Origin of the sequence: Aureisphaera galaxeae, from assembly GCF_028561275.1 — a bacterium.
In the GTDB taxonomy this organism is placed as follows: Bacteria; Bacteroidota; Bacteroidia; order Flavobacteriales; family Flavobacteriaceae; genus Aureisphaera; species Aureisphaera galaxeae.
This window is the reverse complement of record NZ_JAQQTF010000004.1, coordinates 1-57,671: the sequence shown is the minus strand read 5'-3', so window position 1 is coordinate 57,671 and position 57,671 is coordinate 1. Positions and strand designations below refer to the sequence as shown.

Below are 57,671 nucleotides of genomic sequence, written 5' to 3'. Positions count from 1 at the left end.
AATTATCTGAAGGAATACCAAGATACCTTTATAAGCAAGGAATTGCTTGAGGGCGAGGAAGGGAAAGCTGGAGCTAAGTCTAAAATGCTATACAAACAAGGAAAGAAAGGGCGAATGGAGCTAACGGAAACCATTTTGGAAAACAACCTCCCCCATTCCTTTTTAGGGCAGTACCACCACAAAGACATGGACAATACCATGCGCTGTGAATTCATCCCGTTAAGCGATTCCCGAACGCGTTACATTTCAGAAATAGAGTACACCGCTTTTAGAGGGTTTATGCCAAAGCTGTTCGCCAAGCTATTTCCGGGATTGTTCAAAAAACAGGTGCAGAAGTGGCTGGATAATTTTAAGGCATTTGCCGAAAAACAGGATGCCTAAATGAAATATGTCTTTTTTCTAATATGCCTAGGAATCTTTACGGTTGCCTGTAATAATGAACCGCAAAGTCCACTGGACATTGCTTTACAAAGTGAGCATCCCGCGATTTCAAAGGTTATGGAAAGGAGTGATTATTTCGAAGTTCAGATCTTATATACTCAAATTGAAAGGGATTCAACAGGAAAAGTTTCATTTAAGGACCATTCCTTTCGGTTAGATAGCACGCATTATTTCTATCCGGCAAGTACGGTGAAGTTTCCTACCGCGGTTCTGGCCTTAGAGATCATAGAGCCTTCCCATAAACTACACACCAATTCCACCTACTATCTTTCTCAAGATACGGTACCTCATTCCATTGCGGACGACGTTCGGCAAATATTTACCGTAAGTGACAATGCCGCCAATAATCGCTTGTACGAGCTAATGGGCCGGGACTATATAAATGGAAAATTGACCAGCAAAGGAATTCCTTCTGTACGCATTGCACATAGACTATCTGTAGCACGTGCTTCGTACCCCAGATTGGATACCCTTCGATTTACATACCAAGATACTTTTATTACTTGGGCCGCGGTTCCAGATTCTCCTTTATATCCGCTGGATCATAATAAGTTCGATGGATTGAAAAAAGGAAAGGGTTTCATGAGAAACGACTCTTTAATCGACCAACCTATGGACTTCTCCGAGAAGAATCATTTTCCATTGCAAGCACAGCATGAATTAATGAAGCGGATTTTCTTCCCTGAAAATTTCGAGGTATCCGAACGTATTCAAATTTCTGAAGCGACCTTACAGTTACTTAAAAAGCATATGCACTTAGTACCCAGAAAAAATGGATATGAAGAAAGTGACTATTATGATGGGTACTGTAAATTCTTTCTATTTGGCGATACCAAAGAACGCATCCCAGATCATATTAAGATATACAACAAAGTGGGGTATGCCTATGGCACGCTGACAGATACCGCTTATATCGTAGATGAAAAAGAAGGAATCGACTTTTTACTCTCGGCAACGATTTTGGTAAACCAGAATGGCATTTTTAATGATGATACTTACGAATACGATGAGATTGGGATTCCGTTTCTGGCACAATTGGGTAGGGAAATCCATCGTCAAGAAAAAATGGAAAAGTAGTATTTAGTCAGGTAGATTCCTTCCAAAAAGCCGAATCAATAAAGCATGATACGGATTCTTCCTGTTCCATCTTTTACCCGACGCCCTCGCACGTCTTATCTTCCCAAGTGTATGGACAGCGTGTATAAACACGAGGGAAACTACAATGGCAATTATGAAATAAACAACTTCTGAATTCACAAGAATTGCATTTTCGCGGGCTAAAATCCCAAAAAAATTAACAATTTGGAAATATTAACATCATTTTTTTTATAAAATCGTAAAATTGATGTAAAAAAGTGAGTTAATATACTGTCTTAGCATAACCATTAAAAAACAAAACCCCGATTCTCATCGGGGTTTCCACCAAATCACTAATAGCCATGTGTATTAGCGCAAAACTCAACCGCGATTAAGCATAGGTCGAGTATTTTTTTAAAATTCTGAGTCTCTACGTTCTTTTGGCATTTCCAAGCGATCGGAAAACAAAAGAAACACCCATTTAATAAATCTTGTAAACATGATCATGGAGATTATTCCAATTGAGTTAGTACTGGTCACCCTTCTTTTCTTTTAATCAGGCACCCTAATCATCTACTGAGTGCATTTCATACAGTGACTCGTGTTACACAAGTATTTATCTATTTGGGATTGCTAAGATGATGGTAAATTGCTTATTAAAAGAAATATGTACTTACTAATAATTTACTCTAGTAAGATTCGAGTAAGCAAATATCGTATGTTTACGTAAAGCGCCAAATGCTTATGTTTGGGATAACCAGAAACCTAATACTCTTTTCCTTAAGTCTTCTTTGCGTCCATGGTATGGCACAAAACAATTTGCAGCACGTTAAAGAGGTTGCAAATGGGAATCCGTTGCAATTGGAATCTACAAATGCGTTAAAAAACCTTATATACCTTTATACCTATAGAGAACGAAACAGTGACAGCATTTTTAAATATGCTAAAGTTCTGGAGCAAGCTGCTCAATTGCAAAACGACAGTCTATTATTCGCAGAAGCATATTTGGGATATGGTGCGGCCCATTCCCTAGAAGCTAGTTATAATGATGCCCTGAGCAATGCGAAAAAAGCCCTCAGCATTTTCGAGAAGCACGAAGTAGATCATAAAGTAGCTTCCGCACAAATTGTATTAGGGAGAACCCATCTTTCTCTTTTTGAGAATAAGGAAGCGATGTTGTACTACAAAAAAGCAAAAATGAATGCCGTGGGTTCGGATCGTATTTTGGTTCATTTGGGTCTTGCAAGAAGTTATAGCTTACTGATTGACAAGGAATCCAGTCTACGCCATTTTAAAACGGCATTCGATCTTACCCATGATCTTGCGGATGACACGTTCTTGTTCGATATATACAATGGCATTGCCGGATCACTTGATCATAAAGAAGATTATGAACAAGTAATCAATTCTCTGGAAAATGCCATTGAAATTGCTGAGAAACAAAACAGCCCTTCAAAACAGGTCGTAGGCTATCATAACCTGGGCATTGCACTTAATGCCAATAACAAATTCGAAGAGGCTAAACCCATTTTTGAAAAAACAATCGCACTGTTCCCAAAAATAAGCGACCAATACGTTATAGGCTCTACATATAGGCAATACGCCCAAACCCATTTGGAATTAGGTGATATAAGGGAAGCCACTAGATACCTAGATCTAGCAGAAGCGATTTACAAAAAGATAAATCCCAATCGCTTATGGGCCATTATTACCATCCGCGCTCATATTACATATAGCGTTGGTAAATTCGATGAAGCCATAGCGCTCCTCCAAGAATCCATAGAGATGACTAAAAAACAAGGAGCACTAATGACCTTGAGCGAATGTTATATAACACTTTCGGAATGGCTCGAATACCAAGGATATGTTTCGGAATCCCTGGAAGCCTTGAAAAATTACAAGGCTGTTAAGGACAGTCTTTTCAACCAAAATAAGGGTCGGGAAATCGAAGCCTTAAAAACACAATTCGAAATTGCCCACTATGAACAGGATTTATTGGTAAAGGACCAGGAGTTGGCCATTTTAGACTCCAAGCAAAAGGCCAGCAAGTACAGAAACATACTATTTGTGTGTATTGCTATTGGGCTGTCTATTTTCTTTTATCGGGAACGAAAAATCAATAAAATGAACAAATCGGCCATTGCCACGGAAAAAGAACTTAGCCGCTTAAAGGAAGCCCGGATCGATTACAGTAAACGAGAGATTACCGAATATGCCATACACATATTCGAATACAACAAGCTCCTTGATGCCTGCCTGTCTCAAATAAAAACATTGAAGCGCCGGGCAAAGGAGGATACCGTCAAGAAAGGCCTGACCGACCTCCAATTCTTTATTAAGGACAATATGGATATTAATAAGGAAAAAGTAACCCTAGATATGAAGGTGAAAAGCGAACAAGAAGATTTCACCTTTAAACTTAAAAGTAAGTATCCCGACCTAAGCAAAAAGGAAATCCAGGTAGCGATTTATGCCTTATTGAACATGACATCAAAGCAAGCGGCTAACCAGATGGGAATCAAGGAACAATCTGTCTACAACTACAGGTTATCCCTACGTAAAAAATTAGGAATATCGAGCGATACGAATTTGGCCGAATTCCTGAAAAAAATATAATCTTCAAAGGGATGTTGCCGAAATTTTTAGGTAAACCTTGCAGTTTTTTATACTAGCCAAATTTCAGGAAATCACGTGAAATGCGCACTTTACACAACCACCGCTACTAATCAAGAAATTGCCTACGCAAGATTACTCAAGACTTACTAAATTCCCACAATAATAGGAAGTTACGATTTGCCTACTTAAGTAATATAAAAGTAAGTAAAGAAAAACAGCCCGCCTAACCTCTCAAAATGCCTCGACAAAATGACTCGATCCCTCCTCCTCACCCTCTTTGTTCTAGTACATACATTCACGATAGCCCAAGATGACATTAGTTCAGCCAAGAGAACACTAGAAAAGAACAGCCAATCTAATGAAGTTGTCAACGCCCTGAAAGAAATTATAACGTATTACGGTCGGGTATCACCTAATGCCGATAGTACGTTCATTTATTCAAAACGGCTGGAAGACATTGCTCGTTCCCAAAAAGACAGCTTACTATTTGCCGAAGCCTATCTTGGATATAGTCGTTATCACTACATCCAATCTAATCTGGATTCCGTCATTGATTATAGCGGGCGTGCTATAGGTATTTTCGATCGGTATGCTGTAAAAGAGCGAAAGGCAGCTACTCAAATCGTTCTTGGAAACGCCCACTTCCTTCTTTATAATGATTACGAGGCGCTTAGTGTTCTAACAAGTGCTGCTCCCCATACTGTTTCGATCGATCGCATTCTAGTAAACGTTTCGCTAGGTTTGGTAAGTACACAGACCAATGATTTTGAATCTGCCATATTTTATTTTAACGAAGCTTATAAAATCTCGAATGAGTTACAAAACGACACCTATCTCTATGAAATATACAGTGGTCAGTCGGTAATACAAACACGTACGGGAGATAATGAAGCCGCAAAGGCATCCTTAAAAAATGCTTTGCTTATTGCTGAAAAGCAAGAATACTTTATGGGGCAAGCCATGTCATTACACAATATGGGGCTTCTACATTACCGAAAGGGCGATTACGGTAAGGCTAAATCTTGTTATGACAAAACCATTGACCTTTTCTCTAAGATAGACAGTCCCTATATGAAGGGCTCCCTTTACAGATCTTACGCAGACATGCTTGTGGACATGGACAAGATAGAAGAAGCCCAGTATTATGTAGAAATGTGTGAAACCATCTTTGAACATTCATCCCCAGCCAAACTTTGTTATTCGGAAGCCCTGAGAGGACGCATCGCCCGAAAACTGGAAAGACCAAAGGAAGGGCTCGATAGATTTCATAAAGCTATCGAAATTGCCGAAGAGAATGGTATTTCTGAAGTATTAACGCACAGCTATATGGAGATATCCCAAATTCACGAATCCTTAGGGAACTATTCCGCTTCCCTAGCCTATTTCAAGGAATACGAAAGATTCAAGGATAGCATCTCTAAATTGAACAAAACAAGAGACATTGAAGGATTAAAGATGCAGTTCGATATTGCCCAGTATGAACAGGATCTACTAGTGAAAGACCAGAAGCTCGCCATTTTAGATTCTAAACAGAAAGCCAGTAATTACAGAAATGTACTGTTCGGTTTCTTGGCTTTCGGAATGCTACTCTTCGTATATAGACAACGTAAGATCAATAAAATGAACAAAGCTGCTTTCGAAACGGAAAAAGAACTCAGTCGTTTAAAGGAAGCACAGATAGACCATAGTAAAAAGGAGATTACGGAATATGCCATTCATATCAACGAATACAATAAATTACTGGATACTTGTCTTTCGAAAATACGATTCCTGAAACGTAGCACCAAAGAAGATTCGGTTAAGAGCGGACTGACCGAACTTCAGTTTTACATTAAAGACAAAACAGAGGTAAATAAAGAAAAAGTCGCTTTAGATATGAAGGTAAAGAACGAACAAGAAGATTTCACTTTCAATCTCAAAAGCAAATTCCCAGATCTAAGCCAGAAAGAAATTCAGGTGGCCATCTATACGATACTCAACATGACTTCGAAACAGGCGGCACACCAAATGGGGATTAAAGAACAATCCGTTTATAATTATAGATTAACCCTAAGAAAGAAATTAGGGCTTTCCAAAGACACCAACTTATCCAATTTTCTTAAGGAACTCTAGCGTTTATACGTTAGCCGGAAATTCCGATAGCCGAATCGAGTAAAAAGTATCCCCAAATACCTAGGAGCACTCGGTTATCTCCATGAAAAAAAGATAAAAATCCACCACTTAGAAACCATATAATATTTTGTTTAACAGTGATTTACAATTGAATTGAAGCAAATGTATAACGAATTGAATATCAGCTATGTTAAATGACTTACTTTAAACTTACTATAGTAAGCAAAAAGTAAGGAAATAGTGTAAGTTTACCCGTCAACCAAGTCCAAATGCCATATGAGAAGATTTCTTTCACTCCTACTAATAGTAGCCTCTTTCTCGCCCGTTACAGCTCAGGAAAAGATCGAATTTGCCAAAGATATTATCCAAAAGAATGAGTCGAGTTCTGAAGTAGCAGAGGCGCTTCAAACCCTCATACTTCATTATGCGCGAATTGAACAGAACAGAGATAGTACTTTTGCCTATGCGAATCGACTGAAACAATTAGCCGTCATGCAGAACGATAGCCTTCTCTTTGCGGAGACATTTTTAGGATTGGCAAGAGGCTATTATCTGGATTCCGATTTTGATTTGGCTATAGATTATTCTCAAAAAGCCATTCGTGTTTTTGAGGGTTATGAAAAAACGGACCGTAAGGCGTCGGCCCAGGTGGTCATTGGAAATGCCCATTTTATGAAGGTTCAATTCAAAGAATCCATACAAGTGCTGCGAGATGCCCTACCTCATGTATTCTCCTCGGACCTTATTATGACACACATCTCATTGGGTAATGCATTTGCGCAATTGAATGATTTGGATGCGAGCATGAATTACTATAATAATGCCTTCAACATATCCAATCAACTTAAAGATGACACCTATCTGTATGACATATACAATGGCTTATCATTCGTTCATACAAAAAACGGAGATGACGAAAAGGCTATAGAATCTTTGAAAAATGCGCTGGCAGAGGCGGAAAAACAAGAAAGCCATGTAGGACAATTTATTTGCTATCACAATTTAGGACTTCAATACGACAGCAACGGGGAACATGAAATGGCAAAGGCTTATTTGGACAAAGGCCTTGCTCTCGTCCCAAAAATTGACAACCTCGTTTTTACTGGGATTTTCTATAGCACATATGCAGATATATTGGCCAGCATGAACAACATTGATAATGCCAAGCTCTATCTAAGTAAAGCTGAAAGAATTCTGGAAAAGGCGAATCCGGCTTTGCTAAGTGACACCAAATATGCAAGAGCTTCCATTGCAAAGAAGCAAGGAAAATTAAAAGAAGGGTTAGCTATACTTAATGAATCCATCGCCATATCTACAGAACATGGGATCACGGAGATTTTGCTGGACGCACATAAATTAAAATCTGAGATTTATGAAGAACAAGGTAATTTCCCTGCTGCGCTGGAATCGTTTAGAAAGTTCGAAAGCCTGGAGGACAGTATTGCCAAATTGAATAGAACCCGGGAATTGGAAGCCCTGAAAATGCAATTCGACATAGCCCAATTTGAACAAGATCTATTGGTAAAGGACCAAAGGCTAGCCATTATGGACACCAAACAGAAAGCCAGCAGTTATCGAAATATTTTGTTTGGATGTTTGGCGGCAGGGCTCCTGTTTTTTGTATACCGAGAACGCAAAATCAGTAAAATGAACAAGTCAGCCTTCCAAACCGAAAAGGAACTAAGCAGCCTTAAAGAAGCTCAGATTGATCACAGTAAAAAGGAAATTACCGAGTATGCCATTCACATCAACGAGTATAATAAGCTACTGGATGTGTGCCTTTCTAAGGTAAAAACCCTGAAGCGGAGTGCCAAAGAGGATACGGTGAAAAGTGGATTGAACGAACTATTGTTTTATATAAAGGATAAATCGGAAGTTAATAAAGAGAAAGTAGCTTTGGATATCAAGGTGAAGAACGAACAGGAGGACTTTACTTTTAACCTTAAGAGCAAGTTCCCAAACCTGAGTCATAAGGAAATTCAGGTAGCCATCTATACCATCCTCAATATGACCTCAAAACAGGCGGCCACCCAAATGGGGATCAAGGAACAATCCGTTTATAACTATCGACTTACCCTAAGAAAAAAACTAGGGCTAAGCACAGATACCAATTTATCGGAATTCTTGCGGCAACTATAGCCTACTATTCTCGGTGAGCTTTAAATTAAAAGCTAGTGTCATTTTCTGAATAACCTTCGGGAATTTCAATCCTATCGGAAAACAAAAGGATTATAAATTGTATAATTCGTATAACTAGATTCATATGGGGCGTTTTCTAGTATATACGAGTATTTGGACGAATCGGATTTAATTGTACCCTATAGACTCCCGGCTTCCTCTTTTGCCTTTTGGAATTCTTCCCACATTTCGGCTACAATCTGAGCCGCGGGTTTTATATCATGGATCAATCCCGAAACCTGTCCTATTTCCAATTCTCCTTCTACCAAATCCCCTTCGAACATACCTCTTTTGGCACGTGCACGACCTAAAAGTTCTTTTAGCTGCTCTACCGAAGGCGCCGTTTCATACAGTTCTTTTACGTCTTGATAGAATTTGTTTTTTATGAGCCGCACGGGAGCCAGTTCTTTTAAGGTTAGAATGGTATCTCCTTCTTTGGCATCTACTACTACGTTTTTAAAGGCCTCATGGGCGCTACTTTCTTCCGAAGCCACAAAACGACTTCCTACCTGTACCCCATGGGCACCCAATACCATTGCAGCCAACATGCCTTTACCAGTGGCAATTCCTCCCGCGGCAATTAGCGGAATGGAGATTTGCTCCCGCACCATAGGAATAAGGGTAAAGGTGGTAGTTTCATCCCTACCGTTATGCCCTCCCGCTTCGAAACCTTCGGCTACAATAGCATCCACTCCAGCTTCCTGTGCCTTCAGTGCAAACTTTACACTACTTACCACATGAACCACTGTAATGCCATGATCTTTAAGATGTTTTGTATACGTCTTTGGATTTCCAGCGGAAGTAAAAACAATTTTCACCCCTTCTTCAATAATAATCTCAATGATTTCTTGAAGATTGGGATATAACATGGGAACATTGACCCCAAAGGGCTTGTCCGTCGCTTTTTTACACTTCTGAATGTGTTCACGAAGTACTTCGGGATACATGGATCCAGCCCCTAAAAGGCCCAGTCCTCCTGCGTTACTTACAGCACTGGCCAATCGCCAGCCACTATTCCAAATCATTCCTGCTTGAATGATCGGGTATTTTATATCGAAAAGTTGAGTAACCTTATTCTGCACTATTATTTAATGATCTAAAATGAAAGTGATTTAAACTTAAGAAATAACACCGCTGCCTAGTAATTCGTCATCCCGATACCAAGCTACGAATTGACCTTCGGTAATGGCAGACTGTGCTTCTTCAAAGATAACATAAAGACCGGATACTGTTTGATACAAGGTTGCTTTTTCCAAGGGTTGTCGATAGCGAATACGTGCCAGCACCTCCATTTTTTCATCTACTTCTAGAGCAAGATCTTCCCGTATCCAATGCGTTTCTTCATTCTTAACGAAGAGTCCACGTCGATACAATCCAGGGTGGTCTTTCCCTTGCCCCGTATAAATGACATTTTCCTCTACATCTGTATCAATAATAAATAAGGGCTCCTTGGTTCCACCTACAGCCAATCCTTTTCGTTGTCCTTTGGTAAAGAAATGAGCTCCTTGATGCTTACCTACCACTTTGCCATCGGATAATTCATAGGAATACTTTTCGGAAAGAAAATCCAATTCGTCCTGTACCGATTGAAAGGAAGGAACCCCTTTGGAATACGCTTCGTACTCCGAGGGAACCTCAACAATAACACCCTCTTTGGGAGCCAATTGTTGTTGCAAAAACTCAGGTAACCGAACTTTACCGATGAAGCACAATCCTTGCGAATCTCTCTTCTCTGCGGTAACCAAGTCTTGTTCTGAGGCTATTTCACGAACTTCAGGCTTCAACAATTCACCTACGGGAAATAGGGTTTTGGCCAATTGCTCCTGCGATAATTGACATAAGAAATACGATTGATCCTTATTGGGGTCTTTTCCAGATAGCAACTGATATACCTTTTCTCTGTCTTTCTCAATCTCTCCTTTTCGGCAGTAGTGACCCGTCGCCACAAAATCCGCTCCCAGATCCATGGCAATTTTCATAAAGACATCGAACTTAATTTCCCGGTTACAAAGCACATCTGGATTAGGCGTTCTTCCCATTTCGTACTCCCGGAACATATAGTCTACAATACGTTCTTTGTATTGTTCGCTCAAGTCTACTGTTTGAAAAGGAATCCCCAATTTCTGGGCCACCAACATAGCATCGTTGCTATCGTCCAACCAAGGACATTCGTTAGAAATAGTCACAGAATCGTCATGCCAATTCTTCATGAAAAGGCCAATAACCTCATAGCCTTGCTCTTTTAAAAGATAGGCTGCAACACTGGAGTCTACTCCTCCACTTAATCCGACAACTACACGTTTCATTATCTTTCTATTCTATACTTCTTGAGACGTAAATGAACCTATTTCATTTCAGACTGCAAAGGTACTGAATAATTAAGTGCTGTGCATATATCGCCTACCTGCCAAACAAATGATTAAGAATCATATTTGAGAAGTCCATTCAGAAATGAACTCTTTTTTCACCCTAGTTAGCGGCTTTCTGTTATTTTTGAAGGAACGAACTCCGAAACCAGTTATGAAACTCGATCTGTGGTCCCTTCTCATTATCCTGAGTATTTGTCAAGGAGTGTTCGTTTTTTCTATACTGTACCTTTCCAAAGAGCGGAGAAGCAAGATTGAAAATCGATATCTCTCTTTTATTTTGCTGGCCTTTATTTGGTACTTGGCAGAATTCCTTGCCATCCGCAATGTTATAAAGGTTAATGTCAATATGTTCTACGGCACCCGATATGGGTCTTGGCTCTTATTAGGTCCCTTAAACTACTATTATATCCAGTCCATTACCCAAAAAGATTGGAAGTTTTCGTTAAAGAAAGCCCTTCATCTACTCCCCTTTGTAGCTTTTGTTATTATCATTCCTTGGCTGAGCAACGAATCCCTAAGTCAACGGCAGATTCATTATGGAATGTTGGCCGTTTTCGACCACCGACCCAAAACAGTAACCGCTTTCGAGTACCTGTACTCTACGGTTTTCTATCTTCAATTTATACACCTAGGATGCTACCTCTTCTTTAATATGAGGACCGTTAGTAGGTATCATAAGAAATTGAAAGACCTATATGCCAATATTGAAAACATTAAATGGTTAAAACTTTTCAACATCCTATTACTTGCTGTATTGCTACTGGTATCCCTCTTCCTGTATCTCTTGTTTGCTACTGAAATCTATAGACGGGAAATGGATTATATCTATGTAATCCCCATGGGAATATTTATTTATTCGGTAGGATACTATTTGTCTGGGTTGAAATGGGCATCTACCCCACCCCAAAAAACACGGTATGCCAGTTCCTCCCTTTCGGAAAATGACAAATCCGATTTAAAGCAAAAGCTGGACACACTCATGGAAGCCGAAAAGCCTTACTTAAAAAACACCTTACGCTTGAGTGATCTTGCCCAACTTATGAAGGTAAGCGACCATCAACTTTCACAACTCATCAATGAACAATACCACTGCTCCTTTTTCGATTTTGTGAATCGATACCGCATTGCTGAAGCAAAGGGTCTTCTCATAGCACAACCCAAACAGACCATCTTACAAGTGGTTTTCGATTGTGGTTTCAACAACAAAACTTCCTTTGTAAACGCTTTCAAGAAATTTGAAAACAAAACCCCTTCCGCCTTCAGAAAGGAACACCTCAACACCAGAGAAGGTTAAATTTTCTTAAAATCATCCCCCTTTATCAGCAACCTTTATAAAGGTTGTCGACTTGCGCATGGCGAATGGCTAGTATTGAAGTTCATTTAAAAAACACATTCACATGAAAAGAACCAAACTTCAGTTATTGCTTTTACTTTTTGTTGCCCTTGCCAGCTTCAGCTTCTATGAAATAACCACCGACAAATATGCGCTCGATCCGGGACATACCCATATTGGGTTCGATGTAGAACGTTTTATGGTTGGGGAAGTCTCCGGAAGATTCAATGAAGCAACAGCCACCATAGAAATGGATGGAGACGATTACACCTCACTAAAGGTGAAGGCGGTCATACAAGTAAATAGTCTGGATAGTAACAACGAAACTCGGGATGGACACTTAAAAGGCGCCTTCTGGTTGGATGCCGCCACCTACCCCGAAATTATTTTTGAATCAACCGGGGTGAGCAAAGTTTCAAATGGTTATGAAATGAGCGGGAACTTTACCCTTCATGGAGTCACCAAGGAAATTACCTTTCCTGTAGAAGTCTCTGGACCCTTTAAGGATCCTACGCAAAGCGAAACCATAGGGATTAAAGCCGACTTTACCATAGACCGATTCGACTACGGCATTGCCATGAATAAGAAAATGAAAAACGGAGCGCTGTTTATTGGAAAAGACGTGAAAATTAAAATCCGCGTATTGGCCTTAAAGAAATAAGAGTTGTTGTTTGATTACCCTGAGCCTTTGGTATGAGCTGTTTAAGATCCTTTCTTCAAGGGCTTAGGGTAAGTTTCTTCCAATTCTACCTTCCCATTCTTGTAGTATTTCCACAGGCCGTGCTTTTTCCCTTCGCGGTAATTTCCTTTAATGGTTACATTGCCATGCGCATCATAGTACTCGGCTGCACCTTGCAATTTATCGTTTTGATATTTTAGCTTCTTTAGCAAAACACCATCTGGTGAATAGTAGAGATTCTCCCCTTCTTTGGAACCATTTATGAAATTAAGCTCTTCGGTCACCTGTCCATTGGGATAATAAGTGGTCTTCTTACCTTCCAATTTCCCATTTTTATAGAATTCACGCGTCATGACCGAACTACCTTTTTTATGGTAGTACACCCATTCTCCATCGCGATCCTTCTGAATCATATTCCCTTCACTCACCAACTTTCCACTGGCAGTGAAGTACTGCACCTTGGCTACGCCACTTTTGTCATACGTTCGAACACAGGCGGGCTGCTTTTTGCAATCCTTACAGTAGAATTTAAAGACGCCTACTTCCTTACCATGCTCAAACTGACCTTCGTACCGCAACTGATTGGTGCCCGGAAATTTCTTTTTCCAAACTCCATGGCGTTCTCCGTTACTGTCGAATTGATTAATCTCCTGAGCGGTAATGGCAGTAATACCGATACATAAACTGAAGAAAATTGAAAGGGGACGTTTCATCATTTCGTTCAAAATTTTTATGCATTCATAACGTAAGGAATGGCAAAATTATTTTCTCTTTTGTTGTGCTTTCTTCTGCGCCTCGGCCTGCTCCATCATTTCGGACATCTTTCGCTGAAAACGATTCTGCTTTTTAGGTTTCTTCTTGTTTTCCTGAATCTTCGCATGAATCTTATCCTCGTCGATGATAAACTTCTTGATCACCAACATGATCCCTATAGTAATAAGGTTAGACGTAAGATAGTATACCGAAAGTCCACTCGCGTAGTTGTTGAAAAATACCAACATGAACAACGGCGATAGGTACATGATAAATTTCATGTTCGGCATTCCCGGTTGCTGCTGTTGCTGCATTTGCTGTCCAGTACTCATCATCATGTAAATGAAGATGGCAATGGAAGCAAGGATTGGGAACAAACTCACGTGGTCTCCGTAGAATGGAATGTTGAAAGGTAGTTCGGCTACCACATCATAACTGGACAGATCGTCCGCCCAAAGGAAACTCTTCTGTCTTAGGTCGAAAGCCGTTGGGAAAAAGGTGAACAAGGCGTAGAAGACCGGAATCTGCATCAAGGCCGGCAAACACCCTTTCAAGGGACTCGCTCCGGCAATATTCTGCAGTTTTAAAGTTTCCTGCTGAATCTTCATTTGGTTGCCCTCATGCTTCTTCTTAATAGCATCCAATTCTGGCTTGAGCACCTTCATCTTCGCTTGAGAAACGTATTGTTTATACTGAACGGGCGATAGCAATAACTTGAATAAGATCGTTAACAGAATAATAGCAATACCTGCTGGGAACCAGCTACTCAACAATCCGAATACTGGGATAATAAGGTACTTATTGATAATCCCAAAGATTCCCCATCCCAAAGGCATGGCTTCATCCAGATTGCGATCGTATTGCTTAAATATCTGATAGTCGGTAGGACCGTAGTACATATTCATGTCATACGAAAGTCCTCCCGCTTTGGGCTCCAACAACATTTGAGCTCCATACCTTTTGGTGAAAATGGTATCGATGGTTTCGTCTTTTACCAAGTCTTCAGAAGTAAGTTTTACCTCTTTAAAAGGCGTGTCGGTAAGTAACATAGAACTAAAGAAGTGTGTTCTGTAGTTCATCCAATTTACGTCCTTTTCGATCTCTTCATCTTCTCCTGCTGGCGATAATTTGCTATGATCATCTCCATTTTCATGCTCATACGTAAGACGCGTATATCGATTTTCGTAGGTAATACTTTTCGCCTGTCTATACCCTTTAAAGTCCCAGTTCAAGTACATGGGCTGACTGGTATCCATAATCCTATCCAATCCTTGGGTACGAACACTGAAGTCCAACATATGGTCTCCAGGTTTCAACTCATAACGGTATTCCAAATAAGCATTGGGAGCCGTTTTCAGCTTCATGGACAGCACATTGTTGTCCCCGTTTTGAGTTAGGGTAGGTTCAAAATAGAGATCCTTTGTATTTAAGGCTCTATTTTCGGCATTAAACTGAAGGTTAAAATCACTGTTTCCATCCTTAATAAGATAGACAGGTTGCCCTAGATACTGTGTTTCGTTCTTAAGCTTGGCCTCAACAATAGATCCTCCTTTATTACTTACGGTAAGACGCAGCACATCATTTTCAATGACCGTAGTAGCATCTGTAGCCGAAGGAAGCGTTCCTGAATAGGCAAAAGAACCTAGGCGGTTTTGTAGTCCCTGTAGTGCCACCGAATCGGTAGCACTTGCACTATTTACTATCTCTGGTGTGATATCTTTGGTTTCTTCTTGCTGGTTGGAAGATTCTTCAGCTTCCTGCACAGCTTGTTCCTGCTTTTGCTTTTCTGCCTCTAATTCTTCTTGGGAGGGCTGATTATAGGTCATCCATGCTAGAATTCCACCAATAAGCAATATTCCAATAAGTGAATTGATATCAAATTTTCTTTTCTCCATATACGTTTCCGAAGTTTCTTCGGGAGTGGTGTTTAGTTATTTCAAAATGTTGTAATGAGACGCTTCTTCTCACAAAACGTAACACTACGGTTTCTTAGCAACAACCTAGCCCAAATTAGATGTGCGCCAAATTGTCTTGTTTTTTTGAATGCTCGTAGGCCGCTTTCACAAAACCAACAAACAGTGGATGTGGATTGGCCACCGTACTTTTGTATTCTGGGTGGTACTGTACACCTACAAACCAAGGGTGCGTAGGAATTTCTACAATTTCCACCAGTCCGGTATCTGGGTTGATTCCTGTGGTTTTCATTCCAGCACTTTCCAATTGTTCTTTATACTCGTTATTGTATTCATAGCGATGTCTATGACGTTCTAAGATGGTTTCCTCCCCATAGATTTCGCTTACGATGGTATCTTTTACTAAATCACATTTCCAAGCTCCCAGACGCATAGTGCCGCCCATGTTGGTAATATGCTTTTGCTCTTCCATAAGATCAATGACTGGATGTGCTGTATCAGGATTCATTTCTACACTGTTCGCATCTTTCAATCCCAATACATTGCGGCTGTATTCTATAACCGCCATTTGCATACCCAAACAAATTCCAAAGAATGGGAGATTATGCTCACGGGCATGACGAACTGCATCTATCTTTCCTTCAATCCCTCTTTCACCAAAACCAGGTGCTACCAGTATTCCGTCCAGACCTTCCAAGGTTTCGGCTATATTGTTTTCATCAATGTGTTCCGAATGTATGGAACGCACCTTTACTTTCACTTCATTTTCGGCGCCAGCATGGATAAAGGCTTCCAAAATGGATTTATAGCTATCCTGAAGCTCTACATATTTCCCAATAAGCCCTACATGAACAGTGCCTTTTGGATTTTTATGACGGGTTAGGAACTCGTTCCAACGAACCAATTTGGGAGTTCCCTCGTCGGACAATCCCAATTTCTTCAAAGTAACACGGTCCAGTCCTTCATCCAACATCATATTCGGGACATCATAAATCGTAGAGGCATCAATAGATTGAATCACTGCATCTTTACCCACGTTACAGAACAGAGCAAGTTTCTTTTTAAGGTCATCACTAAGTTCGTGCTCGGTACGACATACCAAAATATCCGCCTGAATTCCACTTTCCATCAAGGTCTTTACCGAGTGCTGGGTAGGTTTCGTTTTCAATTCTCCTGCGGCCGACAAGTAAGGTATTAAGGTAAGGTGAACCACCAAACTATTTTGCTCGCCCAACTCCCATTTAAGCTGTCGTACGGATTCTATATATGGTAAAGACTCAATATCTCCTACTGTTCCTCCAATTTCAGTAATCACGATATCATAGTCACCGCTATTTCCCAAAATTTGAATACGCTCTTTTATTTCGTTGGTAATATGAGGTACCACCTGAACGGTTTTCCCTAAAAATTCCCCACGACGCTCCTTTTCAATCACACTTTGATAAATACGACCTGTGGTCACATTATTGGCCTGTGAAGTAGGAACATTCAAAAAACGCTCATAGTGACCCAAATCCAAATCGGTTTCGGCGCCATCGTCGGTAACATAGCACTCTCCATGTTCGTATGGATTAAGGGTGCCAGGATCGACATTGATATATGGATCCAGCTTCTGAATCGTAACGCGGTATCCCCTTGCCTGCAAGAGTTTAGCCAATGATGCTGCGATGATTCCTTTTCCTAGTGAAGATGATACCCCGCCCGTAACGAAGATGTACTTTGTAGTGCTCATACAATGATGCTTGTTGTTACCTATACGGGATGCAAATATAGGGTTTTCTTAGCGAAGGTTAGGGAGAAAATGGAAATAAAATAGTGAAGTGTAAAGTTGAAAGCACACTTACTTTCTAACGATCAATGGACGAACCAGTTCCTCAAGCCCATTCATTTTAATTTCGTGCATTTCCTGCATTAATCGGCCCAATTTCCCCTGCGGAAATCCTTTTTGCCGAAACCAAGCATAATAATATTCGGGGATGTTCACAAGGTATTCGTCCTTGTATTTACCAAATGGCATTTTGTAGTTGGCGAGTTCTATAAGGTGTTCTTTGTTCACTATTTCCAATCGTCGTAGACATCCAATTGCTCTGCCACATACTTTCGCCAGCGGAACTCTTCGGTTTCAATGTTCGAATGATCGCTGTCTGAATCATACTGATTTTGCATGGCACGACGTTCAGCTTCCATTTGTTCGTAAATCACTTTGGACTTGTCACCAAATTCACGATTGTGTGGCAACTCACTCAATGCCTTTTTCAACTTACGGGCATGCAGTTCGGAAATATCGAAATGCAACTGCTCATGGCCTAGAATATAATCGGATACTTTGGCTGGACGGTACCAAGAAAGGTTGGGGTAGAAATTGCTTAGGATTTTATATTCTACTTTGGGCACTCCATTTCGTTCACTATAGGAAAACGAATACGTTACTCCCGAATTAGTACTTGCTACAAATTCTTCGGATCCGCTGGGAGTTCCCTTAAAATCTGCCCAAGTAAGTTTTCGGTCTTCTTTCCAAGGGATCTTCTCCTCCTCTACAGGAGGGCTTACGGAAACTAGTAAAAATAGTAGTGCTGCGGTAATTAGTTTCATACAAAAAGAAACGCGGGAACTCGAAATTTATTGAATGGAACAATACATTTTAACTTCCCCAGTGAAAGGTAATAACTTTCTCAATATCTGGATGTAAGCTATGATGTACTGGACAGGTATTTGCCGTATTCTCCAATATTTTTTGATGCTTCTCCGAAACACCTCCCGGTAAATGGAGTTGCACCTCAATTTTCGATATCCTCCGTGGATTGGCCGCCATTGTTTTGGTAACCTCTGCAGTGCTACCATCTAATACCACTTCCAAATCCCTTGCCTTGATACCCATAACCGTCAACATGCAATTGGCCAAACCTGTTGCCACTGTGTCGGTAGGTGAAAATGCTTCTCCTTTTCCATTATTGTCTGTAGGAGCATCGGTAATGTAGGTATTGCCCGATTTTAGGTGTTCGCACTCGGTACGAAGATTGCCCAAATAGGTTACTTTGGATGTACTCATTATTTTACTTCTTCGAATTGAAGGTCTTCGGTATACTTTAAAATGTAGAATCCTTGGTTGTTGTACCCTGAGAACATTTTCTTAGAATAGCGGAACTTGTTCTCCACGTATTCCGTTTCTATATCCTCTTCGCTAGCATCGTATACATTTCCTTCGGCAGCTAGACGTAATAGAATATCGTAGGTAAGATCGAATCCTCGTACCGCAAATCTATTGGGCAACACACCGTATTTGTTCTTATAACTCACTACGAAAGCATCCTTATCGGAATAGTCATAGCTCTTACTCACCGACGGAAAGGTGAAGCCCAGATTTGCCAAATGCATATTCGAAATATCATGGTAATCGTAGCTATCATTTTTATCGGTCGTAAACAGCCGAATTTTGTGGGTGTCCGAAGGCATTCCGTTCAAAAGTCCAACTACATTACTCACAATCACTGGGTCCTTGGATTCTAGAACTACCCAGTTTTCACGGGTTCTATCTATCACCTTATCGATATCGACCACATATAAAAAGCCCTCTTCCCTAGGCGATAGTGTAACGGCATTTGGGAATGCAGCTAACAATGCCTGTTTCTGTTTGGCCCTTCCCTTGTCACTTATGACAATGATATTCCGTTCCCCTAGATTATCCTTGAGGTATTTGATCATCTTTTGCTCCAATAAATCATCATTGGGCAAGGTCTGGAATAGATTGGAAGTAAGCCTTATATTTCGGTTGCTCAAAGGTGAAAAAACGGGAATATTCCTGTTTCTAAGCATGGTGGCCGCTTTCTCGACATTCTTGCTCAATAGAGGGCCAATCACGGCATCCATATCTTCCCAGTTTCTATCTTCAATTTTCGAAGACACCATTTGCTCGCTTCCTTCGGTATCGATTACATCAATATAGGTAGAAATCCCTTTGTCCTTGGCAAACTCGGCCGCCATTAACACCCCGCTATAAAAGTCAAGGGAAATCCGTAACAGCCTGTTGTTCTTCATCACCTCTTCCTGCAACTTAACGGAGTCCGAATCGGCTTTTCGCAATTGGAAAGGAAGCATGACCGTAAGTCGCTTTTTATCCATATTGGCAATGCGATCTTCAAGATTAACCTTACTGGCATCTTCTACTCCCAAGGATTCTGAAATTTCTTTTGGAATTTTCAGGATCATTCCTTCTTTAAGACCGTCTTTGGCGTATGGATTTAACGCAACGATCTCTTCCTGTGTTAATCCCAATTTCACTTTTAGACGGTAAAAACCTTCTTTGGGTTGAACTTCATAAAAGTCGAATACACCCTCTTCAATAGTGGCCGTTTCAATGACCGTTTCTTTTGGCACAAAGAGTTCGGTTCCAATCGGCAAGTTTCCAGGCATATTGGGATTCAAAGCTTCGAGTTCTGGAATAGAGATTCCATATTTTCTTGCAATTCCATACTTGGTTTCCTTTGGTGCCACTACGTGGACAGCCAGATCTGTATTGCCTGAATTATTAGAAGAACTTTCAGTGGTTTCTACTATGGTTGTATTTTCCTTAGGATAAACAGGGATATGAATTCTTTCACCTTTCTTCAACGAGGAAGCATATAGGTGTTTGTTGTATTTCTTGATATCGTCTACGGTGACGTTGTATTTCATCGCTATGCTGAACAACGTTTCTTTACGACGTACTTTGTGCTTCTTGAAGGAGGCAACTACAGGGTCTTCCTTAACTTCCGAAAGGGGGATGATAAGAATGTTGCGTGGGCCAATGCCATTCTTGGCGTCTGGGTTTAACTGGTAGATGGCCGCTGCGGAGATATTGTATTTCTCAGCGATACTGTTTACCGTTTCCCCCTGCTGTACTTGATGACTGCGGTATTTTTCCTGTTGGGGTATTTCCGCATATCCTGCACACGATACCAAGAGGAATGAAATGGCGATTACGATATATTTCACTTTCCAAATAGTTTCTAGGTTCATATGTTGGGGCTACAGCCTGCCATGACTGCTATTTTCAATATTTAATTATTCCCACTCTATGGTGGCTGGTGGCTTTGAACTAATGTCATACACCACTCTATTAACGCCCTTAACCCTATTTATTATATGATTGGACGTTTCTTGTAAAAACTCATAGGGCAGATTTACCCAATCTGCCGTCATTCCGTCTGTACTTTCTACAGCTCTAAGGGCTACTACCCTTTCGTATGTTCGCTCATCTCCCATGACCCCTACACTTTGTATGGGCAATAAGATGGCTCCGGCTTGCCACACTTTATTGTAAAGATCCCATTTTTTGAGTCCGTCGATAAAGATGGCATCTACCTCTTGTAATATACGAACTTTTTCTTCGGTGATATCCCCAAGGATACGGATGGCCAATCCCGGTCCTGGAAATGGATGTCTTCCCAAAAGTTCTTTATCAATTCCCAATTGAGCTCCCACGCGGCGCACCTCATCCTTGAACAACATACGCAAAGGCTCCACTACCTTCAACTTCATAAAGTCGGGCAATCCTCCCACATTATGATGCGATTTTATGGTTACCGAAGGTCCATTTACGGAAACACTTTCAATCACATCCGGATAAATCGTTCCTTGACCCAACCAATCTACATTTTCAACCAAATGGGCTTCGTCGTCGAATACTTCAATGAACACACGACCAATGGCCTTTCTTTTGGCCTCTGGATCGCTTTCTCCTTCCAAGGCTTTCAAGAAGCGTGCCGAAGCATCGACTCCCTTTACATTAAGCCCCATTCCTTTGTATTGTTCCAAAACACTTTGGAATTCATTCTTTCTCAGCAATCCATTATTTACGAAAATGCAATACAAGTTTTCGCCAATCGCCCTATTCAACAATACCGCAGCTACAGTAGAATCTACTCCTCCACTAAGCCCTAAAACTACCTTCCCGTCGCCAATTTTGTCCTTGAGTTCTTGAACCGTGCTTTCCGCAAAGGCAGCTGGGGTCCAAGAAGGTTCAATTTTGGCAATTTCTACCAAGAAATTCTCCAGCAGTTGCCTCCCATGCGTGGTGTGGTATACTTCTGGGTGAAATTGAATGGCATAGGTCTCTTCGCCTTCTACTCTATAAGCAGCATTGGCCACATCGTTGGTACTGGCCAAACGAACAGCTCCTTCCGGCAATTCGGCTATGGTATCGCTATGGCTCATCCAAACCTGGGTATCTTCTGGGATACCTGCAAACAATCCGTCGTTATCCAAAATGGTGGTTAGGTTCGCACGTCCGTACTCCCGGATATCCGAAGGTTTTACTTCACCTCCATGAAAATGCGCGAGGTACTGCGCGCCGTAACAAACCCCAAGTAGGGGTTTGTGTCCTTTTATTCGTGAAAGGTCGGGATGCGGTGCATCCTCGGCGCGCACCGAGAACGGACTACCCGATAAAATCACGGCTTTAAAAGGATCTAAATTTTCTGGAACTTTGTGATAGGGATGGATTTCACAGTAGATGTTTAACTCTCTTACACGCCTTGCGATTAACTGGGTGTACTGTGATCCAAAATCGAGAATAAGGACGTTGTTTTGCATTCGCAAAAATAATCCAAATTTTAAATTTGATGCACTAAATTTTCGAAATGTTTACAAATACAATATCGTGAACTCATGAGCCAAGGGATCCAGCTCCTTTTTCAGTTCGGAAATGAGGCCATAACCATATTCCAAATAGAATTCAGAAAAATTCATGGTACGTTCCTGCAGGCTTTGTTTGGGGAACAATTGGTCTTGAATCATGGTTAATCGTTCCAGCCGATCCGCCAGTTTTCTTTTTTGGGCTTTTAGCAATCTTTTTTCCAATCGATCCAGCCCCTTCAGCTGTTTCTTTTCCTGCGCTCCTACCGCTCCTAAGAAGGAGGCGTCCGTTTGCTCGGCCAAGGTGTATAGATTTTCGAATTGCTTTTGAAGGTGATCGCGTTGTTCGGAAAAATCGATCTTGATTTCGGAAAGCTGATGGGCATACTCGGTCTTTAATTTCTCCTGTTTCTGAAAGAGCCTCGAAATGTCCACTTCCAGTTTCATTAATTTATCAGAAAGTCGTTGCGGCACCAATACCACCGAATTACGAAGTAATAGTATAGGGAAAGGAACTTCTACCGATTCAAAATAATCCTTCAACTGAAACCAATAGGCCATTTCTCCACCCCCACCAATATAACAGAGGTTGGGTAAAATCGCCTCCTGAAATAAGGGACGCAATAAAGCATTGGGTGAAAAGCGTTCCGGATGGTTTTTCAGTTCTTCGTTAATGCCATCACTAGTGAAGGAGATATCCGTATCATTTACATAAAATTGTCCTTCTTGCGCTACAATTCGCTCCCGTATGCCTTGCTTTATGTAAAAGAGGTTGATCTCCCTAGGATGCACTTGTTCTTTATATCCAGCGGTAACCAAGCGTGAAGTGGTTTCCGTTACTTTTTTATAGGACCGATTTTCAAAAAGTTCCTTTTCGGCATAAGGAATGAACGCCTTTTTTAATTCAGGATCATTTCCATCGATGATGACCAATCCGTACTCCTTAAAAAGTTCGTTGGCAATATATCGGGTAGCATCGGCCAAGTTGGAGTGTTTTTCATACCCTTCGGTAAAAAGGGTGACCAACTCCTTTGCATTTTTACTGCTTCCCAAGGCATTTTGCAACACCTCGCGAACGTCTTCCAATCCTTCTGTAGAAAGCTCACCTACAGCACCTCCACTCTCGCGTTCCCAAGCAACCTTCTTTCCATTAAGATTGAAGTAGTTGATCTCATCAAAATCATGATCCTCGGTAGCCATCCAATACACGGGAACAAAATGATCCTTAGGATGGGCTTCCTTAAGTTGTTCCGAAAGGTTGATCGCAGAAACGATCTTGTACAAAAAGTACAGGGGTCCCGTAAATAAGTTTAGCTGATGCCCCGTTGTAATGGTAAACGTGTTATCATTGCCAAACGCTTCGATATTGGCTTCGGTACTTTCAGAAACTGCCAAGCTTCCATACTGCTTTTTAAGCTGCGCTACCAAAGTAGCTCTCGACTCTTGCGAAAAAGACGCGCGTTTTTCTTCTAGCTGTTCTTCAAAGCTTTCCAATGACGGAAATCGATTATAAAAAGGAATCGTGGTCTCCTCCTTCGCAAGATAATCGCACATTAATTTGGAAAAGTATCCGGTGTCCCGGTACGGTAGCAGTTGTTTTGGCATAGAGCTTTGTCGGAAATAATCTCAAAAATAACTCATAATTCAGAATAATGATTTGAGAATTTCGGAATTTGGCAAAAATTTACAATTTGCTATTCTGTAATTTCTGTTACCTTTAGCCCTCTTATTTTAACGACTATGAAAAGGATTATACTTGCATTACTGCTGCTAACAACCTGTCAAATTTTCGCACAACTTAAAACGCCTGCCGAATTCTTAGGATACGAGATTGGCACTCAATTTTCGAGGCATGCCGACGTGGTGGATTACTTTGAGCATGTGGCTGAAAACAGTGCGATGGTCACCTACAATAATTACGGTAAAACAAATGAGCGAAGACCACTTACCTATGCTATTGTTACTAGCACGCAGAACCATGCAAACCTAGAATCCCTCCGTATGGATAACCTACAGAACATTGGTTTGGGATCAGGTTCTGGCACAGCAAGTCCAAATAAAGCGATTGTCTGGCTTAGTTATAATGTACATGGTAATGAAGCCTCTTCTACCGAGGCAGCTATGGTCACCCTATACGAACTTATTACACAGAAAACGGCTTGGTTGGACAATACCATTGTGATTATAGATCCTTGTGTAAATCCTGATGGAAGGGATCGTTACGCCAATTGGTACAATCAAGTAAAGGCCACTCCCTATGACGCTACTCAAATAGCTGCGGAGCACAACGAGCCATGGCCGGGTGGACGTCCTAATCACTATTTATTTGATCTTAACAGAGACTGGGCTTGGGCGACACAGGTGGAAAGCGAGCAACGTCTTTCCGTATATAACCAATGGATGCCTCATGTGCATGTGGATTTTCATGAACAGGGAATTAACGAACCTTATTATTTTGCACCTGCCGCCGAGCCTTTCCATGAAATCATTACCCCTTGGCAACGTGACTTCCAGACCGAAATTGGAAAGAACCACGCCCGTTATTTCGATAAAGAAGGTTGGTTATTCTTTACCCGAGAGCGTTTCGACCTATTATATCCTAGCTACGGAGATACCTACCCTACCTTTATGGGAGCCATTGGAATGACCTATGAGCAAGCAGGACATGGACGTGCCGGATTGGGTATCAATACAGACGAAGGTTACGAACTTACCCTAGTAGATCGTGTAGCACATCACAACACCACCGGATTGTCTACGGTTGAGATTTCTTCTCAAAATGCCGAAAAGCTAAATACCGAATTCAAGAAATTCTTTCAAAATGGAAACCTACAATACAAAAGCTATGTGTTGAAAGGACATCCAGACAAAATTAAAGCCCTTACCCAATTATTGGACAAGCACGAGATTGAATACGGATTTTCCAATGGTGGAAGGGTGAATGGTTATAGTTTTTCATCCAACTCCACCTCTTCCATGGATAGTAAAGGGGCTCTTGTAGTGAGCACCCAACAACCCAAAGGGAAAATGGTGAAGGTGCTTTTTGAACAGGATGCCAAATTGAGCGATCCACTTACCTATGACATTACCGCTTGGAGTGTTCCTTACGCCTATGGATTAGATTGTATAGCTTCCACCACAGTGGTTGCGGCCACGAATGCGGCACCATCGGTTGCTTCTAATGTAAGTAAGCCGGGGACAGCAGGTTATATTGCCTCATGGAACAGCAATGCAGATGCTACTTTTCTATCTGATTTGCTGAAAAATGGTATTAAAGTGCGCTTTTCTGAAAAAGACCTGAGCTTTAACGGACAGGCATTTAATAAGGGAAGCCTTATCATTACAAAAAGTGACAACAAGAAAAATAGGGATTGGGAAAAGCAGGTAAACGATTTGGCCAATAAGCATGGCCGAACATTGTACGCTTCTTCCACTAGTTTTAGTGACAACCGTACCGATTTTGGATCGCCTGATATTAAATTGGTTCCCAAAAATCGTGTTGCTCTGTTGAAAGGAAGGGGAACTTCTTCCTTGAGCTATGGAGCCATTTGGCACTATTTTGAAACTCAATTACAGTATCCTGTTACTTCCATAGACACAAATGATTTTAGCATGAGTGCCCTTCAAAATTTTGATGTGCTGGTCATGCCGGGTGGTTGGTACGGAAGAATACTGAATGATAGCGCTGTGGAAGATTTACAGGCATGGATCCGTGCAGGAGGAAAGGTAATTGCCATAGGAGGAGCGGTTAATTCCTTCAACGGAAGAGAAGGTTTCGATCTAAACAGAAACGAAAATGGCGACGAAGAGGAAGAGGATACAGGAAATCTTATTCCTTACGATCAACGGGAAAGAGAAAGTGTAAAGAACTTCATTACCGGAAGTATCTATAAAGTAAAAATCGACGATTCCCACCCCATGGCCTTTGGTTATGGCAAAGAATACTACAGTCTTAAATTGGGCAGTACGTCGTATCAATTCCTTGAAAACGGATACAATGTTGGGTATATTGAAAATGACGCCGTAAGTGTTTCTGGATTCTCGGGTGACGATGCCAAAGCCAACTTGAAAAACTCCTTGGTATTTGGGGAAGCCAGAATGGGAAGAGGAAGCGTTATCTATATGGTAGATGATGTGCTCTTCAGAAGTTTTTGGGAAAACGGAAAACTATTCTTCGCCAATAGTCTATTCTTTGTGAATAGTAACGTTGTGCGACTTTAAATACTCCTATCTAATCCGGTAAAATACCAATAATCAATTCCGTGGCATTTGAAAAATGCAACTGGGTGTTGCTAGCATGATCCGTAAATGGAAAACCATAGATTTCACCGTTGCTGAATTTTTGAATATCGGAAGCGTAGTGATTGAAGAAGCCATCGGCTGTACTACGGGCTTTTGCAAACCCCGGTTGTCCTTTCCAATTGGCACTGGAATTTCCGAACTTCCCTCCTACATACCCCAAGTGAAGGGCTACAATTAAATCCCTATAAATCGCAGAATATGCATTGTTTTCCCCTGCTGTGTGGTAGGTAGTAAGATCATTATTCAGAAAGTAAGGACCCGCCGCGCCATAAATTTGTTCGGCAAAAGACCATTGTGGTATTCCGGCAGGAGGTATTGCCGTAGGTTTGGGTCCTAAAATGGTAATGGGCAATGCAGGCGGAACGGTTCCATTTTGTCCTGGGAACAAGGCAATAGTACCTGTTAGGGTTATGGTATGATTGCTTTGAAATGTTCCCGAATAATCATAGTTAAGATTGGGGTTTCCGAAAAATCTTCCTTGGATGGTTACAGATTGGCCAATAAGCGACTTTAAATAATTATCCCAATCTGGAACGGTATACGTTCCCGGACTTGTTTTTCCCGGCCCCAACATTCGGATGAACTCCTTTTTTCCTTGTGAATTGGTAATGTGCACAGCAGCTCCGGGATATGCAGCTGCCATATCAGAAATTATGACACTTCCCTTACTGCTCCAACCCAAAGTCCCCAATGTGGTAGCTCCGTTTTTGGCGGTTAAGGATAGACAAATCCCAAACTGATCGATAGCTGTTAGATTACAAACGGAATCTCCCCCAGGAACCGCATAGGTAATTTCTACCCAATCATAACGCGGGCCAGTTGTCTGTGGCAAGGCATTAAAATTTAACCCCGCACCATACGATATGTATATTCTAGATACCGGACTTCCTGCAGTAAGCATGAATTGTTTATTTGTAATGGTATTCAATGCGGCCGAAACACCATCTTTCAACGTATTGTTAAGACTATTGCCTCCTTGAAGCGTAACAAATACCTCCTTGTCGGCCACTCCCGAAGTATTATCAAGGGTAATCGTGATGGTGTTGGTAACCGTTATGCGGGTTCTTGCCAGAGTATCCATACTATATAATTTTTATAAAACTAAGGTGACTTACCTAGTTTTACACTAAGTATAAATACATATATTACTGAATTCCAGACACTAAATACTACTACTCAGTATAACTGATTTCAAAATGCGGGGGTCGTTTTTTATGAACTAGATCCTCTGTAGTTGTAAGGCAGAATGCCATCGGTAGAAAACAACTGTGTTAGGTGGGTTAAGAGGATGTGCAATGGATATTGCGAGGGGATTTTTTAAATTTCAGATCGAAAGTATTTCTTGGTGTATTCCAAATGATAGGCAATGGACGCCATTTGTCGGGCGATTACCTCGTTAATGGCCATTTTGTACTCATCGGTCTGCATGGTAGCGAGGTCTACGAACCCCCCTTTCTTTTCTTGAATCATGGTAAGATTGTGTTTAAGTTTAAGTTCTTAGGGGAGATCTGAAGCAAACATATCAGTTTCAGATATGTAAGAAAATACGTACTTACCCGTATTTTTGTCGATAAACGGTATATTTTTATGGTTAAACCGTACTTTTCGCCAAGAAAAATCCCTTTTTTTAAGTATCTGAAAGTTTCGAGTATCATTCCAAAATGGTATTATATCCTTACTTTTTTACCGTAGCAATCCTAGAATTGATCGGTATGTTCTCCGAATGAAGCCCTGGATCCCGTCCGTGAAGATCGAAATCCAGTTTCACATGAGGCTGAAAGATGAGGCAATGCGTCGATCCCCCAAAGTGGAACATCCCTATCTCCTCTCCTTTCGTAACGTGTTGTCCTTCGTACACCGTGATATCACAAGTGGAAACCTCTGCCATTCCCACAGGCATAAAGCACATAAGGCCTATGTCGGGATTATCGGCCTCTATAAAAATGAGTGCTCTTGTAGCCACTTCGGTAATATACCCTTGGGATTCGTTGGGTCCCGAAGGGTCAAAGCCTTCGGCAGGCGTTTCAGAATAATAGGTACCATCAATTACATAAGCCTTTTTAATAGTACCACTTACAGGACTATGCCATCTGTGATAACTCAAGGCACTTAGAAAAGCCTGATACACCGTTCCTCCATCGAACAAAGGAGTGTAGGGATCATCATTCAGCATATGCAATAAGGAATAAGGCTGTCCCTTTATCCAAAAATCACTTTGCAACCGCACCTTTTTGCTCAAACGATAAGGTGCCGACTCGCAAGCATTTACAATTACCGCATCATTATTGGGCTCGGCAATAGGTCGCATTCCTTCCCTAAATTCCCTCGTAAAGAAATCATCCCAAGAAGTAAAACCATGATGGGGAGCCTTTGGGTCGCACTTAAACTCCTCTACAAAATGTGGCATCGCCTTTTGGGCATCGACTCCAAACCAACCATTTCTGGGGTGCTTGTTCAATACGTAAGCGGAATCTTTGGACTCCAAGAACCTTGCCCATGCATTCAGTACTTTTTTGAATTGCGCATTAAACCGTTCATTCAAAAACAGGGTGAAACCAGCAGGTGTCGCCATAGACCAATCGAAAATCGCATTGATAGGAAACCCCACCAATCCGGTTAAATTGAATTCCGGAGCCTTGGTCATAATACCGTTGATAAGCTGAAGTGCGTGAAAATAGTTTCTAACCTGTGGATCCCCGGCTGGATTCTTTTTGAACTTTTCCGGAACCTGCTCAAACATGGACTTAAAGTTCATGTAAATAACAGCATCTCCCTCGATCAGTTCCTTTAACTCCTGTATGACAGGATGTAAAGGCTTAGGGGTATTGTCTACTTCAATAATAAGATCCTTAAGCCAATTGTCTAAACGCCGTTGATCGCTGGGCAACCATCTGCCGACGCGGTAGGGTGCGCGTATCTTCTCCTCCATAGACTCGATTTTAGATTTGTTATTCTAATATCAAAACTAGAGGGAAACCCTAGAAAATGCATTACGTATTAACACGTAAATTAATAAGGGCCAGATAATTCCGGCCCCATAATTCAATCTTCTAAATCCTTCAAAACGTTTTCTGCAGATTGGGTAATCTTCATATACCAACCATAACCCCATCGAGAAACCAAAGCCAAAAAGATGAGGGCAAAGACAATGGCATACCAAATAGGTGCTTTTATTTCATTTTGAAAGAAATCATTGCCGTTCAGCAATTTGTCAGCAACAGGAATTGTTGCGAACATAAGAAGAACACCAGAGGCTATCGAAATGCGTTGTATGACCAAGGTTCTTCTTTTTGCCTTTTCAAATCGGACCAAAATCTCTTTATAGCTGAAACTAGACAAGTTGAGCTTTGTTAATCTATTTATAGATCCCAAGGTAAAGATGGGCATTACAAATAAGAAAAGCATACAGAAGACCCCGCAAGCCATGAGGTACCATGTATCCAATTTATCCAGATTGAGCAATATTCCCAGTCCAATGATGTAGCATACTACGGCTCCAGAAGTCTCGTATAACCGCAGTTTGTTGAATTTATTTCTATATTTCAATTCTGTCATTTCCATGATGTTCTGTTTGTTTAAAACTTCCAATTTTTCCATTCGTTCACTCATGTTCTCCCAGAGTGTTTTCATTTCTTCCAGTTCCATGGTGATTACTTTTTAATGTTCGTTTTTAATTTCTGACGAATCCTTCCCAAACGAGTACCTACGTTGGTTGCCGAAAAGCCGGTTATAGTCGCGATTTCTTCATAGGATTTCCCTTCTAAATACAGTAGGATAAGCCCTTTCTCAACTACGCTGAGTCGTTGGATATGATCGTGAAGCAATTGCATTCTATCCCTAAACTCGGTATCCTCTTCGTCTTCAATGTTCCAAAGTTGAAAATCGTCCAAAGGGGCATGCGTGGTTTTCTTGGTTTTATTAAGATGGGCAATGGATGTATTCAAAGCCACACGGTACAACCAAGTACTTACCTTCGCCTTTCCCTTAAATGAAGGAAACGACTTCCACATTTGGTAGACAATCTCTTGGTACAGATCCTTTCGTTCCTCTTCATCCTTAGCATAAATGTGGGTAATCTTATAAATGATCCCCTCATTGGCCTTTATGATCTGGACAAAGTCTTCTTTGTTTTGCTGCATGCAGTAATCGATTACACCCTATTAGTACAAAAGGTATTTAAAAAATCACACCTGAGGTCTAAATTTTATTTCAAATCCTTCCAACACACTCTATTTTATGGGGTTTGCACAATTATAACATTTTCAAATCCAAATAATCCTTACCTTTAGTTACGCAACTAACCAGTTTATTTCACATGAAAAAGACCCTGTGGCTTACGCTATTTTTCATTGTGTCCTCCCCACTATGGGCACAAGACTGTGATATTGCCAAAGGACTGCAATCGATTGCCGCTTTGGAAGCGAAGGGAGATTCTGCTTCTGCATTCGAAAAATCGGAAGCTTTATTGGCCTGCACCCCACTTTCTAAAGAAGAAGAAATTGAGCTTCACATTTGGCAGTTTAAGCTCCATCGCAACCATTACCGGGAAAAAAACGCCAATAGGGCCATCCTAAGAGCCAAGTCCCTTTGGGAAGAAACAGGTAAACCTTTTAGTTTCAATTTTCGCTTACTGCTTATTGAAAGTTCTGCCTTGCGGAAGGATACTACTGTTTACAATCCGATGCTACGCGCTTTTCGGGACGAGTTGTTTGCTAAAAATGAAAGCGATTACCACGAGTATTTAGGCCGCTATTATTTCCTCATCAACTATGAAGGTAATAATGCCATTCCTAACTTTTTGAAGGCATTGGGGCATTTTGAGCAAATGGAAAATCCACCCGTATTCCATATGGGTGTTACCCTAAGAGGCCTTGGGAATATGAATCGAAATCAGGGGGATTTCGAAAAATCCCTCGCCTATTACAGTAAGGAACGTGATCTGTATGCCCAACACTATCCCGAAGATCATTTCAATATTTCCATCTGTAATTTTAATATGGGAAATGTGTTTTATGAAACCTTAGAGTACCAAAGTGCATTGGACCATTACTTAAAAGTACCTCCGGTTTGGGAAAAACGTTATGCATCCGATCATTACAGAATGAAAACCCTCAATGAAGCCATTGGGGATATGTATTGGGAATTGGGCGATCAGAGCAACGCCCTTTCCTATTTTGAAAAGGCCACCGAAAATGAAGCTTTAGTAAATAATGATGCGAGCGAACTTACCATTTCCAATGCCGATAGTTTGCTGCAAAAAGGAAACTATGCAGACGCTATCTCCTATTACAAAGAAGCGGTAGCATGGCGTGAAAAGACCTATGGTGAGGCCCACACCATGACCGGGGCTTGCAAAAACTTTGTGGCACGGGCCATCCGTTCTTCAGGTGATACCGAAGGAGCCCTTTCCATGTATCAGGAAGCCATCCAAATCTTCGTTCCAGAACTACAGGATACCGATTGGACCTCCAATCCGTCGGCCGATATGAAAATCAATTCCCTTATCTATCTTTTGGAAGCCTTAACGGCCAAGGGGGAATTACTGCAGGAACGTTACGCACAAAACCAAGATGTATCCTATTTGGAAGGCGCCTTGCAAACCCAAAAGGTCGCCATTGGGATTTTGGAGCGCATAAAGAATACCCATATATCTGAATCTTCTAAGCTTTTCTGGACGTCTAAAACCCGTTCCCTTATTGAAGGTAGTATGGAAACAGCCCTACAGCTTGCCGAAGTAAAACAGGACAACTCTTATCTGGATGAGGCCTTTAATTTTTCAGAACGCAGTAAGGCCCTAGTACTCCTTTCCTCTTTGTTTGAACAGGAAACCATGTCATTTTCCAAGGTTCCCGCAGAGATTACTGAACAGGAAAAGTACTTTAAGGATCGTATTAACGAATACCGCGGAAAGATTAATAACGAAGAAAAGCGTTGTGGGGAAGTCCGCGCCTCGTTGTTGACGCTTTTCAAAAACGAATTACAGAGTACACAAGGGGAATACGATCTTTTGTTGGATCAATTGAAGAATGATTATCCGGAATATTATGAATTGAAATACGATCCCGAAATCGTGACGGTGGAGCAAATTCAGGAATCTTTATTGGACGATGAAACACAGCTCATTTCCTATTTTTATGGAAACAACTCCATTCAAGTATTCTCTATTCAAAAGTCGGGCATTTCCGTTCGGAGTATTGAAAATCCCGATCTAGTGTTGAACCAAGTGAATATGCTGTTTGCCAACATTAGTTCACAAAAGGAAATTGCTGAAAACCCGCAGAAATCGTATGAAGCATTCGGTTCTTTGTCCCATGATCTTTACAATATCCTTATCGCGCCCGAATTACAAGGAAAGAACAGCAAACGTCTTATCATCATTCCCGATGGGAATCTGGCCTATCTTCCTTTCGAAATGTTACTCTCTCAACCGGCTTCGGAAAAACGTGACTATCAAAATCTATCTTATTTACTGAAGGATCACGCTGTATCCTACAGTCAGTCGGCTTCCGTTCGATTCTTGGCCCAAAATCTTGAAGGAACACATAGTCAATACATTGGATTCGCTCCTTCCTATGAAGGCCCTGCGGATAACGAAATACGGCAAGAGCTTTCTCAATTAAAGCACAACACTACCGAAGTCACCTTTGCCAAAAAATTGTTTGGTGGGAACAGTTGGGTAGGAAACGGTGTTTCCGAAGAACTTTTGAAGGAACATTCGGGAAAGGCAGGCATTCTCCATTTGGCCATGCATGGGGAAGTGGAGGATGAACATCCATTGCTTTCAAAATTATACTTCAACCCTTCCGAGAAAGAAGATGGATTACTCCATACGTACGAAATCTACAGTCTGGATATTCCCTCTCAATTGGTCATTCTTAGTGCCTGTAATACCGCCACAGGAAAGTTAGAAAGCGGGGAAGGTATCCTAAGTTTGGAACGTGCTTTTCAGTATGCCGGCAGTAAATCATTACTTTCTACCCTTTGGACGGTAGACGATGCTTCTTCAGCAGAGATCACCCAATACTTTCTGGAAAATCTGGACATGGGAAAACACAAGGATGTTGCTTTGCAGGAGGCCAAACTTAAATTCATCAATAACACCTCACCCGAAAAGTTGGCTCCCTTCTATTGGAGTAGTTTTAAGCTTACCGGAAATACCATGGTTTTTTCAGAAGAATGGAACCCGATTCCCATTTGGATAGGCGCAGGGGTTCTCTTCATTATTTTTGCCATCGTATTCTATAGAAGAAAACAACGCTAAAGCACTATTCCGATAGCTTCAGCTTTATGATTTTTTGCGCATCCCGGTATCCATAGGATTTCGCTTCTACGATGCTGTGAAATACCGCAAAAGCTTTGTCCTTTTCTCCTTGTCCCAGCAAAGCCATACCGCGATACCAAAGCGCCTGTTGCCTATAGTCGTTATCACGTTTTTCAACATCCAAAAAATAACTTACAGCACTCGCATAGTCCGGATTTTTCTTGGACATCGCACAGATTCCAGAATAGAAATCGACTAGATATTCTGGGATTTCGGCTTCGGATTTTTCGAAGTTGCGAAGTGCTTCGTTGTATTTCCCTTCATTGTAGTAACGCACAGCGGTATTCCAATGCAAAGGCGTTTCAGTTCCAGAGTCACGCAAGGCCGAGGGAGCATCGTACACCTCATAGTATTTGTTGTATACAGATTCTGTGGTATACGTTCCTCCGAGCATGAACCAATACACCCCTACAAATACCACAATCATGGCAGCAATGGGCATAACACGTTTGGCCCAAAGGGGAATAACGCGCACCTGCTCGGAGTCCGAGGATTCGGAGGACTTCATTTCTTTCTCAAAGCCTTCAAAAGTTTCCTTGAGTTCCATTCGTCCGGCTGCCGTAATTAAATTTCTAGCCGCTTTAGTTTCTTCGAAAGCTGTTTTAAGTTCGTTATCATTAGCCAATCGGGCTTCAAAAGCCTTGGCTTCTTCAGGATTTAGTTCCCCATCTAAATACTTTTCAATATGATCCTGAGTATTATCCATATCCTTTCAGTATAGGAATGAGTGAAGGTTTCATTCTAATTAGTTCTTTTAACTTCTGCAAACACTTGTACTTTTTGTTGCGCACAATCTGTTCGCTACTAAAATTACCACTCGCTGCTATTTCCTTCATGGAAGCATTGTGGTACAGATTTTCGATGAGAAGCTGCTTGCATACAGCCCCCAGTTCGTCTAAGACCTGTAAAACCCCGTGTTTTTTTTCCCCTTCTATCAAGGTGTTGAGAGGACTCTCCTGAACGGTTTCCATTGCTGCTTTTTCGTGATGACCCTCCCGTATCTTATCCTTTTTAATTTGGTTAAGCCACTTGAACTTTGCAATGGAATAAAGGTAGGTGCCTATGGCACTTTCCCCTTTAAACTTTCCGTCTCGGACATTTTCGTAAAAAGCAATCATCGCTTCCTGAAAAATATCCTTCGCATCCGACTCACTGCCCTGATTTCGTAGGACAAAAGAGCAAACTTTTTCCTTATTGCCCTTATAAACAGCCCGTAATGCAAAATCGCGCTCTGCTTTAGAACCCTTCAACTTCTGAAGTAACTCGCGGTCTGTAGGTGCTGTTTTAATTGTTAGTGTAATTAGAATATGCCAGTGTAATAAAAATAGTAAAAAAAATTTCAGAAAAGTGATTACAAAGCCAAATCGAGAATTGACATAGAAATGTAAAACCCCAAAAAAATTGAATATGAATCACTTAAAAATTGAGATTATGAAACACAAAAGAATGACCTATTGGTTATTGGGTTTTCTGCTACTCACAGCCCCACTTGCTATGGCGCAAAGAAATACGGTCGCCACAGGAGGTGAAGCAACGGGTAGCGGAGGAACGGTGGGCTACTCCGTAGGGCAGATCGATTATACCGAAGCCACAGGAAGCGGAGGCTCTGCAAACCTAGGCTTGCAGCAACCTTTTGAAATTTTTGTCTTGGGGGTAGACGATCAACCCAACATTACCATAGAAATGGCGGTGTTCCCCAACCCAACACAGGCGAACCTTACCCTGCGATTGGATCAAGCTCCCACTCCGGGAATGCGCATAGCCCTGTATGACATCTTGGGTAGATCCTTATACGAGAACGAGGTCCACTTTAACGAGACCATCATTCCGATGGAAGCATTGGCTTCGGCCACCTATATACTACGGGTAAGCGATAATTACTCACTATTAAAAACATTCAAAATCATTAAGAAATAAAAATTAGAAGCGATGAGAACAATTTACACATATATCATATTACTGTTGGCCACTGGGACGATCTTTGCCCAAGCGCCTCAAAAAATGAGCTATCAAGCGGTGGCCCGTGATGCGGGTGGAACGCTTATTACCGATACTGCCATTGGAGTGCAGATTAGCATTTTGGAAAGTTCGGGAACCGGAACTGCAGTATATGTAGAAACCCACACCCCTACGACCAATGCCAATGGATTATTCACCTTGGAAGTAGGTGACGGTTCCGTGGTTAGCGGAGATTTCACTACTATCGACTGGGGAAGCGACAGCTACTACCTCAAATCTGAAATAGATCCTACAGGAGGTACCAGTTATTCTATTGAAGGCACCCATCAGTTATTAAGTGTTCCTTATGCACTGTACTCAAATAGTACCGCCAATGGAAATACGCTGGACGAGGCCTATAATCAGGAAATGACAACTTCTCCCGCCCCTCGAACCATAAATGCAGACGACGGAAGTGTTGAAATTATAGCTACTGGAAACAGTGCACTAGAACTGACAGCAGACCCTGCTACTGCAGACAATGCTTTGAACATATCTGCTGCCGGTGCAGGTACAGGGATTACGATAGCACATGACGGTACTGCCAATGCCATGAACATTATCCCTACAGATAGTGGAAAAGGACTGGACATTAATAATTCTGGAACCAACAGGGCACTCGATGTAGAAAACTCCAATGTTGCCAATATTTCTGAAGTCGTTAGAATAGATAACGATGGTTTGGGTGATGCCGTACGATTGGATAATTCGGAAAGCGGCGGAGGAGATGCATTGAACCTTGTAAACGACGGGGGTGGTGATGGTATTACCATAGACAACGGTGGAGCTGGCGATGCCATCTTCGTAGATAATACAGACAGTGCTGGAAGTTTTGCCATCTCGGTAACCAATGATGGAGGACTAGCCGCTGTAGACATTCTAAATGACGGTGGCGGTGCTGGAATCGATGTTGAAAATGATGGTGGCGGCCACGGAATTGGAGTATCTCAATCGGGAGCTGGTAATGGAGTTAATATCTTTGATGGAGGTACTGGAATCGGCCTTAATATTGAAAAAGGAGTTACCAATCCATTGAACGGAGGTAGCACTAAAGCAGCTGCCGGAGAAGCCTTAAAGGTTTTCCAAGGTGGTGCTGGGAGAGCTTTGTTTGTAGATAATGCTGGAACGTCTTTTGGAATTAATGTCTTCAATGGAAATCCTGCTAATGCTGCTTCGGCCGTAAAAATTGAGCAAGGAGGCACCGGAACTGCCCTTGAAGTGGATAATGGAGGACCCGGAAAAGCAGCTCATTTCTTTAATGTTGTTCCCTTAAACGCTGCCGAAGTATTGCTGGCATCGACAGCTGGAGTAGGAAATGTAGGATTGTTTGTTACCGAAGACAACAATGCCAACTCTGCCTCTACCCTAGTAGCTAACAATATGGGGAACGGAAGCGCTGGAGAATTCCTTATTATGGATGAAGATGCCGGGGACAAGGAAAACGACAAGCCTATTATAACGGCACGTTCTAACGGAAAGGGTGCCGGAATCACTATTGATCTTTCCAACGACATGGGCGGTGTTAATATTAATACGGAACCTGGACTTTTATCCTCTCACAAAGGATACGGAAACGGAGCTTTCTTAGAAACCACCAAGTCCGACAACACTTCGGCTACCTTAGAAGTAAAGAACAACAGTGCTGGTCATGGAGCGCATATCGATAGTTTTGATAATGGCGGAAATGTAGAAGCTACCTTGTACGTAGAACAAGGCAATTCCTCTACCGTAACTACCATGGGAAGAACGGCAGTATTCGATCTACACCCGGCAGGAACCTCTGCGGATTCAGCGGTGCTGATTCGTTCTGGAGCAACTTCAGCAGGTTCCAGTGCATTGCGAGTAATAGCCGCCGACGCAACTAAATTAGCGGGAGTTTTTGAAGGAGATGTAGAAGTATCTTCCGATATCACCATTGGTGGAACCATGAGTGCTGCAGCCAAGGCCTTTAAGATAGATCACCCATTAGATCCAGAGAACAAATATCTGGTTCACAACTCTATTGAAAGTAACGAGCGAATCAATATTTACAGTGGAAATGTGACTACAAATGAAGAAGGATATGCCACGGTACAGCTTCCTAATTATATGACGGCTTTAAACACTGACTTTAAATACCAATTGACCATTGTAGACAAGTCGTTCGCACAAGCCATTATCTGGGAGCCGATCCAAGGTGAAACCAATACGTTTGTCATTAAGACCAATTCCCCCAATATTGGAGTTAGCTGGCAAATAACCGGTACCCGTCAAGATACATGGGCATTAGAGAACCCTATGCAAGTAGAAGTAGAAAAGAACAACGGAATTTAGGATTTAGTTTTAGTTTTCATAACAGAAGAGCCGCCTCATAGGGTTAAAATCGAGGCGGCTCTTTCTTATTAATTTTTCTTTTTCCCTGGCATTTCCTGTCCTCCCTGATATAGGGTAAGACTTTCTGCTATGCCTTGATTGTTGGTGGTAAATACGATCTGTGCCGAAACCACTTTCAAGAAAAATGTGGTTTCATCTTCGGCGAAGATTTCGAATTGTCCCTGTCCCGTCGCTTCCGCAAATATTTGGTTGCCCTGGGTCGTAATTTCGATTTCGAAACCGGGCTGTAATTCATAGGTTCCTTCATATCTCTTTAAAATATCCGGAGCTAAGGTGATAGCTTGCTTTTCGGCGGGACGCGCCTTATCTGTCTCAACGCCCTTCCCTTCTCTGATGCGAGACTTAAAAAGCGCTACTTTTTTACCATTCTCTGTGCGGAAAGCGTATGTTGTAAAACTATCTTCGAAAGCGAATTCATCATTGCCAAGGGCATTCAGTTTCAAGTTTTGGCTTCCTTCCCGCTCGCTATACAAGCTTCCATCTTGAAAGGTGATATAGCGAATTACATCATTATCGAATTGATAGGTACCTACCCATTGTTTCATCTCTTTTTCCGAAACTTTCTTTTGGGAGGTCTTGGCATAGGGAGTTCCCAAGGCATGAGCTGCTACTTCTATGGTAATATCAGTGGGTCCCCTTCCATTTTTATTCGTGAGAATAACCGCATACAAATCTTTAGAGGGCACATAAATGGCATAGGTTTCATACCCAAAAATTCCACCCCCATGTTCAATACTTGGCGTACCATTTACTTCATCCACACTAAAACCATAACCATAGTAGATAGGCTTCCCATCGTTAAGCTTATAGTTGGTAAAGGCCAGCTGTTTGCTCTTTTCAGAGATCAATGTATTGTTGTGAAGGGCTTGTTGCCATTTTAGCATATCGTCTACATTAGACATGATCGATCCTGCTGCATAGGGTAGCGTGAGACTTAGGTAATCGGCATTTCTATATCCGTTTTCTGTGGGCTGATATCCATCGGCTCTATTTTTAATGATGGTTGAATGACTTCCATAATAGGAATCTTTCATTTTTAGTGGTTCAAAAATGCGCTCTTCAATAAATTCGGCATAGGTCTTTTCGGAAACCACTTCTATAATATGCCCAAGAATGATATAGGCGGAGTTATTGTAATGATATTGCTCTCCGGGATCGAAATCCATAGGTTCATTCTTGAATACATCAATGAGTTCGGTGGGACTCATATCTTCCCGTGCTCGCGAAAAGAAGCTTTGCATTTCGGTATAACTCTTTATCCCAGAAGTATGGTTCATTAAGTGATGTACGGTAATCTTCTTCCCGTTTGTAGGATAATCGGGCATAAATTTGGTGATCTCATCGGTTAGGGAAAGCTTCCCTTCTTCCATCAACATTAAAATAGAGACCGTGGTAAACTGTTTGGTGATGGATCCTATTTCGAAAACGTGCTCGGGTCGCATGGCAACATCCAACTCCAAATTCGCCATTCCGAAGGCCTTTCTGTAAATAACCTTTCCTTTTTCGGCTACCAAAACCGTGGCGCCCGGTAGTTCGGGAGGATAGTTTTCATTCAATAAATTGTCTAAGGTGCTTGTGAGGGACTGTGCTTGTAGGGCTATACTGGAAAGTAACACCAGTGCCATAAGCAGCATTTGTTTTTTGATTGATTTCATGATGTTTGTCTTGATGATTTCCCATAGGACGCATCTATACCCCCCTTGGTTACAAGAAAATCACGTTAGATTCAGAAAACGATATGCTACAGAAATTTGCTAGGTCTTGTTTTCTTGAGCGTTGAACAGTTTCAGCATTTCGGTTCTACGTCTTCTCGCTACCGGAATATGGGTACCGTCGAACATGATTAACGTACCATCGGGGAAGAACTTCTTGGCCATGGAGAAATTCACAATATGGGATTTATGGACCCTAAAAAAATTGGGATGGGCGACCAAGAGTTTGTCAAAATAGCGCATACCGTATGCGCTAATATACATTTCGCCACTCCTTAAATATACCTTGGCATAATTGTTAACACTCTCTACACGAACGATTTCAGAAATTTTGGAGAAATAGGTACATCCTTGGGTGGGGATCGAAACGATGACATCTTCCACATTGGTGATTCCCGTTGGGTTTGCTTCAAACATTTCGTCTTCATGCAATTCTTTGGCAATCCTGTTCAGTGCTTTCGAAACTACGGTAACAAAAACACTTTCATCATAGGGCTTATGCAAGAATCCGAAGGCAAAACTCTTAAAAGCATCCAACGCGTATTTTTCATGAGCGGTACAAAACACAACTCTTGTTCTATACGAAGTAATTCTTCGAATAAGATCCAGCCCCATCATGGTGGGCATTTCCACATCGAGTATCAATAAATCGGGCTCATTTTCGTTGATGAATTCCAACCCTTCTTCGGGAATATTGAAAGTGAATATCTCACTCACAATAGAATCGAAGTTCTTTTTCAGAAGCTGATAATTGTATTCCAGCTCGTCTGGATTGTCATCAATGATAACAACGTGCATCATACTTTCTAAAATTTATTGGTTGTTAGGGTTGTTGCAATTAGATCTTTAACTCATGTTTTGGTATAACTCCACTATATTCTGAAGTTCCATGATATAATTCAACTTATTCTTGCTGAGATCTATAGTTTTAAAATACTCATTTTTTTTCAACTTGGCATAAATCTGCCGATTTGTGGGTCCAAAAACCACAGGGGTATCTCTGAATTTTACGATTTGGAGGTAATCGATCAGTTCCCTTTCATTGGTAAATAAGAACACGATACACAAAAAATCACTACTTGGGTTATTCTTAAGACGTTCTACTAGCGCAAGGATATTCTTGTACAAGGTTACTTTGGTTCCGGCACTGTCCAAGTTCTTTCTAATGAGTGTGCCCAAAGGACCCTGTCCGTCGAAAATTAAAACAGTTTTATCAGAATTATCAATTGCTTCTTTCATATAGAATATCCAAACTTTTATCTAAACTATAGTTATTACCAGTCGTATTTTGATTTTATGCGCAGAGTAATTACGCGTCACCTACAACTTTGCCTTTTTCATATATTCATTCCTATTATCGTTACACAATTCTTTCCATGGTACTTCTTGAGAAAGTAATAGATCGAACTCTACTTTCACATAGAAGGTGACGATGATCTCGTGCACCAAAAAAATCATTTTTCTATTCTCTAAGGAATCCGTTCCAAATTTGAACTTCGCAGCAAATCCTACAAGTCTTTTGGTTAATTCTTCTGCTATGGGGACTACGTACTTCTTCAATTTGTCTTTACGCAAAATCCCTAGAGAAAAGGCATTCTTTAACAAGCCATAATCGCTTGAAGCTGATAATAATTCCAAGGACTTCTTTCTCAAATATTCATATAAGGTGGGCTCATAACCAAACTTCAGTTGTATGGTCGCAGGTTCGTAGGAACAATAGATACTCTCCAATACATTCATATGGGAAAAGGCCCACCCTTTTTCGGACAATCGATGATTTAATTTAGGCGTGTACAGTATCCAGGTGTCGTAAAATAAGAGGAGTTCAGACAACACATAGTCTTGCAGTTTTGCTACATCTTTGGCCAACAAGGGAATCTTCTGGGACATTTTTACCGATATATCCCGCATGGCAATTGTAGTATGGGGAGGGATGATCTCGTAATCATTGAAAATACCATTTTCCCTTTCGTATCGAATTAAGGAAATTTCATCCTTTGCCCTAGCAATTGCTAAAACTTCATTCCTGAAATCACTTTTATTTTCGGTCCCAAAATCCATAAAGGTGTTAAAGTCTTCGGCATTACTGTACTTCATTAAAAGGTATATGTACTTCAAATGTCTGTCTTCAAAACTCAACGTATTCAAATTTTAATGTTACCATCCCTTTTCTGTTTCAAAAAACCCAAAACCACCCACTTCATTACCTTAAAGGGGGGTACAAGGTTCTATAGTCGATGGTATGGAAATATTTGAACCACGGCCTCTATTTCTAGAGCTGTGAGTGAGCCTTATTCTATCTTAACAATAACAAACTCACTTCGTCTATTGATACTGTGATCATCTTCACTACAATCTACTCCATTAGAGCAGGCATTGAGCAAACGGGACTCTCCATATCCCTTGCTCGATATTCGATTGGAATCAATTCCCTGGGCTATGATATAGCGTACCGTTGCAGCGGCACGCATTTCCGACAACCTTTGATTATAGGTATCAGAACCTCGACTATCTGTGTGCGATCCCACCTCGAGGGAAATATTTGGATTATCCTTCATATAGGAAACCACCTTAGCCAGTTCCATTTCGGATATTCGCTTTATGATGTCCTTGTCAAAGTCGAAGTAAATAGGACTTAGATTTAACAGCGGACCAATATCGGTGCCCACCTGTACCTCTACCTTGTTCCTGTCGAGTTGAAGATCAACGACCCTAGATCCCAGTCCCTTGGGAACAAACGAATCGGATCCGTCATAATCGGTAAGGGTGGCAGACACCGTATGGTCTATCGTTCCGTTATATTCAAATTCGTACTGCCCATTGCCATCGGCGAGCATCTGAGCCACTACATTGTTTCTTATGTCTTTAAGCATAACATTGGCACCCTGAAGGATGTCCCCTGTCTTTTTATCGGTGATCGTTCCGCTTATGAGTGCTTTCGTAGCATCCATGATGCTTTCCAACTCGGTAAAGAGATAGATATCGTCCATTCCAGCACCTCCGGTTCTGTTTGAACTAAATACCCCTTTTTTGGTTTCATTGTTTATTTTGAAAGCAAAGTCATCGTATTCCCCATTCACGGGTCGTCCCACATTGATCATTTGTGGATCTTCAGATTTTAAATCGATATAGAAAACATCGTAGCCTCCCAAACCGAAATGTCCGTCTGAAGAAAAGTACATTTCATAGGTTTCGGTAATAAAAGGAAAGGATTCCCTTCCCTTGGTATTGACTGCAGGACCCAAGTTCCTAGGAACCCCCAACGAACCATCCACATTAATAGTTACCCTATAAATATCGGTTTCCCCAAAACCGCCGGCTTGGTTAGAAACATAGTATAGGGTATTGCCGTCCGGACTCAACATTGGATGGGCCGTAGAATAGGTATCCGCGTTTATGGATAGGTCTTCAAAATTATCCCAATCGCCAGCCGGATTCTTTCGGGTCCTGTAGATTTTTAAATTTTCCTTGTACTTGTCGCCAGAGGCCAATCGCGGGGTATAATTGGACCGCGTAAGGTACATGGTGTTTCCGTCTTTGGTAAAAACAGGGGATGACTCATGATACCTCTTATTAACCTTTCCCTTGAGTCGTTTCGGATGCTCCAGGTCCCCTGTTTCTTTATTCATCGTGGCCGACCAAAGGTCTAAGAATGCACTATCCGTCCATCCATCGATCCGTTTGGTTACTCCTTCCTTGGGGTCATTGGATGCGTAGATAAACATATCCTCTACCAAGGTGCCACCATATTCTATAGCTTCTGTATTAATTGCAGCGGAACGTATTTCGTACCTATTGGAGTTTTGCATAATGATGTCCAAATAGGACTGTGCAGAATTGTACGTGCCTTCATTTCCAGTTTTGGAAAGAAACTCATTAAAGACTTGTTCGGCCTTTTGGTTATGCCCTAAATTCTTTAATGTTTGTGCATACCGCAACAGATAAATGTGCTCATCTACCTCGCCTAGGGTTACCAATTTTTCGTACCAAGGCAAGGCTTTTCCGTATTCCGAGTTGAAATAATGGGTGTTGCCCAGTTTCTTGTACAGCTCGCCCGATTCATAGCCGGATTCCGCCACACGTTCATAGATTTCGGCCGCATCCACATAATAGCGATCTGCATACTTCTTGTTGGCCTTTGCCAATCTCGCCTCCTGTCCGTATGCCGAACCTACCAAAGCCAGTAGCACTAGGATGATATAATTCTTTATTGTTGTATGTCCCATCTTTCGTATTGTTTTCATAGGTTATAAATTCCAACCCTGTTTCTTTTTAAAAGAATCGAGGGGATATCTTCCTACGTACGCGCGTGAAGAGTTCCCATCGCAGAAAAATTTCATGCGAGCCGTTATTGTACTGCCCTAGATCTGTGGTATCCAGATCGTAAGCATATCCTATCATTACCTGATCATTTACCTGAAAACCAGCCATTCCACTGAACGCAGCATCCAAACGGTAAGCACCTCCCAGATAAAAACTGTCATCGTACAAGAAGTTGGCCGAAAGGTCCACCCCTACCGGAGCACCCGACACCCCTCTTGCCAAAAAGGCGGGTTTAAACTTCCACATTTGGCTCAGTTCGAACACGTAGCCTCCCGTAAGGAAGACGTGCGCCTTTTCGGAAGCGGTAGAAATGGTCGAGCTGTCATAATGTTCTGTCTCCAACAGGTTCGGGGATGAGAGTCCTACATACCAATTGTCTTGATGCAGCATGAATCCCACCCCTACTATGGGCTGAAACCTGTTGTCTATGTTGGTCTGGAAAACGGGCTCCGTTGGGTCGTAGATAAGTAATTTGGTGTAATCGACATCTAACAATTGGAAGCCCGTCTTCAGCCCAAAACTAAGTTTTGCATCGCTACGCGATAACTGTATGGTATAGGAGTAGTCTATTACAAGATTGTTCTCTATAGAAGGACCTATCTCTTCATTGTAGAAGGAAGCCCCTAAACCAACACCCCGTTCTCCTATGGGAGTATTCATAGAGAATTGTGCCGTCTTAGGAGCACCATCCAGTCCTACCCATTGGCTACGGTAAATTCCCGTAAAACTCAGCATACCGCGTGTACCCGCATAGGCAGGGTTTATGGTCGCTGTGTTGTACATGTACTGGGTATATTGCGGGTCCTGTTGGGCCCATCCCGAGAGGGTCATCAATACCATGCATGCACAAGCGATTATATATTTTTTGCTATTGAAAATCATGGATCATCAAGTTTTTATTTCACATTTCATCTACTATTGGGTTTCCAAATACAGGAAACCTGCTCTTCGTACGCGCTGAGCGGGAATTTGTTCGCTTCCCGGGAAATCATATTCTAAAATGTAATAGTAGGTCCCCGTGGGTAGCGGTCTGTTCTTATCTATGGTAAGGCGGCCGGCCGAATATCCTCGGAAGACGTTGTTCGTTTCGTTGTAACCGCGGGTGCTGAATACTTCAACTCCCCAGCGATTGAAAATCTTTACCTCATTGTTTGGGTAGCGGTCTATCCCGTCTATGAAGAAAAAATCGTTCTTGTCATTATCATTAACCGAAACCCCGGTGTAGATCACCACATCGTCAGGCAGTATTTCTTCTGTTTTTACCAAGGCAAGGGTAAAAATGCCATATCCGTCCACTTCTACTATGGTGGTTACCTCATCGTTGGCTGCATCTGCCACACCTCCCATATCTACCCAAAATCCTTGGGCTTCGTCCCATCGTACAATGTGAATGGCATTGGGATTGGCATTGGTTATAAAGGAGGGCGAAGTGTTTTCGTCCCAACCAAGGGTAAGAAGAATGTCCGAAGTTCCCGCTGTACGCTCTACCAGCCAGTATTCGGTGTCATCGATTCGTTCGATGACACCGGCTGCTAAATTATGGGGAGTTCCGGGCGTATCACTGCTTTCATGGAAATAGTGCCCCGTAAATGTATGGTTGTTGTTGGAAGGAGCACTTATGGCTGCGGGACGAAAGAAACCTCCATCCCCAATGGGAAATTGAAAGCCCGTATCGCCCACCTTGATCACTTCTCCGTCTACATGACTGGCATGACTTGTCTGAAAGTGAACCGCATTTTGTTCAAATTGAAAGGTCCCCCCAAAGGTATCGTTGTCTACCACGCCTTCATCGAAAGTAGCCTCGTTGGCTACATTAAGACTTCCCGAAAGCTGGAAGGCATTTACACTACTGCCGTTAGAAAACTCTACGTCGTACAGGTAACTGGTGTTGGTACCGGAGATATCCTGAATGGCGAATCCACGGAAACGTGTCATGCCACCATCTATATAATCTACCACCCCATCGTTGTTGAAATCGGCATAGAGATATACGTCCCCATCATTGAAAACCGTTCCTGAAGGCGTATTGTTAAAATCGTTCATGACTCCAACCTCCGTATTGGGAAGTACCGTCATCTCGCCGTAGTTCGCTGTTTGAGCTAGCAAACTTGTACTGCATCCAAACAGTAACAGCAGCGCTGTCCGTACTATAAATCGTTGTATGTTCATTGTACTGTTCATTTGTGTCATTTTCCTTAATTACCGCCTTTACCAAATTCCATTGGTTGCTCACTGTTGTTCATAAAGTATTTTCCGTGGCGCATGTAGTCGATCACACCTGTCTCTCGATAGGCCACCTCACTGGTGTCACCTATCTGGTTGTCTAAAGTTGCACTTGGGTCATCGATCACTCCGTTGGGATCACTATAGCTAGCCCCTATACTGGCATCGTCGTCGATACCGTCACCATTGGCATCATTACCACTTAGGGTGAGGCCGGACTCGGTACTATCTGGTAAGGTATCGTTATCGCTATCCGTATCCAGATAGTCGGGATTGTCCACACCATCAGTGTTTACGGGTGTCATAAAATCACCTCCAAAATCGCCCGTGGCGTCGTCTGCATCGAACAAAGCAATAACTCCGTCGCCGTCATTGTCGTCATCGGTAACGTCCCCATCATTGGGGTAGTTAGTAGCAAAGTTGGGGGTTGGGAAAGCTTCTACGGTATCCGGGATGCCATCGGCATCACTGTCTAGGTCTATAAAATCATTTACTGTATCGGTGTCCGTGTCTACGGGAACCGTTCCTATAGAGGCCGTCGGGGTGATATCTCCCGTATCGGCATCGAAAATGTCCATAAGCCCGTCACCATCCAGATCGGCATTGCCCGCTCCCAATACAGCCTCTGCCTCAGCGATGGAGATCGTACCATCGTTGTTGGTATCGTGCGCCAGATTGGCATAGCCACTTTCATAAAAGTCACTAATCCCGTCGTTATCACTGTCCAGATCCAGACAGTTGTCAATTCCGTCAGTATCGGTATCTCCCGAACCAAAAGTTCCTTCGAACATACGAATTCCGTCCATGGCCATACACTCTAATTGTGCTGATCCATCGGAGCCCGGATCGGAGAAAAACTCCAACCGCATGGTGGTTGCCGTAGCCGTGAAGACAAGTGCCTCTTCCTGCCATACTTGATTTCCCTCTCCTAAATAGGGCATTTCGGAAGAATATTGTGTAGTGCTTCCAAAATCGACACGCCATCTCATATTAGTTCCAATAGCAGTAGTCCCTTCAATTCCGGCATTTCCCTGATAGAATACCACTGAGTAGGTCTGCCCTACGACGAGACTTGTCACATCTGTGTAGAAGGATTCATCATTGCCGCCATTGGACCAAGCTCCGGCAAATACCCCTCCATCGGGTGAAGAGGGCATTCCATCTGCCATTCCTCCCCATACGCCGGTTCCTATGGTAGGCATGGGCGAGACCCAGGAATCTGCCGATCCCACGCCATTAATCCATCCTCCTCCGGTTACATTGCTATTAAATACATCTCCACTAGCCACTCCGGCCAAAGATTCGAAGGTTCCGTCGGCGCCTACTATGGGTACAGGAGGTGGACATTCCTGAATATCCAAAATCCCGTCATTATCATCGTCTATATCTACACTATCCGGGATCGTGTCATTATCGGTATCTGTTACCTCCCTATAAGCTACCTCGCTGGTATCCCCAATTTCGTTGTCTAGGGTAGCACTTGGATCATCGATCGCCCCGTTAGGATCGCTGTAACTTGCTCCTATACTGGCATCATCATCAATACCATCGCCATTGGCATCGGCACTGCTTAGGGTAAGGCCGGATTCAGTACTATCTGGTATGGTATCATTATCACTATCCGTATCCAAGAAATCCGGGTTGTCCACACCATCAGTGTTTACGGGTGTCATAAAATCACCTCCAAAATCGCCCGTGGCGTCGTCTGCATCGAACAAAGCAATAACTCCGTCGCCGTCATTGTCGTCATCGGTAACGTCCCCATCATTGGGGTAGTTAGTAGCAAAGTTGGGGGTTGGGAAAGCTTCTACGGTATCCGGGATGCCATCGGCATCACTGTCCAGATCAATAAAATCGTTCACCCCATCCGTATCCGTATCTACAGCAATAGTGCCTATGGAGGCTATTGGAGTGCTATCGCCTGTATCGGCATCGAAAATGTCCATAAGCCCGTCACCATCCAGATCGGCATTGCCCGCTCCTAGTACGGCTTCGGCTTCTGCAATAGAGATGGTACCATCGTTATTCGTATCGTACTCGGGATTGGCAAAGCCACTTTCGTACAGATCGCTAATCCCGTCGTTGTCGCTATCTAAATCCAGACAATTAACAATTCCATCCGTGTCGGTATCTCCCGAACCAAAAGCCCCCTCGAACACACGTATTCCGTCCACTGCCATGCACTCCAATTGTGCTGATCCATCGGAACCGGGATCGGAGAAAAACTCCAAGCGCATGGTAGTTGCTGTAGCTGTAAAGACAAGTGCTTCCTCCTGCCACACTTGATTCCCTTCTCCCAAATAGGGCATTTCGGAAGAATATTGTGTAGTGCTTCCAAAATCTACACGCCATCTCATATTAGTTCCAATAGCAGTAGTCCCTTCAATTCCGGCATTTCCCTGATAGAATACCACTGAGTAGGTCTGCCCTACGACGAGACTTGTCACATCTGTGTAGAAGGATTCATCATTGCCGCCATTGGACCAAGCTCCGGCAAATACCCCTCCATCGGGTGAAGAGGGCATTCCATCTGCCATTCCTCCCCATACGCCGGTTCCTATGGTAGGCATGGGCGAGACCCAGGAATCTGCCGATCCCACGCCATTAATCCATCCTCCTCCGGTTACATTGCTATTAAATACATCTCCACTAGCCACTCCGGCCAAAGATTCGAAGGTTCCGTCGGCGCCTACTATGGGTACAGGTGGCGGGCATTCTTCCAAATCCAGAATCCCGTCATTATCGTCGTCAATATCTACACTATCCGGGATCGTGTCATTATCGGTATCGGCACAGGTCACGGCCAAATTGCCTAAGTTATTGGTATAGTCACATTCGTTTATTGTAGAAAGTGGAAAATCGGTAGGGATGGTAAGCGGCAGGGTGCCTGTACCATCGTCGCTTACCAAAACATATATCGTTGTAGGTAACGTTATTCCCGGAACACTAATGGATTCCGATCCCGATCCCCCGGGAGCAATAGAGGTACTTAGCGTTCCTACTGTTAAAAGTACAGCTCCGCCAACTTGGGGATCCCCGTCATATACGGCTATAGGGGTTCCTGCCGGAAGATCGGCATCACCCAGATTGTCAATATTCACTTGTATAATAGCATCTCCTCCAGTACAATTACTTCCTACCTGTTCGGTAACCGAAGTGACCGATGCATCAGGCAATGGAAGAGTCACGGGTTGACCTGTACTCAATAATCCCCCTACTTGCACATTACTTATATTATAAGGACGAAACGTATCAGGTCCTACCGTATAACTTATAGATGCATTAGTCTCATACTGAGGTACAGTAGCATCGGAGTTTATAGACACAGCGCGATACGTATATTGATTCCAGATATTTCGTGCGGAAGCCCAAGTACTTAACGGACCGCTCTCAAATAGATATAATCCCGTACCTGACGCTCCGTTTCCCGTTATGAGAATCTCCGCCTCACCGTCATCATCCACATCGGCAATTACAGGGTATTCATTTCTGGTATTGGAAGTCAGAGGAAACGTATAAAAGGGAATTCCCGTCTCAGCATCATACACGTGAAGCTCCACTTCATCTCTATAGACGACCTCCTGTTTGCCATCAGCATTAAAATCGAACATCGTGGCTCCTGTCCATTCGGAAGAGGTATCAGCTACAACATCAGTCCATTTTACACTCAATGTACTGTTACCATCGTAATCGAATACACTAAATTGAGTACCGCTTCTTAAGGTTGCAATTTCCGGATAGGGGTCATCATCAACATTCCCGATCATAATGGTAGGGGTTCGAGACAGGTTTAAGTCCCCCGGCAATGCGCTCGACATGAGTATCCCCGTTCGTGGGTTCCATATGTTCAAAATATCTGTTGTGGTATTGGCTGTAATAACATCAAGTGCTCCATCCAGATCCATATCTGCCACAAAAGTAAGACCATCACTAGTGCTAATCCCCGGATAGGTGATTGGCGTTATGGTATTTCCTGCTGTACCCGTAGTATTGGTAATATTTACACTATATACGGTATGCCCAGCAATAAGTTCCAGAGTATCATCGCCTATCACATCGGCTGCAACGGGCAAGGAAAGTCTGAATAATCCTCCCGGAATACCTCGATGTCCTGCTCCTGCATCCAGTAACAGAGCTCCTGTCTGGGCATTAAGTATCTTATTTGACAGATACGCTTCGGGAATACCATCATGGTTAAAATCAGCAAATAATGGTACGTCATCTTCTGCGGGAAGACCGGAAGCAACTGTTGCATTAAAAAGAAGAGTCCCATCGGTATCATAACTACGAAATCTATGTGATGACCCTCCGGCGTCAAAAAACTCTACTCCACCATCACCATCTACATCAGCCAATCCGCCTAAGTTTATTGGCGTACTGCCTTCAATAGCTTTGGTCTGTCCATCAATAATTGATTCAAAACCATGGATGATCTCCGTATTACCATCACCATCTATATCGGCAACATAGACATGCCCTATGGCACTTCCCGATTCTAAAAATGATGCCTCAAAATCCAAGCTGCCCAGACTAACCGGTCCCGTACATGCAAATGGCTGGCTACAATGGGTATACAACCCGCCCGAAGCACTGGGATCGCAAGGGCAGTCCTCGTCGAGGGCATCTATCTTACCATCCAGATCATTATCTATACCATCACCACAAATCTCCGGGCCTATAAAATCAATACCTATTCCACAGGAAGGTACAGCTACCTGTGCAGCAGTGGAATTAGTAAAGGCGGTATTGTCAAAAGTAAAGGTGATCTCGGTTACATCATCTATATCCTCATGGCTGGCACTATTTCCTGAAAAAGTAAGTTCTACCGTCGTTGGTGCCAGTATGGCAAGTGTAGCGGTAAGTCCTGTAGGGACATTGTTGATCGTTACCTGACCTGTCGTCAAAGCTCCAGAACCCAGATCGACAAAGGTATCACCAGTAAGTTCCAATCGTAAAGGTGATCCATTGTTGATACTCCCGTCATTTACTAAAGATTCCAGATAGTCTCCGATTGTAACAAGATCGTATTCATTGATATCATCTCCGGCACCTCCAACTATGTACATCTTACTGTAACTACTGTTAAAAGCAATACCTCCGGGGCTTCCATCCTCACTATTCACTGAGAAGTTGGTCACAAAGGTTCCAGTAGAGACATCAAAGGGGGTACTAAGGGTGTATTGGTTAACATCGTTGCCTGAATCACCACTTACAAACAGTTGGGTACCATCATTATTGAAAGCCACTCCTGTAGGGTTCGTTTCCTGAGTCGCCACAGAAAAGGTATCATTAAAAACAACCGTGGAAATATCAAAAGGCGAAGACAGGTCATACTCATTAATATCATCTCCGGTATTCCCAACAATATACATCTTGGTACCATCTTTATTAAAAGCCACATCTTGCGGGGTAGCCTCCTGAGCACCTATGGAAAAACTTTGAGAAAGAACGCCCGTAGATACGTCATAGGCAATGGCCAATGTATACATATATAAGGTATCACTGGAAGTTCCTACAATGAATAATAGGGTCCCTGCATTGTTAAAAGCCATTCCTGTAGCATTTCCTTCCTCACCGGACACCGAGAAAGAATCCACAAAAGTACCTGTGGATACATCATAGGGTGTAGACAAATCATATTCATCCACAGCATCTGAAGTAAACCCTACAACATAAAGTTTGGTCCCATCATGGTTAAAGGAAATATCCTGAGGATCTGTAGCCTGTGCAGCTACCGAAAAGGTATCTGTAAAACTGGTATTGAAAAGCTCAAGAGGTCCCAAAATGCATGAAAGTGCCGGGGAAATATTGTCTGTAAAATCAATTCCCACACCACAGGAAGGTACCGCTACCTGTGCAGCAGTGGAATTGGTAAAGGCGGTATCATCAAAGGTAAAGGTGATCTCCCCTACATCGTCCACATCCTGATGATCGGTCGCATTGCCCGAAAAGGTAAGCTCTGCCGTGGTTGGCGTTAGTATACTAAGCGTGGCCGTAAGCCCCGCAGGCACATTGTTGATCGTTACCTGACCTGCCGTTAAAGCTCCTGATCCCAGATCGGCAAAGGTATCTCCCGTAAGTTCAAATTGCAGAGGTGTCGAATTATTTACGCTCCCATCATTGGTAAAGGACTCCAGATAATTGCTGATCGTACCCAGATCGTATTCGTTAATATCATTACCTGCATCGCCTACAACATACATCTTACTTCCCGATCTATTGAAAGCGATACCTTCAGGGTTTCCATCCTGACCGCCCACAGAAAAATTGGTCACAAAGGTAGCTGTGGAAACATCAAAGGGGGTGCTAAGGCTATATTGGTTCACATCATTGCCTGCTTCTCCTATTACAAAGAACTCGCTACCGTCATGGTTGAAAACAAGCCCTGTAGGTTCTGTGTCTTCTCCGGACACCGAAAAAGAACTTACAAAACTAGCTGTAGAAATATCGAAAGCCGTTGACAGGTCGTACTCATCAATATCATCTCCTGTACTTCCTGTAATGTACATCTTCGTTCCTGCATTGTTAAAGGTTACATCCTGAGGGGTGACCTCCTGAGCGGATATCGAAAAACTTTGAAAAAAGCTGGCTGTAGAAATATCAAAAGCAGTTGACATGGTATACATATAAACGGTATCCGTGGTCGTTCCCACAACATACAATACCGTACCTTCACTATTCATAGCCATACCTGTAGGGGCCGTTTCCTGTGCACTTACAGAAAAGGTCCCTACAAATGTACCGGTAGATACATCGTAAGCAGTCGAAAGATCATATTCGTTGATATCCACTCCGGCAGCTCCAAGAACGTAAAGCTTCGTTCCATCATGGTTAAAGGACATATCTCTCGGGGCACTCTCTTGGCTACTTACCGAAAAGACATCCACAAAACTTGCTGTAGTAACATCGTAGCTCCCTAAAGTACAAGACAGTAAAGGCGCCAGATTATCAATAAAGTTGATTCCTACTCCGGATGAAAGCGGAATACTTACCTGCGCTACCGTAGAATTGGTAAAGGCCGAATCTGCAATGGTAAAGGTAATCTCCGACAGATCGTCTACATTCTGATGATCGGTCGCATTGCCCGAAAAGGTAAGTTCTACCGTATTCGGATTGATGATCGTCAGGGTCGCTATGAGACCTGCGGGTACACTACCTACTGTTACTTGTGCAGCCGTAAGGGTACCAGATCCCAAATCTGCAAAAGTGTCTCCCGTAAGTTCCAATTGTAAAGGAAAAGTGTTATTAATACTCCCGTCGTTGGTAAAAGACTCCAGATAATTACTGATCGTACTTAGATCGTATTCGTTGATATCATTGCCTGAATTCCCAACCACGTACATCTTACTCCCGGTTCTATTAAAAGCGATGCCCTCAGGAGTAAAATCTTGCCCACTCACCAAAAAGTTGGTCACAAACGTAGCCGTGGAAACATCAAAAGGTATCGACAGAATATAATGGTTAACATCAGCCCCGGTATCTCCCGTTACAAACAATTGTGTCCCATCATTGTTAAAACTCATACCTGTAGGAAAGGTATCCTGTCCGCCCACTGAAAAGGTATCATTGGAAACAGCTGTCGAAATATCGAAAGCCGTGGAAAGATCATATTCATTAATATCATCCCCCGTACTTCCTAAAACATACATTTTTGTACCGTCCTTGTTAAAGGCGACATCTTCCGGGTTGGATTCCTGAGCAGATACGAAAAAACTTTGAAGAAATACTCCCGTAGAAACATCACAAGCCACTCCCAAATCGTATTCGTGTACGGCATCTGAAGAAAGACCAACAATATACAACTTGGTTCCATCATCATTAAATGCCATTCCCGTAGGATTGGCTTCCTGCCCACTTATAGAAAAGGTATCAACAAAAGTTCCGGTCGACACATCATAGGGTGTAGAAAGGTCATATTCGTTGACATCATCTCCTGACAGTCCAAGAACGTACAATTTGGTTCCATCGTCATTAAAGAGCATGTCCATGGGGTTTCCATCTTGGGCAGCCACCGAAAAGGTATCTACAAAACTGGCTGAGCTAACGTTATAGGTTCCCGTAGTATACGTGAGTATGGGAGTTCCACCGCTTATGAATTCGCTTGTAGCTTCCGACTTCGTATCAAAGCTAGGATTAGGAACATAGATTTCTTTTCCAAGGGCAAAATCGCCAAGGCCATAATATCCTATCCCTTCTTGTTGGGTATTTCCCGTGTTGGAAGGAGGAATGAGAGTTGCGTTTACAGGCAATTGACATACCATTGCCATGAGCAATATCCACATCCATTGGTTTGTATGTATAGGGTAAAAAGGATTTTTCATATCGTATTGTTTAATCCAATTTGTTGTTTCCGCTTTGTAAGCTTTTTGAGCATTGTTTCCACATTTTCATCGCCAACCATCCCTACGGAAGCAATGCTCATTATATGCTGTTCGTTTTTAGTATCGAGTTCGTGTAAAATTCAAGGTTACGTCCCCTAGTCGTATGGCACTGTTTCCGGCAGTGCCCACGTCGGTAGCTGTCATTTTCAGTACAATGATTCCTGTATCTCCTGCCCCTATGGTTAATCCAGCGCTGGAGATGTTTACCTGTTGCCAATCCGTCGTGCTCGTACTCGTCGTAGCTCCCAAGGTTGCTTGAGCCGCGGCACTCGTTTCTATGTACACGTTGGCCGTAAAGTTGGCATCCGTGGTTCCTGCATAATCGATTTGGATGGCATTGGTTTCCCAAGCCGCAAAATCGTTGGGTAGGGTAAATCGTAAAATGACATCGTAATCGTTTGTACCACCATCAGTTTGGGTATTGCTCCAGTGGTAGTAGTTCATCCAGTTGTTTGCCGATCCTGCGTTATCACTTGTAAGGAACCCGAGGTTATCTGTTCCGTCTGCGTCCAAAGCCGCTCCTGCGTACTCCGCACTGAAAACCATTTTGTCTACGACGGTAGCCGTTGCATCTAAGTAGACACCTCCGTCGGCACCCGTACTCAAAGCATTGTTTGCGTCCGTGCTCAATAGAGTGATGTCTGCCGTATGGTCATTGGTTCCTGATAGAGTCACTCCTGTAGCAGTTCCATCTGTGGTGACCACCAAATCGGTTTCTATCGCTTGCACCACAGCTTGGTCTATAAAGGAACCTCCATCGGTTCCAGTAGTCAAGATATTGCCAGCATCGGTACTGGTCACATCTGCTGTAGAAGTCGCACCGTCCTCATCGGTATAGGTTACCACTCCACTCGTATCGTTCTGCACCATGCTTGTAGTGGTCTCCCCTGTGATGATCGCACCGGCCAAATCTACACTGTTTCCGTCTTCGATACTCAATATAGTACCCGTAAGGCTCAAGTTCTGGTCATCCGTTCCGGTTCCGTCCTGCACTACCGAGAGGTCTACGCTGTTTCCATCCTCGATGCTCAATGTCGTGCCGGTTAGACTCAAAGTCTGATCGTCCGTACCTGTAAAGGTCACACTGTTCCCATCCTCATCGGTATAGGTATAGGTCCCGTCGCCGTTGTCTACCATCGTAGAGGTCGTCTCCAATCCAGCAAGGTCAACGGTTACGGAAGCACCATTCTCTATATCCAAGGTTAGCATTGTTCCGGTTAAGGTCGCCCCTGTTAGGTCCTGATCGTCCGTACCCACGAAAGTGGTTGCAGTTCCGTCTTCATCGGTATACGTATACGTACCGTCCAAATTGTCTACCAATCTAGAGGTGGTTTCTCCCGCAACAATGGCTGAAGCTAAGTCCACCATGGCAGGAGTACCATCTTCGATATCTACTTGCAGTGTCGTTCCCGTTACAGAAGCACCGGTCAGGTTCTGATCATCGGTACCGCCGATAGCTGAAAGATCCACACTATTTCCATCCTCGATGGTTAGGGTTGTACCTGTAAGGCTCAATGTTTGGTCATCAGTTCCTGTGAAGGTGATGGTACTACCATCGTCATTGGTGATCGTATAGGTGCCATCACCGTTGTCGGTCAAGGTACTGGTGTTGGCATCAAAGGTCACTGCCGTACCGTCCACCGCCGTATGGGTGAAGGTCCCGTCACCGTTGTCCACCAGGGAATCGCTCAATGCCGCCAGGTCCACGCTGTTTCCGTCTTCGATGCTCAAGGTCGTACCTGTCAATGTCAGGTTCTGGTCATCCGTACCCGTAAAGGTGACGCTGTTTCCATCTTCATCGGTATAGGTATAGGTACCGTCTCCATTGTCTACCATGGTAGATGTCGTTTCCAACCCAGCTAGGTCAACGGTTACGGAAGCACCGTTCTCTATATCCACGGTTAGCATTGTTCCGGTTAAGGTCGCCCCTGTCAGGTCCTGATCGTCTGTACCCGTAAATGTGGTGGAGTTTCCATCCTCGTCCGTATAGGTGTAAGTCCCATCTCCATTATCCGTAAGGATAGAGGTTGTTTCATTGGCAGCGATAGCGACTTGATCGAAAAATGATCCTCCATCGGTTCCTGTGGTCAATAGGTTACCCGCATCGGTACTGGTCACGTCTGCTGTCGATGTACCACCGTCTTCATCGGTATAGGTAATCACACCATTCGTATCGTTCTGTACCATCGAGGTTGTCGTCTCTCCGTCGGTGATCGCACCGGCAAGATCCACCATGGCAGGGGTACCGTCTTCGATATCTACTTGCAGTGTCGTTCCTGTTACAGAAGCACCCGTCAAATTCTGGTCATCACTTCCGATCACCGATAGGTCTACACTGTTTCCATCCTCGATGGACAGGGTCGTACCCGTAAGGCTCAATGTTTGGTCATCAGTTCCCGTAAAGGTCACACTGTTACCATCCTCATCCGTATAGGTATAGGTGCCGTCTCCGTTGTCTACCATGGTAGATGTCGTTTCCAACCCAGCAAGGTCTACAGTTACGGAAGCACCGTTCTCTATATCCACGGTTAGCATTGTTCCGGTTAAGGTCGCCCCTGTCAGGTCCTGATCGTCGGTCCCTGTAAATGTTGTTGAGTTTCCATCCTCGTCTGTGTATGTATAGGTTCCGTCACCGTTGTCAACTATGGTAGAGGTCGTCTCGAAGGCCACCACAATGGCAGCGATGTCGACCGTCTGGGCCACACCGGCCTCATTGGTATAGGTGATCGTCCCATCACCATTGTCCACAAGGTTGGTTACCGTTTCATTCCCTGGGATGTCGATGGTGGTCGTGTTACCGTCCTCGTCTGTGTAGGTGTATGTTCCGTCGCCGTTGTCCACAATGGTCGAAGTGGTCTCGAAGGCCACCACGATGGCAGCGATGTCGACCGTCTGGGCCACACCGGCCTCATTGGTATAGGTGATCGTACCGTCACCGTTGTCCACAAGGTTGGT

The 57,671-nt window shown here is 42.8% G+C and carries 38 protein-coding genes (1 of these 38 running past the window's edge); 11 read left to right on the top strand and 27 right to left on the bottom strand.

The genetic code is table 11. The annotated features are described in order from the left end of the window. The 5 genes from POV27_RS05005 to POV27_RS04985 form a co-directional block, all read left to right on the top strand. Window positions 1-381, top strand: partial view of an SRPBCC family protein gene (locus tag POV27_RS05005; RefSeq protein ID WP_272861642.1) — the 3' portion only. 69 nt of this gene lie to the left of the window's left edge; 381 of the gene's 450 nt are visible here — the last part of the coding sequence; its start codon lies beyond the left edge, outside the window; its stop codon occupies window positions 379-381. Further along, entirely contained in the window at window positions 382-1,518 is a 1,137-nt protein-coding gene (locus POV27_RS05000) for a serine hydrolase (protein WP_272861641.1), read from the top strand. A gap of 819 nt (window positions 1,519-2,337) precedes the next feature. After that, the gene (locus POV27_RS04995) at window positions 2,338-4,134 is read left to right on the top strand and encodes a tetratricopeptide repeat protein (RefSeq protein WP_272861640.1); all 1,797 of its coding nucleotides are present in this window, start codon (window positions 2,338-2,340) and stop codon (window positions 4,132-4,134) included. A gap of 249 nt (window positions 4,135-4,383) precedes the next feature. Then, a complete protein-coding gene (locus POV27_RS04990) occupies window positions 4,384-6,246 on the top strand; it encodes a tetratricopeptide repeat protein (protein WP_272861639.1) in 1,863 nt (620 codons plus the stop codon). Window positions 6,247-6,522: 276 nt separating this feature from the next. Beyond that, entirely contained in the window at window positions 6,523-8,385 is a 1,863-nt protein-coding gene (locus POV27_RS04985; protein ID WP_272861638.1) for a tetratricopeptide repeat protein, read from the top strand. Between the two features lie 179 nt (window positions 8,386-8,564). On the opposite strand, the gene POV27_RS04980 is transcribed toward POV27_RS04985, so the two are convergent. Beyond that, window positions 8,565-9,506 (bottom strand): NAD(P)H-dependent flavin oxidoreductase, encoded by a 942-nt coding sequence (locus tag POV27_RS04980; RefSeq protein ID WP_272861637.1) that lies wholly within the window; start codon window positions 9,504-9,506, stop codon window positions 8,565-8,567. Between the two features lie 36 nt (window positions 9,507-9,542). Further along, the gene (mnmA, locus tag POV27_RS04975) at window positions 9,543-10,730 is read right to left on the bottom strand and encodes a tRNA 2-thiouridine(34) synthase MnmA (protein WP_272861636.1); all 1,188 of its coding nucleotides are present in this window, start codon (window positions 10,728-10,730) and stop codon (window positions 9,543-9,545) included. A 214-nt stretch (window positions 10,731-10,944) separates the two neighbouring features. Here mnmA and POV27_RS04970 point away from each other — a divergent pair, with 214 nt between their 5' ends. Further along, complete coding sequence (locus POV27_RS04970; protein WP_272861635.1) at window positions 10,945-12,087, top strand: helix-turn-helix domain-containing protein; 1,143 nt, start codon at window positions 10,945-10,947, stop codon at window positions 12,085-12,087. Between the two features lie 103 nt (window positions 12,088-12,190). After that, window positions 12,191-12,787, top strand: coding sequence for a YceI family protein (locus POV27_RS04965; RefSeq protein ID WP_272861634.1), 597 nt, complete (start codon window positions 12,191-12,193; stop codon window positions 12,785-12,787). A 41-nt stretch (window positions 12,788-12,828) separates the two neighbouring features. On the opposite strand, the gene POV27_RS04960 is transcribed toward POV27_RS04965, so the two are convergent. The 9 genes from POV27_RS04960 to bshC all read right to left on the bottom strand — a co-directional run bounded on the left by POV27_RS04960 (window position 12,829) and on the right by bshC (window position 23,688). Next, window positions 12,829-13,521, bottom strand: a complete 693-nt coding sequence (locus POV27_RS04960; protein ID WP_272861633.1) for a toxin-antitoxin system YwqK family antitoxin — start codon at window positions 13,519-13,521, stop codon at window positions 12,829-12,831. 45 nt (window positions 13,522-13,566) lie between these two features. After that, window positions 13,567-15,453 (bottom strand): membrane protein insertase YidC, encoded by a 1,887-nt coding sequence (gene yidC / locus POV27_RS04955; protein ID WP_272861632.1) that lies wholly within the window; start codon window positions 15,451-15,453, stop codon window positions 13,567-13,569. Window positions 15,454-15,568: 115 nt separating this feature from the next. Further along, window positions 15,569-17,203 carry a CTP synthase gene (locus POV27_RS04950; RefSeq protein WP_272861631.1) on the bottom strand — a complete coding sequence of 545 codons (1,635 nt, stop codon included), beginning with the start codon at window positions 17,201-17,203 and terminating at the stop codon, window positions 15,569-15,571. Between the two features lie 108 nt (window positions 17,204-17,311). Next, window positions 17,312-17,527 carry a DUF3820 family protein gene (locus tag POV27_RS04945; RefSeq protein ID WP_419179934.1) on the bottom strand — a complete coding sequence of 72 codons (216 nt, stop codon included), beginning with the start codon at window positions 17,525-17,527 and terminating at the stop codon, window positions 17,312-17,314. Then, complete coding sequence (locus tag POV27_RS04940) at window positions 17,527-18,063, bottom strand: DUF922 domain-containing protein (RefSeq protein ID WP_272861629.1); 537 nt, start codon at window positions 18,061-18,063, stop codon at window positions 17,527-17,529. Before POV27_RS04940 ends, POV27_RS04945 begins: the two co-directional genes overlap by 1 nt. Before the next feature lie 49 nt (window positions 18,064-18,112). After that, window positions 18,113-18,520 (bottom strand): OsmC family protein, encoded by a 408-nt coding sequence (locus POV27_RS04935; protein ID WP_272861628.1) that lies wholly within the window; start codon window positions 18,518-18,520, stop codon window positions 18,113-18,115. Then, window positions 18,520-20,442 carry a PBP1 and LysM peptidoglycan-binding domain-containing protein gene (locus POV27_RS04930; RefSeq protein ID WP_272861627.1) on the bottom strand — a complete coding sequence of 641 codons (1,923 nt, stop codon included), beginning with the start codon at window positions 20,440-20,442 and terminating at the stop codon, window positions 18,520-18,522. Before POV27_RS04930 ends, POV27_RS04935 begins: the two co-directional genes overlap by 1 nt. A gap of 69 nt (window positions 20,443-20,511) precedes the next feature. Then, complete coding sequence (guaA, locus tag POV27_RS04925) at window positions 20,512-22,041, bottom strand: glutamine-hydrolyzing GMP synthase (protein ID WP_272861626.1); 1,530 nt, start codon at window positions 22,039-22,041, stop codon at window positions 20,512-20,514. 51 nt (window positions 22,042-22,092) lie between these two features. Continuing rightward, complete coding sequence (gene bshC / locus POV27_RS04920; protein WP_272861625.1) at window positions 22,093-23,688, bottom strand: bacillithiol biosynthesis cysteine-adding enzyme BshC; 1,596 nt, start codon at window positions 23,686-23,688, stop codon at window positions 22,093-22,095. 135 nt (window positions 23,689-23,823) lie between these two features. Here bshC and POV27_RS04915 point away from each other — a divergent pair, with 135 nt between their 5' ends. Continuing rightward, window positions 23,824-26,304 carry a M14 family metallopeptidase gene (locus POV27_RS04915; RefSeq protein ID WP_272861624.1) on the top strand — a complete coding sequence of 827 codons (2,481 nt, stop codon included), beginning with the start codon at window positions 23,824-23,826 and terminating at the stop codon, window positions 26,302-26,304. A gap of 10 nt (window positions 26,305-26,314) precedes the next feature. Here POV27_RS04915 and POV27_RS04910 read toward each other — a convergent pair whose 3' ends face one another. The 5 genes from POV27_RS04910 to POV27_RS04890 form a co-directional block, all read right to left on the bottom strand. Then, complete coding sequence (locus POV27_RS04910) at window positions 26,315-27,466, bottom strand: glycoside hydrolase 64/thaumatin family protein (protein ID WP_272861623.1); 1,152 nt, start codon at window positions 27,464-27,466, stop codon at window positions 26,315-26,317. Between the two features lie 236 nt (window positions 27,467-27,702). After that, complete coding sequence (locus POV27_RS04905; RefSeq protein ID WP_272861622.1) at window positions 27,703-27,855, bottom strand: hypothetical protein; 153 nt, start codon at window positions 27,853-27,855, stop codon at window positions 27,703-27,705. A gap of 205 nt (window positions 27,856-28,060) precedes the next feature. Next, window positions 28,061-29,314, bottom strand: coding sequence for a phosphatidylserine decarboxylase family protein (locus POV27_RS04900; protein WP_272861621.1), 1,254 nt, complete (start codon window positions 29,312-29,314; stop codon window positions 28,061-28,063). Window positions 29,315-29,427: 113 nt separating this feature from the next. Further along, window positions 29,428-30,030, bottom strand: a complete 603-nt coding sequence (locus POV27_RS04895; protein ID WP_272861620.1) for an AbgT family transporter — start codon at window positions 30,028-30,030, stop codon at window positions 29,428-29,430. A gap of 5 nt (window positions 30,031-30,035) precedes the next feature. Further along, on the bottom strand, window positions 30,036-30,524 hold the full coding sequence (locus POV27_RS04890; RefSeq protein WP_272861619.1) for an RNA polymerase sigma factor: 489 nt from the start codon (window positions 30,522-30,524) through the stop codon (window positions 30,036-30,038). Between the two features lie 176 nt (window positions 30,525-30,700). Between POV27_RS04890 and POV27_RS04885 the strand changes: the two genes are divergently transcribed. Beyond that, the gene (locus tag POV27_RS04885) at window positions 30,701-33,646 is read left to right on the top strand and encodes a CHAT domain-containing protein (RefSeq protein ID WP_272861618.1); all 2,946 of its coding nucleotides are present in this window, start codon (window positions 30,701-30,703) and stop codon (window positions 33,644-33,646) included. Between the two features lie 4 nt (window positions 33,647-33,650). Here POV27_RS04885 and POV27_RS04880 read toward each other — a convergent pair whose 3' ends face one another. Both POV27_RS04880 and POV27_RS04875 read right to left on the bottom strand, forming a co-directional pair. Next, window positions 33,651-34,412 carry an anti-sigma factor gene (locus POV27_RS04880; RefSeq protein ID WP_272861617.1) on the bottom strand — a complete coding sequence of 254 codons (762 nt, stop codon included), beginning with the start codon at window positions 34,410-34,412 and terminating at the stop codon, window positions 33,651-33,653. Then, the gene (locus tag POV27_RS04875; protein WP_272861616.1) at window positions 34,405-34,956 is read right to left on the bottom strand and encodes an RNA polymerase sigma factor; all 552 of its coding nucleotides are present in this window, start codon (window positions 34,954-34,956) and stop codon (window positions 34,405-34,407) included. Before POV27_RS04875 ends, POV27_RS04880 begins: the two co-directional genes overlap by 8 nt. 181 nt (window positions 34,957-35,137) lie before the next feature. Here POV27_RS04875 and POV27_RS04870 point away from each other — a divergent pair, with 181 nt between their 5' ends. After that, window positions 35,138-35,623, top strand: a complete 486-nt coding sequence (locus POV27_RS04870) for a T9SS type A sorting domain-containing protein (protein ID WP_272861615.1) — start codon at window positions 35,138-35,140, stop codon at window positions 35,621-35,623. Window positions 35,624-35,635: 12 nt separating this feature from the next. After that, window positions 35,636-38,017 (top strand): beta strand repeat-containing protein, encoded by a 2,382-nt coding sequence (locus POV27_RS04865; RefSeq protein WP_272861614.1) that lies wholly within the window; start codon window positions 35,636-35,638, stop codon window positions 38,015-38,017. 68 nt (window positions 38,018-38,085) lie between these two features. Here the strand turns inward: POV27_RS04865 and POV27_RS04860 are convergent, their stop codons facing one another. The 9 genes from POV27_RS04860 to POV27_RS04820 form a co-directional block, all read right to left on the bottom strand. After that, a complete protein-coding gene (locus tag POV27_RS04860) occupies window positions 38,086-39,732 on the bottom strand; it encodes a serine hydrolase (RefSeq protein WP_272861613.1) in 1,647 nt (548 codons plus the stop codon). A 99-nt stretch (window positions 39,733-39,831) separates the two neighbouring features. Beyond that, the gene (locus POV27_RS04855; protein ID WP_272861612.1) at window positions 39,832-40,590 is read right to left on the bottom strand and encodes a LytR/AlgR family response regulator transcription factor; all 759 of its coding nucleotides are present in this window, start codon (window positions 40,588-40,590) and stop codon (window positions 39,832-39,834) included. Between the two features lie 45 nt (window positions 40,591-40,635). Next, window positions 40,636-41,028 carry a hypothetical protein gene (locus POV27_RS04850; protein WP_272861611.1) on the bottom strand — a complete coding sequence of 131 codons (393 nt, stop codon included), beginning with the start codon at window positions 41,026-41,028 and terminating at the stop codon, window positions 40,636-40,638. A gap of 81 nt (window positions 41,029-41,109) precedes the next feature. Then, window positions 41,110-41,886 carry a hypothetical protein gene (locus POV27_RS04845; RefSeq protein WP_272861610.1) on the bottom strand — a complete coding sequence of 259 codons (777 nt, stop codon included), beginning with the start codon at window positions 41,884-41,886 and terminating at the stop codon, window positions 41,110-41,112. A 194-nt stretch (window positions 41,887-42,080) separates the two neighbouring features. Further along, complete coding sequence (locus POV27_RS04840) at window positions 42,081-44,033, bottom strand: OmpA family protein (protein WP_272861609.1); 1,953 nt, start codon at window positions 44,031-44,033, stop codon at window positions 42,081-42,083. Window positions 44,034-44,061: 28 nt separating this feature from the next. Continuing rightward, window positions 44,062-44,994: a PorP/SprF family type IX secretion system membrane protein gene (locus tag POV27_RS04835; RefSeq protein WP_272861608.1), complete on the bottom strand. Its 933-nt coding sequence runs from the start codon at window positions 44,992-44,994 to the stop codon at window positions 44,062-44,064. Window positions 44,995-45,027: 33 nt separating this feature from the next. Continuing rightward, a complete protein-coding gene (locus POV27_RS04830; protein WP_272861607.1) occupies window positions 45,028-46,281 on the bottom strand; it encodes a T9SS type B sorting domain-containing protein in 1,254 nt (417 codons plus the stop codon). A 26-nt stretch (window positions 46,282-46,307) separates the two neighbouring features. Continuing rightward, the gene (locus POV27_RS04825; RefSeq protein WP_272861606.1) at window positions 46,308-54,656 is read right to left on the bottom strand and encodes a hypothetical protein; all 8,349 of its coding nucleotides are present in this window, start codon (window positions 54,654-54,656) and stop codon (window positions 46,308-46,310) included. Between the two features lie 117 nt (window positions 54,657-54,773). After that, the coding region (locus POV27_RS04820) for a beta strand repeat-containing protein (protein ID WP_272861605.1) at window positions 54,774-57,671 on the bottom strand (2,898 nt) is incomplete at its 5' end.

Excerpts from the sequence above, each read along its gene's own strand:
- POV27_RS05000 (WP_272861641.1), top strand. The coding sequence starts at position 382 with ATGAAATATGTCTTTTTTCTAATATGCCTAGGAATCTTTACGGTTGCC.
- POV27_RS04990 (WP_272861639.1), top strand. The coding sequence starts at position 4,384 with ATGACTCGATCCCTCCTCCTCACCCTCTTTGTTCTAGTACATACATTC.
- POV27_RS04985 (WP_272861638.1), top strand. The coding sequence starts at position 6,523 with ATGAGAAGATTTCTTTCACTCCTACTAATAGTAGCCTCTTTCTCGCCC.
- mnmA (WP_272861636.1), bottom strand. The coding sequence starts at position 10,730 with ATGAAACGTGTAGTTGTCGGATTAAGTGGAGGAGTAGACTCCAGTGTT.
- POV27_RS04970 (WP_272861635.1), top strand. The coding sequence starts at position 10,945 with ATGAAACTCGATCTGTGGTCCCTTCTCATTATCCTGAGTATTTGTCAA.
- POV27_RS04965 (WP_272861634.1), top strand. The coding sequence starts at position 12,191 with ATGAAAAGAACCAAACTTCAGTTATTGCTTTTACTTTTTGTTGCCCTT.
- POV27_RS04960 (WP_272861633.1), bottom strand. The coding sequence starts at position 13,521 with ATGATGAAACGTCCCCTTTCAATTTTCTTCAGTTTATGTATCGGTATT.
- yidC (WP_272861632.1), bottom strand. The coding sequence starts at position 15,453 with ATGGAGAAAAGAAAATTTGATATCAATTCACTTATTGGAATATTGCTT.
- POV27_RS04950 (WP_272861631.1), bottom strand. The coding sequence starts at position 17,203 with ATGAGCACTACAAAGTACATCTTCGTTACGGGCGGGGTATCATCTTCA.
- POV27_RS04940 (WP_272861629.1), bottom strand. The coding sequence starts at position 18,063 with ATGAAACTAATTACCGCAGCACTACTATTTTTACTAGTTTCCGTAAGC.
- POV27_RS04935 (WP_272861628.1), bottom strand. The coding sequence starts at position 18,520 with ATGAGTACATCCAAAGTAACCTATTTGGGCAATCTTCGTACCGAGTGC.
- guaA (WP_272861626.1), bottom strand. The coding sequence starts at position 22,041 with ATGCAAAACAACGTCCTTATTCTCGATTTTGGATCACAGTACACCCAG.
- bshC (WP_272861625.1), bottom strand. The coding sequence starts at position 23,688 with ATGCCAAAACAACTGCTACCGTACCGGGACACCGGATACTTTTCCAAA.
- POV27_RS04915 (WP_272861624.1), top strand. The coding sequence starts at position 23,824 with ATGAAAAGGATTATACTTGCATTACTGCTGCTAACAACCTGTCAAATT.
- POV27_RS04910 (WP_272861623.1), bottom strand. The coding sequence starts at position 27,466 with ATGGATACTCTGGCAAGAACCCGCATAACGGTTACCAACACCATCACG.
- POV27_RS04905 (WP_272861622.1), bottom strand. The coding sequence starts at position 27,855 with ATGATTCAAGAAAAGAAAGGGGGGTTCGTAGACCTCGCTACCATGCAG.
- POV27_RS04900 (WP_272861621.1), bottom strand. The coding sequence starts at position 29,314 with ATGGAGGAGAAGATACGCGCACCCTACCGCGTCGGCAGATGGTTGCCC.
- POV27_RS04895 (WP_272861620.1), bottom strand. The coding sequence starts at position 30,030 with ATGGAACTGGAAGAAATGAAAACACTCTGGGAGAACATGAGTGAACGA.
- POV27_RS04890 (WP_272861619.1), bottom strand. The coding sequence starts at position 30,524 with ATGCAGCAAAACAAAGAAGACTTTGTCCAGATCATAAAGGCCAATGAG.
- POV27_RS04885 (WP_272861618.1), top strand. The coding sequence starts at position 30,701 with ATGAAAAAGACCCTGTGGCTTACGCTATTTTTCATTGTGTCCTCCCCA.
- POV27_RS04880 (WP_272861617.1), bottom strand. The coding sequence starts at position 34,412 with ATGGATAATACTCAGGATCATATTGAAAAGTATTTAGATGGGGAACTA.
- POV27_RS04870 (WP_272861615.1), top strand. The coding sequence starts at position 35,138 with ATGAAACACAAAAGAATGACCTATTGGTTATTGGGTTTTCTGCTACTC.
- POV27_RS04865 (WP_272861614.1), top strand. The coding sequence starts at position 35,636 with ATGAGAACAATTTACACATATATCATATTACTGTTGGCCACTGGGACG.
- POV27_RS04860 (WP_272861613.1), bottom strand. The coding sequence starts at position 39,732 with ATGAAATCAATCAAAAAACAAATGCTGCTTATGGCACTGGTGTTACTT.
- POV27_RS04855 (WP_272861612.1), bottom strand. The coding sequence starts at position 40,590 with ATGATGCACGTTGTTATCATTGATGACAATCCAGACGAGCTGGAATAC.
- POV27_RS04850 (WP_272861611.1), bottom strand. The coding sequence starts at position 41,028 with ATGAAAGAAGCAATTGATAATTCTGATAAAACTGTTTTAATTTTCGAC.
- POV27_RS04845 (WP_272861610.1), bottom strand. The coding sequence starts at position 41,886 with ATGAAGTACAGTAATGCCGAAGACTTTAACACCTTTATGGATTTTGGG.
- POV27_RS04840 (WP_272861609.1), bottom strand. The coding sequence starts at position 44,033 with ATGAAAACAATACGAAAGATGGGACATACAACAATAAAGAATTATATC.
- POV27_RS04835 (WP_272861608.1), bottom strand. The coding sequence starts at position 44,994 with ATGATTTTCAATAGCAAAAAATATATAATCGCTTGTGCATGCATGGTA.
- POV27_RS04830 (WP_272861607.1), bottom strand. The coding sequence starts at position 46,281 with ATGAACATACAACGATTTATAGTACGGACAGCGCTGCTGTTACTGTTT.
- POV27_RS04825 (WP_272861606.1), bottom strand. The coding sequence starts at position 54,656 with ATGAAAAATCCTTTTTACCCTATACATACAAACCAATGGATGTGGATA.